General features: G+C 36.3%; 48 protein-coding genes and 1 tRNA gene (2 of these 49 cut by a window edge). 21 read left to right on the forward strand and 28 right to left on the reverse strand.

What is annotated here, in order from left to right:
- The 3 genes from JKP34_RS13505 to JKP34_RS13515 all read left to right on the forward strand — a co-directional run.
- Positions 1 to 500, forward strand: partial view of a flavodoxin family protein gene (locus JKP34_RS13505; protein WP_236665002.1) — the 3' portion only. Its footprint begins 226 nt before the window's first position; only the last 500 of its 726 coding nucleotides appear in the window; the start codon falls outside the window, past its left edge; it ends in the stop codon at positions 498 to 500.
- A gap of 89 nt (positions 501 to 589) precedes the next feature.
- Positions 590 to 2,938, forward strand: a complete 2,349-nt coding sequence (locus JKP34_RS13510) for a PAS domain-containing sensor histidine kinase (RefSeq protein ID WP_201922467.1) — start codon at positions 590 to 592, stop codon at positions 2,936 to 2,938.
- Positions 2,939 to 2,942: 4 nt separating this feature from the next.
- Positions 2,943 to 3,371, forward strand: coding sequence for an SRPBCC family protein (locus JKP34_RS13515; RefSeq protein WP_201922469.1), 429 nt, complete (start codon positions 2,943 to 2,945; stop codon positions 3,369 to 3,371).
- 52 nt (positions 3,372 to 3,423) lie between these two features.
- Here JKP34_RS13515 and JKP34_RS13520 read toward each other — a convergent pair whose 3' ends face one another.
- From JKP34_RS13520 to JKP34_RS13530, 3 genes are all read right to left on the reverse strand, one after another.
- The gene (locus JKP34_RS13520) at positions 3,424 to 3,822 is read right to left on the reverse strand and encodes a DUF1573 domain-containing protein (RefSeq protein WP_201922471.1); all 399 of its coding nucleotides are present in this window, start codon (positions 3,820 to 3,822) and stop codon (positions 3,424 to 3,426) included.
- A 67-nt stretch (positions 3,823 to 3,889) separates the two neighbouring features.
- Positions 3,890 to 5,293, reverse strand: coding sequence for an ATP-dependent DNA helicase (locus tag JKP34_RS13525; protein WP_201922475.1), 1,404 nt, complete (start codon positions 5,291 to 5,293; stop codon positions 3,890 to 3,892).
- Positions 5,286 to 5,750, reverse strand: a complete 465-nt coding sequence (locus tag JKP34_RS13530; protein ID WP_201922478.1) for a PaaI family thioesterase — start codon at positions 5,748 to 5,750, stop codon at positions 5,286 to 5,288. Before JKP34_RS13530 ends, JKP34_RS13525 begins: the two co-directional genes overlap by 8 nt.
- A 48-nt stretch (positions 5,751 to 5,798) precedes the next feature.
- Between JKP34_RS13530 and JKP34_RS13535 the strand changes: the two genes are divergently transcribed.
- The 4 genes from JKP34_RS13535 to coaD are packed head-to-tail and all read left to right on the forward strand — an operon-like array spanning position 5,799 to position 8,269.
- Entirely contained in the window at positions 5,799 to 6,305 is a 507-nt protein-coding gene (locus tag JKP34_RS13535; RefSeq protein ID WP_201922481.1) for an NUDIX domain-containing protein, read from the forward strand.
- 38 nt (positions 6,306 to 6,343) lie between these two features.
- Positions 6,344 to 6,916 carry a hypothetical protein gene (locus JKP34_RS13540; RefSeq protein ID WP_201922482.1) on the forward strand — a complete coding sequence of 191 codons (573 nt, stop codon included), beginning with the start codon at positions 6,344 to 6,346 and terminating at the stop codon, positions 6,914 to 6,916.
- 4 nt (positions 6,917 to 6,920) lie between these two features.
- The gene (locus tag JKP34_RS13545; protein WP_201922484.1) at positions 6,921 to 7,808 is read left to right on the forward strand and encodes a DUF3822 family protein; all 888 of its coding nucleotides are present in this window, start codon (positions 6,921 to 6,923) and stop codon (positions 7,806 to 7,808) included.
- A 2-nt stretch (positions 7,809 to 7,810) separates the two neighbouring features.
- Positions 7,811 to 8,269 (forward strand): pantetheine-phosphate adenylyltransferase, encoded by a 459-nt coding sequence (coaD, locus tag JKP34_RS13550; RefSeq protein ID WP_201922486.1) that lies wholly within the window; start codon positions 7,811 to 7,813, stop codon positions 8,267 to 8,269.
- Between the two features lie 45 nt (positions 8,270 to 8,314).
- On the opposite strand, the gene JKP34_RS13555 is transcribed toward coaD, so the two are convergent.
- Entirely contained in the window at positions 8,315 to 9,706 is a 1,392-nt protein-coding gene (locus tag JKP34_RS13555) for a hypothetical protein (RefSeq protein ID WP_201922488.1), read from the reverse strand.
- 49 nt (positions 9,707 to 9,755) lie between these two features.
- Complete coding sequence (xerD, locus tag JKP34_RS13560; protein ID WP_201922490.1) at positions 9,756 to 10,655, reverse strand: site-specific tyrosine recombinase XerD; 900 nt, start codon at positions 10,653 to 10,655, stop codon at positions 9,756 to 9,758.
- A gap of 20 nt (positions 10,656 to 10,675) precedes the next feature.
- Between xerD and aroQ the strand changes: the two genes are divergently transcribed.
- A complete protein-coding gene (gene aroQ / locus JKP34_RS13565; RefSeq protein WP_201922492.1) occupies positions 10,676 to 11,101 on the forward strand; it encodes a type II 3-dehydroquinate dehydratase in 426 nt (141 codons plus the stop codon).
- Here aroQ and JKP34_RS13570 read toward each other — a convergent pair.
- Genes JKP34_RS13570 through JKP34_RS13580 form a run of 3 tightly spaced genes read right to left on the reverse strand, consistent with a single transcriptional unit; the run spans position 11,098 to position 13,886 of the window.
- Complete coding sequence (locus tag JKP34_RS13570) at positions 11,098 to 12,135, reverse strand: vWA domain-containing protein (RefSeq protein ID WP_201922493.1); 1,038 nt, start codon at positions 12,133 to 12,135, stop codon at positions 11,098 to 11,100. The genes aroQ and JKP34_RS13570 overlap by 4 nt on opposite strands.
- Positions 12,122 to 13,006: a hypothetical protein gene (locus JKP34_RS13575; RefSeq protein ID WP_201922495.1), complete on the reverse strand. Its 885-nt coding sequence runs from the start codon at positions 13,004 to 13,006 to the stop codon at positions 12,122 to 12,124. Before JKP34_RS13575 ends, JKP34_RS13570 begins: the two co-directional genes overlap by 14 nt.
- A gap of 1 nt (position 13,007) precedes the next feature.
- The gene (locus tag JKP34_RS13580; RefSeq protein ID WP_201922497.1) at positions 13,008 to 13,886 is read right to left on the reverse strand and encodes a DUF58 domain-containing protein; all 879 of its coding nucleotides are present in this window, start codon (positions 13,884 to 13,886) and stop codon (positions 13,008 to 13,010) included.
- Positions 13,887 to 14,087: 201 nt separating this feature from the next.
- Between JKP34_RS13580 and JKP34_RS13585 the strand changes: the two genes are divergently transcribed.
- The 3 genes from JKP34_RS13585 to JKP34_RS13595 all read left to right on the forward strand — a co-directional run bounded on the left by JKP34_RS13585 (position 14,088) and on the right by JKP34_RS13595 (position 17,039).
- Positions 14,088 to 14,456, forward strand: coding sequence for a DUF4296 domain-containing protein (locus JKP34_RS13585; protein ID WP_201922500.1), 369 nt, complete (start codon positions 14,088 to 14,090; stop codon positions 14,454 to 14,456).
- A gap of 1 nt (position 14,457) precedes the next feature.
- Positions 14,458 to 16,857, forward strand: a complete 2,400-nt coding sequence (locus JKP34_RS13590; protein ID WP_201922503.1) for an endonuclease MutS2 — start codon at positions 14,458 to 14,460, stop codon at positions 16,855 to 16,857.
- Positions 16,858 to 16,965: 108 nt separating this feature from the next.
- Positions 16,966 to 17,039 (forward strand) — tRNA-Arg (locus tag JKP34_RS13595).
- A gap of 156 nt (positions 17,040 to 17,195) precedes the next feature.
- On the opposite strand, the gene JKP34_RS13600 is transcribed toward JKP34_RS13595, so the two are convergent.
- From JKP34_RS13600 to JKP34_RS13615, 4 genes are all read right to left on the reverse strand, one after another.
- Positions 17,196 to 18,779 (reverse strand): aryl-sulfate sulfotransferase, encoded by a 1,584-nt coding sequence (locus JKP34_RS13600; RefSeq protein WP_201922507.1) that lies wholly within the window; start codon positions 18,777 to 18,779, stop codon positions 17,196 to 17,198.
- Positions 18,780 to 18,813: 34 nt separating this feature from the next.
- Positions 18,814 to 19,134, reverse strand: a complete 321-nt coding sequence (locus JKP34_RS13605; RefSeq protein WP_201922509.1) for a DUF962 domain-containing protein — start codon at positions 19,132 to 19,134, stop codon at positions 18,814 to 18,816.
- 47 nt (positions 19,135 to 19,181) lie between these two features.
- Entirely contained in the window at positions 19,182 to 19,610 is a 429-nt protein-coding gene (gene mscL / locus JKP34_RS13610) for a large-conductance mechanosensitive channel protein MscL (RefSeq protein WP_201922512.1), read from the reverse strand.
- Positions 19,611 to 19,672: 62 nt separating this feature from the next.
- Positions 19,673 to 20,221: a DUF2911 domain-containing protein gene (locus tag JKP34_RS13615; protein WP_201922515.1), complete on the reverse strand. Its 549-nt coding sequence runs from the start codon at positions 20,219 to 20,221 to the stop codon at positions 19,673 to 19,675.
- 73 nt (positions 20,222 to 20,294) lie between these two features.
- Between JKP34_RS13615 and JKP34_RS13620 the strand changes: the two genes are divergently transcribed.
- Together JKP34_RS13620 and JKP34_RS13625 are read left to right on the forward strand one after the other, a co-directional pair.
- Positions 20,295 to 20,777: a deoxycytidylate deaminase gene (locus JKP34_RS13620; RefSeq protein WP_201922517.1), complete on the forward strand. Its 483-nt coding sequence runs from the start codon at positions 20,295 to 20,297 to the stop codon at positions 20,775 to 20,777.
- A 590-nt stretch (positions 20,778 to 21,367) separates the two neighbouring features.
- Positions 21,368 to 21,862, forward strand: a complete 495-nt coding sequence (locus JKP34_RS13625) for a lipocalin family protein (protein WP_201922520.1) — start codon at positions 21,368 to 21,370, stop codon at positions 21,860 to 21,862.
- Here JKP34_RS13625 and murB read toward each other — a convergent pair.
- From murB to dnaG, 6 genes are all read right to left on the reverse strand, one after another.
- The gene (gene murB, locus JKP34_RS13630; RefSeq protein WP_201922523.1) at positions 21,855 to 22,886 is read right to left on the reverse strand and encodes a UDP-N-acetylmuramate dehydrogenase; all 1,032 of its coding nucleotides are present in this window, start codon (positions 22,884 to 22,886) and stop codon (positions 21,855 to 21,857) included. The two genes, JKP34_RS13625 and murB, sit on opposite strands and share 8 nt — an antisense overlap.
- 8 nt (positions 22,887 to 22,894) lie before the next feature.
- A complete protein-coding gene (gene xseB / locus JKP34_RS13635; RefSeq protein WP_201922526.1) occupies positions 22,895 to 23,098 on the reverse strand; it encodes an exodeoxyribonuclease VII small subunit in 204 nt (67 codons plus the stop codon).
- Positions 23,098 to 23,883 (reverse strand): 5'/3'-nucleotidase SurE, encoded by a 786-nt coding sequence (gene surE / locus JKP34_RS13640; protein ID WP_201922528.1) that lies wholly within the window; start codon positions 23,881 to 23,883, stop codon positions 23,098 to 23,100. The genes xseB and surE overlap by 1 nt, the downstream gene beginning before the upstream one ends.
- A 1-nt stretch (position 23,884) precedes the next feature.
- Complete coding sequence (locus JKP34_RS13645) at positions 23,885 to 24,574, reverse strand: hypothetical protein (protein WP_201922531.1); 690 nt, start codon at positions 24,572 to 24,574, stop codon at positions 23,885 to 23,887.
- Positions 24,513 to 25,736 carry a bifunctional 3,4-dihydroxy-2-butanone-4-phosphate synthase/GTP cyclohydrolase II gene (locus JKP34_RS13650; RefSeq protein WP_201922535.1) on the reverse strand — a complete coding sequence of 408 codons (1,224 nt, stop codon included), beginning with the start codon at positions 25,734 to 25,736 and terminating at the stop codon, positions 24,513 to 24,515. Before JKP34_RS13650 ends, JKP34_RS13645 begins: the two co-directional genes overlap by 62 nt.
- Positions 25,737 to 25,904: 168 nt before the next feature.
- Entirely contained in the window at positions 25,905 to 27,833 is a 1,929-nt protein-coding gene (gene dnaG / locus JKP34_RS13655; RefSeq protein ID WP_201922538.1) for a DNA primase, read from the reverse strand.
- A gap of 121 nt (positions 27,834 to 27,954) precedes the next feature.
- On the opposite strand from dnaG, the gene JKP34_RS13660 reads away from it, so the two are divergent.
- The 6 genes from JKP34_RS13660 (at position 27,955) to JKP34_RS13685 (ending at position 37,922) form a co-directional block, all read left to right on the forward strand.
- Entirely contained in the window at positions 27,955 to 29,049 is a 1,095-nt protein-coding gene (locus JKP34_RS13660) for an Mrp/NBP35 family ATP-binding protein (protein WP_201922541.1), read from the forward strand.
- 6 nt (positions 29,050 to 29,055) lie between these two features.
- On the forward strand, positions 29,056 to 29,331 hold the full coding sequence (locus tag JKP34_RS13665; protein WP_201922545.1) for a NifU family protein: 276 nt from the start codon (positions 29,056 to 29,058) through the stop codon (positions 29,329 to 29,331).
- 76 nt (positions 29,332 to 29,407) lie between these two features.
- Entirely contained in the window at positions 29,408 to 32,371 is a 2,964-nt protein-coding gene (locus JKP34_RS13670) for a M43 family zinc metalloprotease (protein WP_201922547.1), read from the forward strand.
- 154 nt (positions 32,372 to 32,525) lie between these two features.
- The gene (locus tag JKP34_RS13675) at positions 32,526 to 35,210 is read left to right on the forward strand and encodes a D-alanine--D-alanine ligase family protein (RefSeq protein WP_201922550.1); all 2,685 of its coding nucleotides are present in this window, start codon (positions 32,526 to 32,528) and stop codon (positions 35,208 to 35,210) included.
- Positions 35,200 to 35,988 carry a PASTA domain-containing protein gene (locus JKP34_RS13680; RefSeq protein WP_201922553.1) on the forward strand — a complete coding sequence of 263 codons (789 nt, stop codon included), beginning with the start codon at positions 35,200 to 35,202 and terminating at the stop codon, positions 35,986 to 35,988. Before JKP34_RS13675 ends, JKP34_RS13680 begins: the two co-directional genes overlap by 11 nt.
- The gene (locus tag JKP34_RS13685) at positions 35,985 to 37,922 is read left to right on the forward strand and encodes a T9SS type A sorting domain-containing protein (protein WP_201922556.1); all 1,938 of its coding nucleotides are present in this window, start codon (positions 35,985 to 35,987) and stop codon (positions 37,920 to 37,922) included. Before JKP34_RS13680 ends, JKP34_RS13685 begins: the two co-directional genes overlap by 4 nt.
- Before the next feature lie 4 nt (positions 37,923 to 37,926).
- Here JKP34_RS13685 and JKP34_RS13690 read toward each other — a convergent pair whose 3' ends face one another.
- The 10 genes from JKP34_RS13690 to JKP34_RS13735 all read right to left on the reverse strand — a co-directional run bounded on the left by JKP34_RS13690 (position 37,927) and on the right by JKP34_RS13735 (position 54,094).
- Entirely contained in the window at positions 37,927 to 38,910 is a 984-nt protein-coding gene (locus tag JKP34_RS13690; RefSeq protein ID WP_201922559.1) for an endo alpha-1,4 polygalactosaminidase, read from the reverse strand.
- Positions 38,911 to 38,951: 41 nt separating this feature from the next.
- Positions 38,952 to 40,050, reverse strand: a protein-coding gene (gene prfB / locus JKP34_RS13695; protein ID WP_201922562.1) for a peptide chain release factor 2 whose coding sequence is annotated in 2 segments (ribosomal slippage) — positions 38,952 to 39,989 and positions 39,991 to 40,050 — 1,098 coding nt in all. Because the reading frame shifts where the segments join, the coding sequence is not laid out codon by codon here.
- An 88-nt stretch (positions 40,051 to 40,138) separates the two neighbouring features.
- On the reverse strand, positions 40,139 to 41,203 hold the full coding sequence (locus JKP34_RS13700; protein WP_201922564.1) for a branched-chain amino acid aminotransferase: 1,065 nt from the start codon (positions 41,201 to 41,203) through the stop codon (positions 40,139 to 40,141).
- A 67-nt stretch (positions 41,204 to 41,270) separates the two neighbouring features.
- The gene (locus JKP34_RS13705; protein ID WP_201922567.1) at positions 41,271 to 41,825 is read right to left on the reverse strand and encodes a cob(I)yrinic acid a,c-diamide adenosyltransferase; all 555 of its coding nucleotides are present in this window, start codon (positions 41,823 to 41,825) and stop codon (positions 41,271 to 41,273) included.
- Between the two features lie 132 nt (positions 41,826 to 41,957).
- Positions 41,958 to 48,449 (reverse strand): T9SS-dependent choice-of-anchor J family protein, encoded by a 6,492-nt coding sequence (locus JKP34_RS13710; protein WP_201922570.1) that lies wholly within the window; start codon positions 48,447 to 48,449, stop codon positions 41,958 to 41,960.
- Between the two features lie 250 nt (positions 48,450 to 48,699).
- Positions 48,700 to 49,275 (reverse strand): hypothetical protein, encoded by a 576-nt coding sequence (locus tag JKP34_RS13715; RefSeq protein WP_201922573.1) that lies wholly within the window; start codon positions 49,273 to 49,275, stop codon positions 48,700 to 48,702.
- Positions 49,276 to 49,442: 167 nt separating this feature from the next.
- Complete coding sequence (locus JKP34_RS13720; protein WP_201922576.1) at positions 49,443 to 50,279, reverse strand: alpha/beta hydrolase; 837 nt, start codon at positions 50,277 to 50,279, stop codon at positions 49,443 to 49,445.
- A gap of 3 nt (positions 50,280 to 50,282) precedes the next feature.
- Positions 50,283 to 51,026: an MIP/aquaporin family protein gene (locus tag JKP34_RS13725; RefSeq protein WP_201922887.1), complete on the reverse strand. Its 744-nt coding sequence runs from the start codon at positions 51,024 to 51,026 to the stop codon at positions 50,283 to 50,285.
- The gene (glpK, locus tag JKP34_RS13730; RefSeq protein ID WP_201922579.1) at positions 51,026 to 52,528 is read right to left on the reverse strand and encodes a glycerol kinase GlpK; all 1,503 of its coding nucleotides are present in this window, start codon (positions 52,526 to 52,528) and stop codon (positions 51,026 to 51,028) included. The genes JKP34_RS13725 and glpK overlap by 1 nt, the downstream gene beginning before the upstream one ends.
- Positions 52,529 to 54,094, reverse strand: coding sequence for a glycerol-3-phosphate dehydrogenase/oxidase (locus tag JKP34_RS13735; RefSeq protein WP_201922581.1), 1,566 nt, complete (start codon positions 54,092 to 54,094; stop codon positions 52,529 to 52,531).
- 124 nt (positions 54,095 to 54,218) lie between these two features.
- Between JKP34_RS13735 and JKP34_RS13740 the strand changes: the two genes are divergently transcribed.
- Positions 54,219 to 56,957, forward strand: coding sequence for a DUF3352 domain-containing protein (locus JKP34_RS13740; protein ID WP_201922584.1), 2,739 nt, complete (start codon positions 54,219 to 54,221; stop codon positions 56,955 to 56,957).
- Between the two features lies 1 nt (position 56,958).
- On the forward strand, positions 56,959 to 57,671 hold the 5' end (the start) of the coding sequence (locus tag JKP34_RS13745) for a mechanosensitive ion channel family protein (RefSeq protein ID WP_201922586.1). 916 nt of this gene lie beyond the right edge of the window; only the first 713 of its 1,629 coding nucleotides appear in the window; its start codon is at positions 56,959 to 56,961; its stop codon lies off the right edge, out of view.

Below are 57,671 nucleotides of genomic sequence, written 5' to 3' on the forward strand. Positions count from 1 at the left end.
AAATTATAGCTGCCGATATACTGATCATCGGAACGCCCATCTGGCTGGGAGAAAAATCTTCCGAAGCGCAGAAGTTGATTGAAAGGTTATATTCCATGAGTGGTAAAACCAATGATAAAGGGCAATACATTTATTATGGAAAAGTAGGCGGATGTATCATTACAGGTAATGAAGACGGTGTTAAACACTGCGCTATGGGAATTTTGTATTCGTTACAGCATGTGGGCTACTCTATTCCTCCGCAAGCTGATAGCGGCTGGATTGGAGAGGTTGGCCCCGGACCAAGCTATGGAGATGAAGAATGGGCAGGAGAAAAATTAAATGCTCCGGCAGGTTTTCAGTCCGACTTCACCAATAAAAATACCACTTTTATGACTTACAACCTTTTACACCTGGCTTACACGCTTAAAAATCAGGGAGGTTACCCAGCTTATGGAAACTCTAATAAAGATTGGCAAAATGGCAATAAATGGGGATTCGAAAATCCTGAATACAGATAGCCAGCTGCCGTATCCTTTTTCATCAAATACTACCTTATTTAATTGAAAGTGATTAAATTGATTAACAGTAGTATGTTTGATAATATTTAATGACCAGACGGGGAACAGTCAAATCAGAACAAGCACTTGAACAGCCAAGTGACGATATGCAGGAGCAACATAGGTTTTTCCAAACTATAATCAACAATGTTCCCGGTGCTGTAGTGCGTTTTAAACTTTCAAATGATGGTAACCACAAATTCATCTATGTTTCAGAACAAGCTGAAAACTTTTGGGGCGTAAAAACTGATGCAGTTCTACGTGATTGGAAGATTTTATGGAACCAGGTACACGATGCTGATAAGAAAGGCTTTGAAGCCTCCCTAAGAGCTTCGGCTGCTGAGGAGTCTACCTGGGCATATGAATGGCGTATTACTACATCCAAAAATAAGTTTAAATGGCTTAAAGGAAAAGGTACACCTACCAAATATAAAGACTCAACGGTTTGGGACACCATCATTCTAGATATTACTGACAGAAAGCTAAAAGAAGTTGACCTCATACACCGCACTGAAATACTTGAACGTACAGAAGAGATTGCCAACATAGGCAGTTGGGAATATATAGCTGAATCAGGGCAACTATACTGGTCTAATGAAATATATAAAATATTCAAACAGCAATTTACGGGCGAACCAATTCCTTATGAAAAGCTAGCTAGTAACATCACGAAAGAAACCTATGCTATTCTCAAAGAGAATAGAGACCAGGCATTAAAAAATGGTGGTCCGTACTCAGCAGAAGTAAAACACATTGAAAATGGTACTACCACATACTGCCAAATATCCGGTTATGTGGTATTAGATAGCAATGGTCACCTTCAAAAACATTACGGTTCCATCCAGGACATTTCTGAGCGTAAGAAAATAGAAAATGATCTGAAGGCGAGTCGTGCGATGTTTCAGAATATTACGGATAACATTCCTGGCTTAGTCATTAGGTATATACAAGATCAATTTGGTGAGGAAGAAATTTTATTCGTAAGTGAAGGCATGACTCGCCTTTTTGAGATTCCAAAAAACACTACCAAAACCGATCTGAAAGAATGCAGAGATAGAATTCATCCTGATGATTATGAATTTTACAAAAGCTCCATGCTTGAAGCCAGCAATAAACTCAAATACTGGGATGAAGAATTCAGGCTATTAATGCCAGACGGTAGAATTAAATGGATACAGGGAAGAGGTCAACCACAACAGCTACCCAATAACAAAATACTGTGGGATGTAATTATTCTGGATATCACTGAACAGAAGAAAGCTTCCGAAAATATTAGGTCATTAAAAGATCAATTAGACCTTGCCATAAAAACGGCCAATTTAGGTGTTTGGCGAGTTGACCTACTTAACGATGACATGCTCTGGAATGATGAGGTACTTAAGATTTATGGAATCAGTAGAGAGACCTTTAATAAAGATAAACGCAACTGGAAAACTCAAGTTCATCCGGAAGATTATCCGGCAGTAAGAAATGCGACTCATAGAGCCGCCCAGGGAGAAAACACAATACGTGTAACATTCCGCGTGCTTCAACCTAATGGTAATACAAGGCATGTGATTGCATCTGCTTCTCCTTATTACGAAAATGGTAAAGTTGCAGGTATTATAGGCATTAACCTCGATGTTACGGACTTTAAAGAAATTGAAGAAGACTTAAGAAAGGCAAAAGAGTTAGCAGAACATAATGAACAGCAAGTAATAGCCAAGAATAGAGAACTTGAAAAGGCCAATCAAGAGCTCGACAATTTTGTCTATCGCGTATCGCATGATTTAAGGTCACCAATCACATCGGCAATCGGACTTTCACAGATCAGTCTTAAATCAAATAATATAGATGAGATTCATCAGTATGATGAACTGCGTATTGCCACTCTTCAAAAGCTGGATAGCTTTATAAGAGAAATACTCAACTACTCTAGAAATAGCCGACTTCCAATTGAAGTTGAGCCTATTGATTTTCAAGAGTTAACCGATAAAATTCTGCTGGAACATCAGGGAACCATTCAACAAAAGCAGATAGAGTTAATCATAGAAATCAATGAACATGAAGGCTTCAAAGGAGATAAAATGAGAGTTAGTACGATTATGGATAATCTACTATCGAACGCCTTTAAATTTATTAACCCTTTTGCAAAAAACCATAAAGTACGCGTGCACATTGATACCTCACAAAAAGGAGCGCATATTATTGTGAGAGATAATGGAATTGGTATTAAAAAAGAAAGACAGGCAAGAATTTACGAAATGTTCTATAGGGGTACAGACACCCATAATGGTACAGGTATAGGCCTATACATTTTAAAGGAGTGTCTCGAAAAAGTAAATGGACAAATTCAGCTTGAAAGTGCTGAAGGTAAGGGTACTAAGTTTGATTTAACCATCCCGTCATTTAACAATTAACATTATGTGTTATACTATTTACTTTGACTTACTAATTAACACCACTAAATCAGCACTTTATGATGCTGTCTCTCTACCTGAAGAGCTTGTTAAATGGTGGCCAAAGAACTGCAAGGGGAAAAGAGCTGAAGGTGAAGTTTATAACTACTTCTTTGGAGAACCTTATGATTGGTATGCTAAAGTAGAAAGTTTAACTCCCAACAAGTATATTGCTTTCAAAATTACTGAAGCTGATGATGATTGGAACCTAACGACATTCAGCTACGAAATAATAGAACAGCCAAATCAATTAAAGCTTAGGTTCCAACATGCAAACTGGCCAGAAAATAATGACCATTTCAGATTTAGTGCTTTTTGCTGGGCGCAATTATTAAATGGTCTAAAAAAATATTTGGAGAAAGGTGAAGAAATACCTTTTAGAGAAAGGAGTTAATAAAAAAGCCTTCTCATTGAGAAGGCTTTGTAATATCAATTCGTCAAAACTCTTAAGAGTCTGAAGGAAGTACGTTAGTTTTGATAGATATTTTTCTATCCTCACCAATGTTTGATTTAATAGTTACCACTTTGTTGATGGCACCCATTTTTCCCCGGCTATTAAATTTTACTTTAATCTGGCTTGATTCACCTGGAGCGATAGGCTCACCTCTCTTATACTCAGAAGCTGTACAACCACAAGTTGTTGTTGCATTTGAGATAATTAACGGCTGATTTCCCGTGTTTTCAAAAGTGAAAATATGCTCAACAACATCTCCTTGCTTAATGTCTCCGAAATCAAAAGTTGTTTCATTGAAAGTGATTTCCGGACCATCATTCTTTTCAGCAGTTTGTGCATATGAAGCGGTAACGCCAATAAATAGTAAAAATAAGAATGCTAACTTTTTCATAATTATTTATTTGTTTGTTTTTTGTCTGGACTCGTGAATTTACGAAAATCGAGCCAAAATAGTTCCTCTAAAAGAATCTATTATTAAAATTTACTAAAAAGAGTTCATCAGTAGCTCTTGTTACAGCCGTGTACAACCAGCGCACGTATTCTTTATCAATCATTTCTTCAGTTAAATAACCCTGATCAACAAAAACTGCGTTCCACTGCCCGCCTTGTGACTTATGGCAGGTAAGTGCGTATGCGAACTTAACCTGCAAAGCATTTAAGTAAGGATCTTTCCTGATAGCCTCCTTTTGCTCCTTCATAGTTGCTAAATCCATATAATCTTCTGCAACTTGCTCGTATAACTTCCTGTAATCTTCAGATGATAGAGAAGGTGTTTCTCCATGTAAGGTGTCTAAAATTACCTTTACTTGTAGATTGGGATGATCGTCATAATCACTCAGCCTCACCTCTAAATCAGCAAAACGGAAGCCATATAAATCCTCAAAGTTGACTACCTTCAGTACCTCCATAAAATCGCCATTTGCCAAAAAACCACCCGGAGTATCTTCCGTTTGAAAAACGTAGTTGTTTCGCACGATCATAAGCATATCTCCAGCCTCAAGCTCACTATCCATGAAATGAATCTGCCTTCTGATATATTCGTTATACTGAACGGCCATTCTATTCGAACGGCAAATGATGATACTATTTTCTATTCCGTATTTATCATAAGCATAACGAAGACCATCTTCCAATCGCTCACCCGTCATCCTGAATATATCTTTAAACGACTTAGTGTTGAACTTAATTTGGAATTCTTTATGTCCCAAAGTATCTCTTAAGCTAGTAGCATTGGTTAAAATACCTGACCCTTCTACTTGCCGCATAACCTCAGTTAGCTCTGTTTCTATAACTTCACAGCGATACAAACTTTTCAGAAATGAAGCATCAAGTGCAGGACTTTGAAGTTGACCTATTGGAGGAAGCTGAGCATTATCACCTACAAAGAGAATTTTATTTCCTTCATTCTGAAATACATAATTATAAACATCAGTAAGTAAACCTGACCTATTACTGCCAGCCTCATTAGTCAACATACTGGCTTCATCTATAATGAAAACCGTTTTGTGGTGATAGTTTTTTTGAAGTTTGAAGGCGAAATTTCCACTTCCTTCATCCGCAGTTTGCTTGTATATTTTCTTATGAATGGTGAAGGCTAATCTTTTAGCATAATTACTCATCACCTTTGCAGACCGTCCTGTAGGTGCTATTAAAACATACTTATAGTTAAAGAGAGGTAATAACTTTACCAGCGCACTAATTATAGTAGTTTTACCGGTACCGGCATACCCCTTAAGTAACATGGTAGGCTTCTCCTCATCCTTTAGTTCAAAAAACACATCAAGTGCGTTGAAGAAACCTAACTGGCTTTGTGTAGGCTCAAATGGAAATTTCGATCTTATGATAGCGGATGCCTTAGGCATTCACATTCATTTTATGATTCACATCAGAAGGATTGATAACTGCCATAGTGGTTGTGGCTTTTGCGATTAAATGGCGTTCATCACCTTTTACAGACCATACCTCTGCTTCACAGAAGTTGACCTTTCTCCCAGGTTTTATCACATAACCAATTGCATGCAGCTTATCTCCCATACCTGCCTTAAAATAGGAAATCTTTATTTCTGCAGTTACTACATGGCAGTCCATCGGTACAAGCGTATAAGCAGCGAAACCTGCAACAATATCAGCCACCGTAGCTGTAACTCCTCCGTGTACCAGGCCCTTCTGTTGCTTATGTATTTCTTTAATATCCAGCCAACCTTCAGTTCTACCTTCTTCAATTATATTTAAGTTAAAGCCAATATGCTTCATAAATTCCTGTCTTTCCAGAAATTTCTCTATTCTTTCTTTATAATCAGTTGTACCAGTATTGTTCATTATATTGCTTATCTTTCTATCTAATTCAATGCAAATATAAACATATCCATGTCGCTCAAAGCAAAGAGTTCAGTTAATGATAAATTTGGAGGCAATGTTAGAGTACGAGTTGTTGGTATATTAATAGAGAACAATAAAATTCTGTTACTAAAACATATGGGAGTAGGGTCTGATGATTACTTATGGTCACCACCCGGAGGAGGTCTAGAGTTTGGTACAGATGCAAAAATGAATTTAGTAAGAGAGTTTAAAGAAGAAACTCATCTAAAAGTAAAAGTAAAAGAACTGCTATTTATTAATGAGTTTATGGATAACCACATACATGCTATTGAACTTTTTTATGAAGTAGAGAAAATTGGTGGTATATTAAAATTAGGAAATGACCCAGAAATGGGTAACGAACAAATTTTAACTGATTTAGCATTTTTCGGTGAAAAAGAATTACAAAATGAACATAAAAGTAGGTTGCACAATATGTTTCATGCAATAAATAAACCTCTAGAGGTTTTAAATCTTAAAGGATATTTTAAATTTGTGATTAATTCAATAAAATAGCAGCTTAATAAAATCAGAATAGACTTAATAAAGATACAATGAGCAAAACAAAGATTTTTTCGATCGTATTTTTCCTTGCCGCGGTAGTTATCGCTTACTTTTTTGTTAGAAGTATTTCAGATGACATCCAAAGAGAAAAGAAAATTAAAAGGGAAGAAGCAAGAGTGATTGAAAAATTAAAGCTAATCCGCTCTGGGTTAATTGCTTACCAAAGAGCAAACGGTCAATACACTAGCGACTGGGATAAATTAATTAACTTTATTGATTCAGGAAGTTTCTACATAACTGAGCGTTCAGAAACTATTATACCTAGAGATTATGGTGGTGATAGCGTTATTATCAACGTTGATACTTTGGGTACTGTAGGTGTTTATGATTCGTTATATGCTGACTTACCTAACTTCCAGTTAAAGAACTTACCATATAAACCTGGAACACAAACCAAATTCAACATTTTTGCTGACAAAATTGTTAAAGGATCAGTTAAGGTAGATGTATTTGAAGTGAGCGATCCTAATCCTATTAACCCTAAGCGTAGAGAAGATGATAATGAGGATGCACTTAGAGTAGGATCTAAAACTGAAGTAACAACAGCCGGAAACTGGGAGTAATATTTTGACAGCAGTAAAAGAAAAGACTTTCAAGCAAGTAAAATCCGTTAAGGACGATAAGTTTACGATTGACAAGATTGAGCGCTATTGCTTAATCATACAAATTGGAGATCGGGATTTACAGGTATGTATAATTGATACCAAACAAAACAGAACTCTTTTACTGGAAGATTACATCTTAAATGCTACGGATTCTGAAGAAGAAAAGTCAGAGCAACTACAATCTTTGTTTGAAACTCACCACCTATTAATGGTAGGTTTCTGGAAAGAGGTACTAATATGCTTTAAAAGTGAAAAGTTTGCCTTAGTACCTCTTTCTTATTTCTCTAAAGAAAATGCACGAGCACTTCTTAAAATGAATTGCTCAGTAGAAAAAACAGATTCAGTAGGTTACTATAAGGTTAACAGTAATGATTCTGTTAACATTTTCACTTATAATCGATCAGTGCTTAAATGGCTCAGATCAGTTTATGTGAATAGCAAAATTAAAGTGACACACCAAAGTGGTATGCTTGTAAATAGCTTACTTAAAAATGAGCCTTATCTTGAGGGTGCAACAGTAAGCATTTATATTGATAGGTTCTATATGCATATTGGTGTTACTGAAGCCGATAAGCTTTTATTCTTTAACAGTTTCGTCATTCATAAATTTGAGGAGTACAGTAAGTACATAGCCCTTGTTCTCAATGAATTTAAATTAGATAAGAATAATTGCAATTTGAAGGTTTGGGGACATATCAAACATAACTCCAGCCATTTCAAGGCACTCAAAAACAAATTCCCTAGTCTTTCAATAGGCAATAGAACTACCCGACTAAACTTCGGATACAAATTTGATGAAATTCCTGAGCATCAGTATTTTGATGTTTATGGAAATTATTTTAATCTCTAATCATGTCAGAGCGCACAGCTATTTTTCCAGGTTCATTTGATCCATTTACAAGAGGTCATCATGATATTGTTATGCGTGGGCTTAAGCTTTTTGATAAAATAGTGATCGCTATTGGTTATAATTCTAAAAAGCATAACCGTTATTTTGATATTGACCTAATGGTTGAAAAACTTGAAGAAACTTTCAAAGACGAACCAAGGGTATCTGTTTTAGTTTACAACAAGCTTACTTCTGAATTAGCAAGAGAGCTTGACGCAGGCTTCTTACTAAGAGGTTTACGTAATACCACAGACTTTGAATATGAAAATAGCATAGCACAAGTAAATCATTACCTGAATGATGGCTTAGAATCAGTATTCTTAATTACTGCGCCACAGCATGCAGCCATCAGTTCTACCATTATAAGAGAAGTTCATCGATTCAATGGCGATGTAGATGAATTTTTACCTTATAAGTTGTAGTATTAAGGCAGCTTTATAGAAATAGAACTGCCTTAACAATAATTATCATTCCTTTTCGAAAACCAATAATACATCATCCGTTGTGTCAGACTCAGGATCAACATGAGCTTGTGTACTTAGAACTAATTTGAGGTTACTAACAAAATAAAGCTCCATCTTATTATCAACATCACAATTTCCATTGTAAAAGTCTCCCAGCCCTAAGTATTGACCTATACGGCTTTTACTGTTATAATACTTCCAGCAAAACTGTTCATCAGACGGTAGACAATCTCTTTTAGACATTCCGTGATAAGTTAGATTTTGCCCACTGAAAGTCATGGATTCCTTCTGTATGCAATCGTTAAGTTCTGTACCGATAAGGTGTTTATTTAAAGTACCATCATTATTAATATCCATTGCATACCTTGCTTGTAAATCAACCAGCTTCCAATTTCCCGCAAAAAAACTTTTATAATCAAAAGTATCAAGCTGCCTAATCGTATAATTCTGATAGTTATTAGCAAACTCTTTGTATATGTCTTTCATGGCTACATTTTCTTGAGTAATAGCCTTTATATGCTCTAAGTAGCCATTAAAATCATTGATTGTTAATTTTGCCAAGGCCAAATTGGAATGAATAGCCGAAATGAATTCTGCCTCATCTTTAAATTGCTGCTTCTTAATATAGTCCTGCAAAGCTTCTGACTTGGCAATAAAATCTTTGACTTGAATTTTCTTCTTTTCAGTTAATTGACCATCAATAGTTCCATCCCAAACATCTTTAGACATGGTTTTAACCATATCCTGATATTCATCATAAATATCTTCCTTCTCCTTTATATAGAACAGATAACCTGTGTAATACTTATCAAAGTGTCTTCTGAATTTATTCAGATAATTTCGATATACTCCGAACAAAAAAGCATCGAAAGAAGGCTCAACATTCCGTTCACCATAATAGCCCTTTAGCGCATCGGGAGAAGTTACCTGCTTACTTTTAAAAATAACAGTATCACTTTCATACTCCATTTTATAAAGAAACTTTTTTTCAGGAGACAACTGCATAACATAAACAGTCACTTTCGGAATCACTAAATCCCGTTTCACATAATACCTTTTATCTGCACCCTCACCAGATATTTTTATTTCATCAAATATTTTTTTGTACCTGTCACTCTTTAATTGAAACTCTAAATCGGCAACTCCACCTTCTACCACAGCACTCAAACCAGGAATATCCAATTTCTCATTATTAAGTCTTTTTTCAACATCCCTGTTTGCTGCAACATCACCTGTTAAGGTTACTTTATAAGACTTATAAATATCAGGAATTGCTAATTCTGCCGGGGCTTTATAATCGAAGCCTATTATTTTATCTTTAAGCTTTTGTGCTGTTAAAGAATGACACACCAGGCCAATGATTAATATCAGGAAAGTTGATCTCTTAAAATTCATGCTAATGGTTTTAAACGAACTTTAAAAGTATATTTTTATTGGATAAAAACTATCCTCTTGGATGAAAATCTTTTAAAGTTTGGCTTAAGAAATCCCTATCCAGATGTGTATAAATTTCTGTGGTAGTAATTGACTCATGGCCAAGCATTTCCTGAACGGCTCTTAAATCTGCCCCACCTTCAATCAAATGGGTTGCGAAAGAATGTCTAAATGTATGAGGGCTTACTTTCTTCTTAATACCGGCAAGCGCCACCTGCTTTTTTACCATGGTAAAAACTGATATTCTGCTGAGGCCAGCACCAAACCTGTTAAGAAATACGATATCTCTACTTTCAGGCTTCACATCCACATGTACCCGAACCTCATTTAAATAAATTTTCAAGAATTTTTGAGCACTTCGTCCTATAGGCACAAGTCTTTCCTTGCTTCCCTTACCTATCACTCTTAAGAAGCCTATATCAAAATAGGTGTTAGATATTCTTAAATTGATCAGCTCTGACACTCTTAATCCAGAGCTATAGAGTACTTCCAGCATACACCTGTCTCTAGTTCCGTTAGATTCACTTAAATCAACCGCATTAAGTACTTGTTCTATTTCTGGGAAGCTGAGTGTATCCGGTAGCTTACGACCTAATTTAGGGGCTTCTAGTTGTTCTGCCGGATTTTCACTTATCAAATCTTCAAACGTTAAATATTTAAAGAATGCTTTTAAGCCTGAAATAATACGAGCTTGTGTATAATCAGCCATTCCCAACTCATTAATGTATTCAATAAAGTTGTGTAAATCGGAGATATTTACCTTAAGCGGATCATCTTTAGGATTGGAGATATCCAAAAACTGTTTTAGCTTTAAAACATCGTGGCAATAGGCAGCAACTGTATTCTCAGAAAGAGATCTTTCAAGATGCATATAATTTTCAAACTCTTGTAGAAATGTTTGCCAGGCCATAAACGAAATTAATTTATCTTATGAGAATAATCATTATTAATGGACCTAATTTAAACAGGCTTGGTAAGCGTGAGCCGAGTATTTATGGTCATCAATCTTTTGATGATTATTTCGCTGATCTTAAGGATAAATACCAACAACTAGAACTGCATTATTTTCAATCGAACATTGAAGGAGAATTAGTAGATCAGTTACACAGCGCTGATGAAAAATTTGATGGCATCATTCTAAATGCAGCAGCCTATACGCATACTTCAGTAGCCATACATGATGCTATTGCTTCAATAAGTAAGCCTGTATTGGAAGTACATATTTCTAACATTTATAAGCGTGAAGAATTTAGACACAAAAGCTTAATTACCTCGCAGTGTGTTGGCATGATAAGCGGCTTAGGCTTAACAGGCTATCAACTCGGGCTTGAATATTTCCTGAATTCAAAATACTAATCAACCAATATATTACTTATAAAAGTTGACTTTGAGAATAGCCAAAGCAATAGGAATACAAGTGCCCATTTTAAATAAACATCATAGTAATCTTTAGTATCCTTATACCTCGTTTCTTTTATTTCAGCTTTCTCATATTGATCAATAATGTCAAAAACATTTTGTAGGGCTTCATTATCCGTAGCTCGATAAAATTCCCCCTCTCCTATTTCAGCAATCTGCTTTAAACCACTTACATCCATGCTATTTTCAATGTAGCGTGTTCTGCCGAAAAAATCTTTACCATAAGGCACTTTACCTTCCTTACCAACTGCAATGGTATAAATCTTAATATCATATGCATTAGCTAATTTGGCAGCCGTTTCCGGATCTATATTTCCGGCATTGTTATCACCATCACTCAGCAAAATCAATACTTTCGACTTAGTTTCAGACTCCCTCATCCTATTTGTGCCTACAGCCAAAGCACTACCGATGGCTGTTCCTGAACTTTCAATCATTTTAAAATCGATGTCGTTGATATAGCTTTTAAGCAAATCGTAGTCTGTTGTTAATGGGGAGAGTGAATAGGCTTCTCCACTAAAAATTACCAGTCCTATCCTATCCTGGAAACGTCCTTCAATAAAGTTCTTAGCTACATTCTTTGCTGCCTCCAATCTATTAGGGGTAAAATCCTGGATCTTCATCGATTCTGAAATATCCATTACCAGCATAATGTCAATCCCTTCAGTCCACTGCTCTACACGCTCATTTGTTTGTTGAGGACGCGCAAATGCCAATAGCATAAGCGTTAAACTAATAAGTAAAACAATGAAAGGAATAAACCTGATAACGCTTACATAGGCATCACCCAGTTTAACTTTGCTGGTTGCCACAGGTATTTTAGGGCTAAAACGGCTTTTGATCCATTCGAATAGTAAATAAACGATTGGAAGAGCTGCCATGATATAAAACACCCATTGATGTTCATACTCAAAACCTTGTAAAACTTCCGGCTTAAACCAATGAAAACTGAACCAATTATCGCTTTGCATGATCCTCCAATTCTTTTACTATGTTATCGAAAATGGTTGTTGCATAATTTCTAAGATATTCAAAACTGCTAACCAATTCTTCCTTTCCTCTTGATGAATAAATTGACCTATCAATTTTTTGAAGATTTACATACAGATCATCTTCATTCATCATGAAGTTAATTTCTTTTGTGGTAAGCTTAGAGAAGGGTTTCCTACTTAAAAATTCAGCATGTTTTTTCCACTGCACTAACTTTTTCTCAATTGATGATTTTTCGCTTAAATCATTAAAATCTTTGAAGCTCTCCAGAAAAAGCGAATGCTTTTTCTTTAATCGATAGATTTTCCATCTCAGCATTATTCTCTTTCCAAAGAAAATAATAACTGCTAAAACGACTACCGCTAATACAATCAATCCTATTATTAAATAAGGGTAATTAAACTCTTTTTCCACAGCCACATAGTTGGCATTAGCTTTGGCATTCAGGGAATCGCTCACAACCGGAATCATCTCAGCAAAAACTATGGAATCAGCATTACTCAATACAGAAATGCTATCCTCTCCTTTAATTACAAAAATTGGCAGCTTTAAACTCTGGTATTGATCCAATTCAAAACTAGCTAAGGTATAAATTACACTATCCTTGCTAGTGGTGCTATCAGTTTCTGTAGTAAAGAATTTTTTACTCCTAAATTCAAAAGGATAATAATTGAAGCTTGAATCAGGAAATAGTAAGGTTAAGCTGCTAGGGTATCTTACCGATAATGAAAATTGAACCGGTTCAGCTAAAGCCATGGTATCCTGAACAAAAAAGGCCTTGGGCTGAATTTGTTGAGCATACGCGAAAATGCTTGAATAAATAAAAATTAAGCAGAATAAAACTCTTTTCATATTAGGCTTTCTTTGTGCTTAAGTTTCTGATAGTAAATAATTTGATCAGCTTAGGGATAAAATCTTCTTGTGTATCTACCAATACATAATCGGCCTGATTACGTTTACAGATATCACGAAGTTCTTCGGAGTTATTCCTGTTTTTCTGTTGAAATTTTTTCTTAAATGCTGAGCTAGAGGTGTTCACCCATTTAATCTTTCCTGTTTCTTTATCTTCAATAGGAACAATCCCTAAAGTGGGTAGATTAGTTTCCATTTTATCCTTTACATGAATCACTATTAAATCATGTCTTCTTGCCAATGCCTTTAAATGGTGTTCATAGCCCTCATCAACGAAGTCACTAATTAAGAATATTACACTTCGCCTTTTAATGATTCCAAGAATATAGCTAAAAGCTTTTTCAAGATTGGTTTTAGTTGAATTGGTCTTTAAATCAAACAGTCGGCTAATGGCATAATAACCATGGTTCTGACCTTTCCCTTGCTTAATATAAAGCTCACGCTCATCACTGAAAGCGATAAGTCCAACCTGACTTCCTTCCTTTAAAGCAGATAATGTTAATACTCCGGCAATCTCTTTAGTGATATCCATCTTTTGTTTGCCAGTAGCCCCAATATTCTGTGAAGCACTTACATCAACCAAAAAATAAACACTTTGCTCTTTGTCCTCTTTGAAGGTTTTCACAAAAGTTCCATGCCCTTTTGCGGATACATTCCAATCAATGGTTCTCACATCATCACCATATTGATAAGGCCTTACATCATCAAACTCTAAGCCTGAACCTTTAAATACAGAATGGAAATCACCCTGCATCTGGTTGTTCACTGCTTTTCTAATCTTTATCTCGTATTTCCTAAGCTTTTTAAAGAGCTCTCTCATAAATTTCTACCATTTACCAAACTTCTTAAGACAAGTGAACGAAAGCACCTGCCAAAATTGTTTTTAACAATTGTCTGAAATAGCTTTGGCAACAAATTTGAAGATAATAATGTGCAATTTTAGAAATAAATGCCCAAAATAGTAAATAATGTATTTAACTCATTGGCGTATTTATAGTTGCCTTATTCAAACAACAACATAATGCATAAAACCCTACTTTTTGTCTTTACAATATTAATAATTGTTTCCTGCTCTAAAAAGGAATCTGTGCCGAACGGTATTATACCGCCTGAAAAAATGGCACAAATAATAGCTGAAATATATAATGCTGAATATAAGGTGAGTCATGTGGGTTTAAAGCATGATTCCACCAAGGTTGTATTTCGACATTACGAGCTAAAAATATTTGAGGATTTTAATGTAAGCGACTCCATCTATAAAAAGAGCTTTGCCTATTATCTGGAGAATCCTAATGAGCTTGAATCAGTTTACGATATAGTAATTGACAGTTTGAGTTTACAAGAGCAAGTAAGAGAAGCTGAGAACAGAAAAAAGAAAGATCGTAACTAACATGATATTACCTGCAGATTTTGAGCAACGTATTGGATTCGACAAAATCAGGGAACATCTGAAAGAAGAATGCACAAGTACCTTAGGTCAATCTATTGTAGACAAAATGAGTTTCTTATCTCATTTTGAGAAACTTCAAAAGCTCTTATTACAAACTGACGAGTTCAAAAAAATAATCCAATCAGGAGAGTATTTTCCTAATAGCAACTACATAGATGTTAGTGGCTTTATTAAAAGAGCTAAAATAACAGGTTCTTTCTTCTCTGAAGAAGAGTTTTATCAGCTTAAGCTTAGCCTGAATACTATACTGGAGTGTATTTCTTTTTTTGATACCTATGAAGAAGAATATCAGGAACTTTATACACTGCGAAAGAACGTTGCGCTCGATAAAAAGCTATTTGAAGCAATTGATGACAAAATAGATGATAAAGGAAAACTAAGAAATAATGCCAGCCAGGAGCTTTCAAATATAAGATCATCAATTTTTAAAGTACAGGCGCAACTAAGAAGTGTAGTTGAAAAAATTTATAGACAAGCTTCTCAAAATGGTCACACACCTGAAGATGCTTCTATAACCATACGTGATGGCCGCCTAGTAATACCTGTACTTACAGAATATAAAAAGCGCATTAAAGGCTTTATTCATGATCAATCTGCCACTGGTCAAACTTTGTTTATTGAGCCGGCAGAAGCTCTTGAAATGAATAATGAGGTACGTGAACTCGAGTATAAAGAGCGAAGAGAGATTGTAAAAATCTTAACTGCTCTGACTGCCCAAGTGAAGCCTGAGTTAGATGCATTAGATAGAGCCTATAAATTTCTAGCAGTAGTAGACTTTATAAGGGCAAAGGCGAGATTTTCGTTAAAAATAGATGCCTATTTACCAGAGTTGGTTGATAAGCGCATGCTGGTACTCAATAAAGCGAAACATCCCCTGCTCAAATTAAGCTTGGAAAAGCAAGGTAAAGAGGTTGTTGATCTTAGTGTTCAGCTTAATCCCGATAACAGAATTCTTATTATTTCAGGACCTAATGCTGGCGGTAAATCAGTAAGCTTAAAAACTATTGGACTTCTACAGTATATGCTTCAGAATGGCTTGTTAATACCGGCCATGCCTGATAGTCAATGTGGTATTTTTAAAAACTTATTCATTGATATCGGTGACCAACAAAGCATTGAAAATGACTTAAGTACCTATAGCTCTCACTTGCAGAATATGAAGCACTTTCTAGATGGGGCAAACAAGCAAACACTGTTTCTTATTGATGAATTTGGTACGGGGACAGAACCACGTTTTGGAGGTGCCATAGCCGAATCTATTTTGGAGGAGCTTTACAAGGCAAAGGCTTTTGGGGTTATTACTACACATTATGACAACATCAAAAATTTTGCAGAAAAGTACCCTAATGTTCTAAATGGTGCCATGAAGTTTGATGTTAAAAACCTTTCACCACTATATGAATTAGAAATCGGGAAACCAGGTAGTTCATTTGCGCTGGAAGTGGCAGAGAAAATGGGGATTGCTCATGCTGTAATTAAATCCGCCAAGTCAAAAATTGGTACCGAGCGTGTGAATTATGATAAAATGTTAAATGCGCTAGGTAAAGAAAAAAGAAGTCTGGAACTGCAGCTTAAAGATATTAAAGGAAGAGAAAATCAACTGGAAGAAACAGTTAAAGAATACGAGGAGCTCAACAATTTCCTTAACGAGCAAAAGAAAAATATCATTTTTGAAGCTAAGCGTGAGGCTAAAGCAATCATTCAGGAAGCCAATAAAAGAATTGAACAAGCTGTAAGAGAAATAAAGGAATCAAAAGCTAAAAAAGAAGTAACACAGCAGGCTCGTGAACAACTCAAAGCATTTGATAAGAAAGTAACACCTACTAAGGAGGAACAAGAAAGCAGCACGAGCAGAAACGATGAATTTAAGGAAGCAAAAGGTGCTATTCAGAGTGGTGACTTTGTTCGCATAAAAGGACAGTCAGCTATTGGAGAAGTGCTTGCCGTAGGTAATAAAGAAGCTGAAATACTATTAGGAGAACTTAAATCTAAAGTAAAGCTGAACCGACTTCAGAGGATGTCTAAAAGTGAAGCTAAAAAAGAAAAGAAAAAATCTTATTCGGCCTCTTCAACAGGTATGATTGAACGTTCAACCAATTTTTCTCAACAAGTGGACGTGAGAGGCATGCGGGTAGAAGAAGCCATAACGGCAGCAGACAGGTTTATAGATGACGCCTTAGTACTTGGTTATAATGAAGTTAGCATTTTACATGGACGCGGAGATGGAATTTTGAGGAAGGTACTTAGAGACTACCTAAGACAGTACAACTATGTTAAGTCATTAAAGAATGAACATGAAGAACGAGGTGGTGATGGTATAACACTTGTCACTTTAGGTTAATTTTTTTTCAGATTACTGGCGAAACACTTGTATAGAAAAACTAAATTATATTTCTTTGCACTCGCATTCGGGAGAAGCGGTTAATTTTCCCACATAGATTATAGATTTGGTCCGTTAGCTCAGCTGGATAGAGCAACTGCCTTCTAAGCAGTAGGTCCCAGGTTCGAATCCTGGACGGATCACAAAAACCCTGGCCTTTTTTCGTCAGGGTTTTTTGTTTTAAAAATTCATATCTTATAAAAGTACTTTTTGATTTTGACTTTCTAGCTTAAGAATTACCAATTTAAACTTAACCTTATGTAACACTCAGAGTGTGAAAGATAATAAATCACAATTTTTTATTTTATTAATATTTTTTGATTATAATTCTCTCCATTAACTGTTTGAATATTTAACAAATACATCCCTTGAATAAAAGGTAAGTTAAATGTATTCAAATCCTCACCTTTTATTAAATCCCTTGTAAAAATAGCTCTACCATGCATATCATATATTACAAGTCTTTCTGCAGCCATTTCTTTATCAACAAATTGAAGAGTTTGATTGTGAACTGGATTATTAACCACCAATGACTGCGTTTGAAAATTCTTTGAGGATAAAACTCGTTTTTGACAACCATTTGAAAGCGTATTTTCATCTTCGATAATTGTGCCTAAATCTAATTCGAAATTTTCAAAGGCTCTAAATTCTTTTTGATATCTAATCGCCCTGAAAATACCTGTACCATTCACTGTATCTGAATATTGATCAAAAATACCTTCCCCTGTTGGATTGATATAGGACCACAAAAGCGAGCCATCTTTCTTTATTTCTGATATTCTACCTTTGCTAGTTTCACAAACTAATAAGTTTCCGTTTTTAAGACTCATAACCCCTGCCTTTCTGTTTTCTTGTAGTGTTTGACCTAAAATATTACCACTCCAAGAGAACTCTTCATTTTGCGGCAAATAACCTTCATCATTAATTACATATTCATCACTATTTATTTCTGTTTGGATAATCATTAAACTAGAATTACCACCTGGATTATTGTTAAAAACAGTAATTTTGCCATCATCCTGAAAGCCATCATTTACCCATTTAGCATCATGCTGTCTATATAATTGATTAGCTGAAGAGTCTAGTAAGTAATTATTCTTATTTCCCCAGCGCCATAAAAAGTCACCTCCTCTATTAAAAATACCTCCTGTGTTGCCAGCGGCCTCATCTATAGTAGTAGAGTGATCGATTATGAAAATTTCAGACAAATTTCTGGCTGAAATCAATATCTGATCTAATTCCTCATTATAATCAATACTATTTACATGAGAAAAATTTAATTCTTGACTATAATTAATATTCATTAATTCAGGATGGTTACTGATTACACCATAGTTATCAAGAGTTGAATCTACGTCCTGAATTAAATGATCAAATAATCGCCATTCCCATACGATCTCAATTTCATTAGTTCCAACAGGCTTGATTTCTATTATTTTGTCCAATCTTATGGAGTCTTCTTCGAATAACTGGGATTTACCTTTTTCTAATATCTCTTCTCTGCTATAGTAGTCATATGTTATTACTAGGATATTACCATTTGGTAAAGGTTCAATGTCATGATGCTGTTGTAAAGAGTTAGTCGAATAACTCCATACTTCTTCATTGTACCAGTCGCGTATTTGTATTTTTTCAATACCCGCCCTTAAAACGCTCCCATTCTGAAGAAGATAAGCTGTTCTGTTAGGTACATCATCAAACTCCCAAGAGTTTATTTTATAACCACATTGATTAATTAAATATACAAAATTATTGTTTTCTGGAGTAAATAGCGTATAACCATCATCCGACTGATCTGAATGATGAATTAATCCAATTGTTGGATTTTGAGATAGCAGCGGAGTGCTTAAAAAAAACAGAAATAATACTAGTCTTAAAATCATTTATTTATTATTTGAATTGAAATCTAACTAAAATTTAACCTTTCGGAGACAGCTTTTCCTTCCCCCTCAAAATATCAAAAAACAACTTGAAATCAGAAGCTAAACTCCATAGTGGATAGGTAAATGTAGCGGGCTTATTTTTCTCGTAAAAGAAATGACCAACCCAGGCAAACCCATAGCCTGTGACAGGAATTAACCATAGCCCCCACCATGTTTGTGTAAGCAGTGCCCACGCCAACACTACAAAAATTAATGCCGTACCTGTGAAATGTAACTTTCTGCATGTAGCATCCTGATGTTCAGTTAAATAATAAGGATAAAACTCTTTGAAGCTTTTATATTCTCTTTCTGCCATAACACAAGCCTTTTTATTAAATTACGTTAATTGATCCGAAAATAAAATTACTTTCTGTCTGACTTCAGTAAATCCCTAATTTCTGTAAGCAATTCGATATCCTTAGGAGTAGAAACCGTCTTGTCTTCTACATTTTCAGATTTTCGCTTTAAGGAGTTGAATAGTTTTATCACGGAGAATATGCAAAATGCGATGATAACAAAGTCTATTGTAGTTTGTAAAAAGCTACCATAATTAATCGCAACAGCTTCTTGTATAATCTTACCTTGCTCATTGAGTTGTTCTGGTTTAATGGTTATGGCCAGACTTGTAAAATCAACTTCTCCTGTAAAGTAACTTATACATGGAGATATAATATCACCAACTAATGATGATACTACTTTGCTAAAAGCGGTACCAACTATAATACCTATTGCCATATCAAACACATTCCCTTTTATGGCAAATTCCTTAAATTCTTTAATAATCTTTTTCATAAGTGCTGAAACAAAAAAACCTCTAATTAAAGAGGTTTTTTCAATTAGAAAATTATTGTGCTTTAATTGATAAAATTGATTGGCACTTCAACAAGCGTATCACTCCAAATAAACTGCATCTTAACCTCCCCGTTGGATTGATCAAACATAATCGTGAAAGGCTCATACGTTTCTTTCGCTTCCATTACAGGAACTTCAAACCTCAAGTAATCTTTTTTCTCATCATACTTATATGCTCCCCACTGACCTAAATCCTTATTCAGAATGATAGTCCACTGCTCCTCTCCCGGAATTGTGAATACCGTATAAGTACCTGCCTCAACTTTGTTACCTGCCATTAATACATCTTTTGTTAAAGTGATTTCAGTAGCTTCATTAGCACCAGTTCTCCATATTTTTCCGGTAGGTGCTAATGGTGCATCAGCAGTAAAAGCTTCTCTACCTCTTAAATGAGGTCTTCCGTAAGTTACCTTCACATAGGCATCATCAAATTTATAAGTTACCATTCCTAAAGGACTAGGCTTTTGTTTGAGTGCTTCCTGAGCTTTAACAGCTGAAACACTTAAAAAAAGTAAAAGAGTAAGAGATAGTATGCTTAGAGTATTTTTCATTTGATCAATTTTTAATTTTAACACGAAGCAATTTACAATTTTTAGTCGCATTATAATAGGCTATATTTGTTTTATGGAAAAACCACAGTTTGATGATATCTTCATGGAGCTGGCCGTTAACCTGGCTAAACGCTCACATTGTATAAAAAGACATGTTGGCGCTGTGCTAACAAAGGATACGCGCATCATTTCTATTGGTTATAATGGACCACCGGCAGGTACCCATAATTGTGATGAAGAGTATCCGGAAACAGGTTGTGGTAGAGATGCTAAAGGAAGTTGTTTACTGGCTATACATGCTGAGCAAAATGCCATTATGTATGCTGTAAAAAACAAAGCCTCCGTTGAAGATTCTACACTTTATGTAACACTCTCCCCCTGTATTTCTTGTGCCAGAATTATTTACAGTATGGGTATCAAAAAAGTGATCTACTTAAATTCTTATGCCGAATATAAAGGTTTGGCTAACGATGAAGGCCTTGACTTTTTAAAAGAATTTGGTGTTTCAGTTGAAAAGTATGAGGGTAATTTGGAGAATGTTACGCATATGATTTAATAGCAAATGAAAACCTTAAAAATCATTTTCTCAACGGTCTTAATGTTAATTTATATTTCATCTTGTGATCAAGAAGAGTCCAATCCGCAAGAAGAATTAAACTTGCTTGGTTATTGGCAACTGTCCGATACTAAATTTCTTAGTTAGGATTTTGATACTTTTTTTGCGAAGAGCAAGCTAAGAATTGTGAACAACCCTTAGACTTTCAACCCTTTACATATGAATTATTAGCCGACAGCACCTATAAAATATATGAATCCGATAGTATTACTTCATCAGGAAGTTGGAAGACATTTAGAAAACTAGATTCGATTACTTTTACGGCTAACAATGGTTATACTTTAGCCTACAACATTATAAGCTTAGACCCATCAAATTTACAATTATCCTATAAAGACACCGTTTATTTGACTTTAAACCAATTTGATGTTTTTGAAATTAAATTCAACATGAATTTATATTTTAAAAGAAGGAATTAGGCCATTGATAGAAAACTCTCTATCTAACTGACAAAATATATAATAAAATCAAACTAAAACTTTGAGTATATATTTCTTTTAGTTTTGTTTGCGGTTAATTAAAAAAAATAAATGAAAAATTTTAGACTATTAGTGATATTAGTTACCGGATTCCTTTTTCTTTCAGCATGCAATGAAGATGAAGATTTAGGAGCAAAGGCAGATTTTGTAGGTGCATGGGATGTAGTAGACGTTGATATTGAAATCAATGTCAACGGTCAGGATATTGAAGATTATTTGGGACAGGATGAAGCTAATCTGTATAAAGCACTAATTTCATCAGAAATTGAATCAATATTCGATGGAGCAACTATTACCCTAAACAGCAACAATACTTATACTTCAGATATACCTGGAGAGTCCTCAGTGACTGGTACTTGGACCTTGAGAAATAATAAACTGATTTTAGATGAAGGTTCTTCTGATGAATTCGAATTTACTGTTCTTTCATCATCTAGTTCTAAATTAGAACTACAATATACAGACATTGATAATTCTTCAGATATTGATTTTGATGGAACTAATGATGAGTTTGAAGTCATAGTTGATATGACCTATATCAAATAACAAAATTAACTTCAGGATTTAGCTGTATTCTGAATTTGGAGTATACTGAATCCTGAATTTTTCTTGCCAGTTCTGCTATTGCCTCTCCTGAGCCATTTCCTTTATTAACAAGCACCAATGCTTGTTTATCATGAACTCCTACTCCATTTTCATCATAGCCTTTCCAGCCTGCCTGCTCAATAAGCCAACCTGCCGCCACTTTCATCTCTTCATCAGATATGCGGTAAGCTGGTAAAGAAGGATATTCTTTCAACAGCTCCTCAAATTGCTGTTTATTGATTATTGGGTTCTTGAAAAAACTACCTGAATTTCCTATCTGCTTAGGGTCTGGAAGTTTCGACTGTCTGATTTGAATTACGGCCTCACTTATATCTTGAATAGAAGGTTCAGTAATATTTTTTTCTGCCAGTGTTTGTTTGATGATGCCATAATCTAACTTCAACTGATGTGCATTTGGCTTTGATAGTTTGAATTGTACAGCAACTATTAGGTACTGATCTTTTAACTCATGTTTGAAAACACTTTCTCTATAGCCAAATTTGCAGTCGTCCGCAGTAAAAGTCTCTACTTCTCCTGACTTTAGGTTAAAGGCCTCAAGGGAATGAAAAACATCCTTAATTTCCACACCATATGCACCAATATTCTGCATGGGAGCCGCTCCTACTGTTCCAGGTATAAGCGATAAATTCTCTACTCCTCCCCAATTTTTAGCAATACAGTATTGAACAAACTCATGCCAATTCTCACCTCCTCCTGCCCTAACAATTAAACTACTATCATCTTGTTGCAATACATTGATGCCAAGCAGCTTATTAAGCACTATCAATCCATCAAAATTTCTTTGCAATAGAATATTGCTACCACCTCCGAGTATAAGATGCTTGTTCTCTATCCAAAGTTCAGATTTGATTAATGCTTTAAGCTGATCAACTTGGTTAATCTCTATCAGGTATTTTGCCTTTACCTCAAAACCGAAAGTATTATAGGGCTTGAGTGAAATATTCTCAGAAAACTGGAGCTGCATTATATGATTTATTCTTCCATTGCATTAAAAGAATCATCAATATTCTTCTCAATGCCTTTTAACTGATTCTTACAGGTTTTTATAAGTTCAACAGACTGCTGAACCATGCTAGACAATTCATCTATAGAAATTTCATCACTCTCAACTTTCTCAAGCAGTGATTCCAATTCATGAAGTGCTTCTTCATAGCTCTTTTGCTTTTTCTTTGCCATCAGTCTACTTTAATATCCCAATCATCATTAAGCACGCTTATTGTATGGTGTGCTGTTAAATCAAACTGACAAGGAACTACTGAAACGTAGTTATTAGCAATTGCCCATTCGTCATTGTCTTCTCCCTTATCATGGTTTACAAAGTTGCCCGCCATCCAGAAATATCTTCTACCATTAGGATCATAGCGTTGATCAAATTCTTCCTGCCACTTTGCATGCGCCTGCCTTACAATTTTAACGCCTTTAAGTGCTTCATTTCTTTTTGGGGGGAAATTGACATTAAGCGTTGTGTATTTTGGCAAGCCTGTATTTAATACTTGCTCTGCTATCTTTTTAATATAAGGTAATGTATGTTCGAAATCAGCATCGTGTGCATAATCACATAATGAAAAACCTATAGATGGAAATCCTTCCACCGCACCCTCAATGGCTGCAGACATGGTACCTGAATAGAGCACACTTATCGAGGTATTACTGCCATGATTAATACCACTCACTACTAAATCTGGCGTTCTATCTTTCAAAACGTGATTCTTAGCTAATTTTACACAATCAGCCGGTGTGCCAGAGCATTCATAGGCCTTAACTTGATCACCAAAAATTTTGGTTTCCTCTAACCTTAAAGTATTACCAATCGTAATGGCGTGCCCCATGCCTGACTGAGGGCTATCAGGTGCCACTACAACTACTTCTCCTATTTGCTGCATTACTTCAACCAGGTTTCGTATGCCTTTACTGGTAATGCCATCATCGTTAGAAACTAAAATAAGGGGTTTGTTTGCCATGTTAATCTGCCGCTAATTCGTTGTAATAATTGGTTATTTTAATAAGATCAAGTTGTCTATCTGATCTGAGTTTATTCTTACGCATATACTTTTCCACATCATTCTGATACTTCCCGAAGAAAGCTAATAAATCCTTCTTCTTTTCAGTGTACTGGACTATTCTTCCGTCAGTGGTTAAGAAATAGTAGTCATAAGATAGAATTGATCTTGAACTCAAAGTACGTGAGGTACCTCTGTAAAATGGTGAATTGTAATTGTTATTATTTTGAACCACCACATATTCCCTTGACATCAAGGTAATTGGACCTTCTTCTAAGATCTCAAAAAAAATAGGTACATCAACTGAACCATTGAGGTTGTATGGCAATGCATAGAAATATCTAAAACGCTTAAAATACTGACCATGGAAGCTAACAGATAGCAGTTGCTGTGAAGAAAAAGCTTTCACCTGCCCATCAATAGCCAGTTGGACTAAATTAGTTTTAAAGTCGTACTGAATATTTCCTCTGATTGAATCGCCATCATTAAGCACTACCACACCAGGATGCCACATTTCATTAGGTAGCTCTTGCGCTATACCCTTTGAAAAAAAAACTGCAAGTAATATGATGATAATGCTAATTCTCAAATTAATTCTTCTTAAGAATTGTATGCCCCATTTTATCTCTTTTAGTACGTAAGTAGTTCTCATTGTGCTTGTTAGGTGGAATTTCCAATGCAACATTATCCACAATTTCCAAGCCATAACCTAATAGCCCTGCTCTTTTAGTAGGATTGTTAGATATCAGGCGAATTTTACTTACTCCTAATTTGCGTAATATTTGAGCTCCCACACCATAATCTCTCTGGTCCATTTTGAAGCCAAGGTGTAAATTAGCCTCCACTGTATCCATACCTTCTTCCTGAAGTTTATAGGCTTTTAGTTTATTCATCAAGCCGATACCCCTACCCTCCTGATTCATGTAAACAATTACACCTTTACCTTCCTTCTCGATCATTTGCATAGCCTCATGGAGTTGAGGTCCACAATCACATCGGCATGAACCGAAGATATCACCAGTTACGCAGGATGAGTGAACACGAACCATAATAGGTTCATCTTTTTCCCACTCTCCTTTAATTAGAGCCAAATGATTTTCTTTGGTAGTAGTTTGCTCGTAAGCCTTGAGTTTGAAATCTCCAAAATCAGTTGGCATTTCAACCATCACCTTTTCTTCAACTAAAGACTCATGCTCAAGACGGTATTCTATCAAATCCTTGATGGTAACCAGTTTTAATTCAAACTCATCAGCTACTTTTCTTAAATCAGGTAGACGAGCCATGGTACCATCTTCATTCATAATTTCAACTAAAGCACCTCCCGGCTGTAATCCCGCCAGGCGAGCAAAATCAACCGTAGCTTCAGTGTGTCCTGTTCTTCTCAGTACTCCACCTTTTCTGGCCTTTAATGGAAAAATATGACCAGGCTTACCTAGCTCTTCTGGTTTGGTATCAGGATTAACAAGTGCCTGAATTGTTTTTGACCTGTCACTAGCAGAAATACCAGTAGTGCAGCCATGTCCAATTAAATCAACAGAAACAGTAAATGGAGTCTCAAACTGAGCCGTGTTTTTACCAACCATCAATTCTAGACCTAACTCTTCACAGCGCTCTTCAGGTATCGAGGCACATATAAGACCTCTACCATGTTTGGACATAAAGTTGATAATTTCAGGGGTCACCTTCTCTGCTGCACAAATGAAGTCTCCCTCATTCTCCCTATCCTCATCATCAACAACTATTATAATTTCCCCGTTTTTGATTGCTTCAATAGCATCCTCTATGCTATCTACAGGTATATTTTTGTTACTCATAAAAATTCAATGTAATGCGGTGAACAAAGGTAATTATATTTTCTTACCCAGTAGTACAAATCAAAACGAAAGCAGACAGGATGTGTTTACTTTTTTACAGAGCTGTTTACCGATTTCTAACTAATTAATATTGAAACACCAATGTTAATGCTAGTCACTAATTGATAATTACTTAACCACTACCATACCAAGTAAATCGCCTATTTCTCGTTTTGCCTCGTTTAGTTGCATTTGGTAGCGGAGTATCTTTTCCTCCTCAATTAAAGAGTCTGTCTCCCTAAGTTTTTGAACATTAAGATCAAGCAGATGTAAAATAGACCTATGTTTTAAGCGCAGCACATGAGTAAAAGCAGAATCATTAAGAATATGTCTTTCATGGATTGTGTAAATCTGGAATTTCTTTTCCCAATTTTCACTCAACTCATATCTATCAGTAAATAATGAAAAAATTGCCTTTCTTATTTCTTCATCCCCATTTTTGATGAAATGCGCTTCATTAAGAATTTCACCTTTATTTAAGTAATTCTTAAAATCCTCGAAAATACGTTTGTAAACAGGATGAATGAATTCAGTACTTTTAAATTCATTTATTAAATACTGTATTAAAGTAGTTTCTTCTGCCAGCGGCAAGTCACCATAACTCAAGAGTAACCTAATACTTTCCTTTTCCTGTAAAGCGGCCACTTCAAAAGGGCTATACTTTTTCTGAATCTGCTCGGAGGCCTGGCTATAATTATGACTGAGATTATTAGCCTGTTGCTTTGTAATATCACCTTTTACCTGTTTTTCACGTAGAATAATCTTATTCTGCTCAGCCACCAAAATCGCTTCATCTATCTCCAGAATTTCACTGGTTTCCTTAACATAAATAGCGCGTTTAACAGGATCAGGTATCTTTGAGATAGATCGTACTATCTCTTGAATAGTCTCTGCTTTTCTGATCGGATCCTTCTTAGTATCCTCCAAAAGTAAATCAGACTTAAATCGGATAAAATCCTTCGCATTATCTTCCAGATATTTTTTAAAGGCTTCATCTCCTAGCCGTTGTGAATAGCTGTCCGGATCCTCTCCATCGGGAAATAGAACCACCTTCACGTTCAAACCACCTTCTAGAATCAAATCTATTCCTCTTAATGATGCTTTGATACCAGCCGTATCACCATCAAATAATACAGTGATATTCTTGGTATATCGGCTGATTAATTGAATTTGATTGGTGGTTAATGAAGTACCAGAAGAAGCCACTACATTTTCTACTCCACTCTGGTGTAATGAGATTACATCCGTATAGCCCTCTACCAAAAAGCAATTATCCTCATTTCTGATTGTTTGCTTGGCTTGGTACATACCATAAAGTACTTCACTTTTATGGTAAACAGGTGTTTCTGGAGAATTTATATACTTAGGCTGCTTCTTATCTTTAATTAATATTCTGGCACCAAAAGCAATTGGCTTACCGCTAATAGAATGAACAGGAAATATTACTCTATTACGAAAGCGGTCATAAACCTTATCAGTTTCTTCTTTTTTGATGATGAGTCCAGACTTTTCGAGCAATTCTTCGCTATGCCCTGCAGACTGCGCTGCTTTTAATAACCCATCCCAGCTGTTTAATGCATAGCCAAGATTAAATTTTTCAATAGTCTGTTTAGAAAAGCCTCTTTCTTTAAAATAGCTTAAACCAATTGATTTGCCCTCTTCATGATTATGAAGTAAATCCTTATAATAATTGGTTGCATAGTTAAGCACAATGTAAAGACTCTCCTTTTCATTGTATGCCTCTTGCTGTTCAGGAAGCCTTTCGTCTTCTTCTATTTCAATACCGTATTTCTCTGCCAGTTGTTTTATAGCTTCAGGAAAACTAAGCCCCTCCAGATCCATGATAAACTGTATGGCATCACCAGCTTTTCCACAACCAAAGCATTTATAAATACCTTTATTGGGTGCAACAGAGAAAGAAGGTGTTTTTTCGTTATGAAAAGGACAACAAGCCCATAGGTTTTGCCCTTTCTTTTTCAGAGAAACATAGTCTCCTACTACCTCTTCAATATCTGCTCTATCCTGAACTTCACTTATGGTATTCTGACTTAAATTCACTGATTTTTCTTAAAAAGAGATTTAAAACAACTATTTAAGGCTGAGTATTGTTAGCTTATTCGAATAAACTTAACTTGCGCCCAAGTATACAAAATTAAGACTTTTTACGAGTAAAAAATATATGGCTATTACAAAAGAAAGCATAATAAAAGCATTATCAACAGTTCAGGATCCAGATCTAAAAAAAGACTTGGTAAGCCTGAATATGATTAAAGATGTTAGTGTAGATGGAAATGCCATTCATTTTACAGTTGTATTGACAACACCTGCATGTCCGCTTAAGGAGATGATTAAAACAGATTGCATTAATGCCATTCATAAACATGTAGGAGAAGATGTACAGGTTTTCCCAAATATGACTTCAGATGTTACTTCTACCAGAAATACAGCTCCACTTCTACCTAATGTAAAAAACATTATCGCAATTGGTTCTGGAAAAGGCGGTGTAGGTAAATCTACTGTAACTGCTAATCTTGCTGTTTCACTAGCACAATCAGGTGCAAAAGTTGGTTTGATTGATGCTGATATTTTTGGACCATCAATCCCAACCATGTTTAACTGTGAACATGAGCAGCCAGAAGTAAAAGAAATCAATGGTAAAAACACCATTATACCAATCGAGCAATATGGAATTAAATTAATATCTATTGGTTTCTTAACACCTCCTGACAATGCTGTTGTTTGGAGAGGGCCAATGGCTAGCTCGGCATTAAAGCAGTTTATTAGCGATACTGACTGGGGTGAACTTGACTATTTGTTAATTGACTTACCTCCTGGCACAAGCGATATTCACTTAACATTGGTACAAACCATACCAGTGACTGGAAGTGTAATAGTTACTACACCGCAGAAAGTAGCTCTTGCAGATGCTAAGAAAGCTATAGGAATGTTTAAGCAACCACAAATTAATGTGCCTATTTTGGGCTTAGTGGAAAATATGGCTTACTTTACTCCTGCTGAACTTCCTGATAATAAATATTTTATCTTTGGTGAAGGTGGCGGAATGAAACTGAGCGAACAATTTGATATACCTTTTATAGGTCAGATGCCATTGGTTCAAAGCATTAGAGAAAGTGGAGATAGTGGTTTACCTGCAGTTATGAAAGATGATGTAACCGCTGATGCTTTTAAAGAATTGAGCCAAAAATTGGCAAGGCAAGTAGCTATCCGAAATGCGAACTTAGCCGAAACCAAAAAGGTTGAAATGATTAACTGATAAATGATGGAAATTAAAGATAGAGTTGAAAAAGCACTTGATTCAATTAGACCATATCTGGAAGCAGATGGAGGAAACGTGCGAGTGCTAGACATCAATGACGGTTTGGTGAGGCTTGAGCTTTTAGGGGCTTGTGGCAACTGCCCCATGTCAACTATGACATTAAAAGCGGGGGTTGAAGAAGCTATCAAAAAAGCTGTTCCAGAAATAACCGCTGTTGAAGCCATTAATATCACCAGCCCTGATGATGCCAATGCGCAGTTACCGGAAACTATGAGATAAGATGTAGTTGATACAGTAGTATTTATTTTATAATTTTATAGATATTGTTTAGCTTAAAGGTTTGAAAACAATGTCAATGAGCAGAAACTCCCTTAACATATTCAAGCTGATTATTTCGGGAGTTTTTTTTATGCTCTTTTTTATGAGTGGCACCTCTATTTTAGCCCAGGAAAAATGTGCTTCTCATTTAATTCTCCAGGAAAGAATCAGCAAATCAAAAGTACTTTCCGACCAAAATTTCGAAGAGTGGCTATCTAAAAAAATAGCTCATCGAAAGTTTAGTCAACAAATAGAAGGTTCTGCATCCAGAACTGCAGCGATTGTTCAAATACCCGTAGTTTTTCACATCATCCATAAGGGCGAGGCGATCGGTCAAGGTGTTAATCTTCCTAAAGAAAGACTGGATAGACAATTAGAAACGCTAAATGAGGATTTTAACCTGCTTAATGGTAATCTGGCTGAAACCATTGACGAATTTAAGGACTTGGCAGCAGATGTAGAAATTGAATTTGTATATGCTAAGCAGGACCCTTCAGGTTTTGAAACCGATGGTATAGTTCGGTTAATTGGTAGTCAGTTTACTTACAGCTATGATCAGCGTGCCACCTTATCAGCTGAAAGCTACTGGCCAGCTGAAGACTATCTCAATATTTGGATTACAGATGTCACTTCGCCTAGTCTGGGCTGGGCTGAGTTTCCAATAGCTAACCTCCCAGGACTTGAAGAAGCTTCAGGAAACAGATTAATAGATGGGGTTACCATTGATTATCAATATATAGGAGACAATCCAAACAGCCCTATTTTTGAAAGTAAAGGTAGAACTTTAACCCATGAAATGGGACACTTCTTTGGGCTTAGGCATATTTGGGGTGATGGCGGTTGTTCTATCGATGATTTTTGTGAAGACACCCCCGAAGCAAGCTCGTCTCACTCGGGTTGCAATTTGGAGGCTACTTCATGCAATACTTTAAATATGGTACAGAACTTTATGGACTATACAAATGATGCATGCATGACATTATTCACTCAAGATCAGAAAAGTAGAATGCGAGCTGTTGTTGAAAATAGTCCTAGAAGGTTGAGTCTCACAACTTCTGTAGCATTAGAAGAACCTATTCCGCTAAACAAAGACCTTGCACTCCAAGCTGTTAACCAAAAGTTCATAAGTAATTGTGATCAACTATACACACCAACCACTTTAGTAAGAAACCAAGGGCTGGACTCTATTACAAATTACAGCGTTGAATTAAAACTACAAGGAAGCATTAAAGAAAGAAAGACCTTCTCTGACACCATTCCTCCTGGACGAGAAGTTAAAATAAACTTTGATCCTATCAGTTTTAACTCCTTTGGTGAATATGAACTATCTTATAAGCTCATACTAAACGGTCAAACCGATGAACGTATATCCAATAATGAACTAAAAGAATTTTATCAGCAAAACGCATCAAAGTCTGTACCCTACCAACAAGATTTTAGTGATGGTTTTAATGACTGGCTGATACAAAATTTAGACGATGAAGAAAGCTGGACAGAATTGAACGGGTATGTCGGTGTTCCTTTATATCAGAAAAGAACCAATCTTGGGCAAAAAGAAAGATTAATTTCTCCCATTTTCGATTTCACTACACTTGATATTCCTGCTCTTGAATTGGTTTATGCACAGGCAGCTGATACCAATGCACACCAACTGACTATTTATGCATCCTATGATTGTGGCGCTAGTTTCACAGATTTACTCTATAGCTCTACAGGTAATGAGGTAGTAACTGCTTATGGTAAAAATGAGGCATTTGTTCCAGAGCACAGGCTTGATTGGGACAGTCTCTATTTAGATTTAGGTAGGCTAAGAGGTAAACCTTCTGTTTGTTTTAGAATTGAAGTTGAAAATAGAGGGAATAATAATTTCTACCTTAGTCAATTTAAATTAGAAGAGAGTAAAATACCTGAAAAGCGACTTAGCCCAGTAAGTTGGAGGAATGCCAATGCATTATATTGCGAAGAGGCAATTCAATCAATGCTTAGACTTAAAAACACAGGCAGAAGTGTAGTTACTAACTTCAGTATAGCAGTTAAAAATGGTGATGAAACATTAAATGAATTTAATGAATCTGTAGCGATTACAAGTAATCAGGTAGTTACCTATCAACTTCCAGAAATAAATCCTCCTGCAACTTCAGGAGTTTTAGAATTACAAGTGTCCACAACATTTGAAGAAGAAACGATAACAGAAAGTATTTTCCTTCCATATCAACAAAGCTGCTCAGAAGAAATACCTCCAATTCGCCTGGATTTATCGAAGGCCAGTAAGGAAAATTGGTACATTTTTAATCCAGATAAACAAAATAGCTGGATTTTTGACAATCAATATAATGCCATGAGCAGTCAATCAGCACTGGTTTCTAAGGAACTTGAAGAGGATTGGCTAATAAGTCCAATAGTTGATGTTACTCGAACCGAATTTCTTAGCTTAATATTTAAAGTTGCTTATCATAAACCATACAAACAGCAGGAGTCGCTAGAGGTTTATCTACTGAACGAATCTGAAAGAAACATTATTGAAACACTGATTTATGAAAAATCAGCTGATTCATTAGCTACCTCTTTTGGAAATGAAGCAGATGCCGAGCCTATTTTCAGAACTGAACTTATTGATCTGAGTCCTTATACCTATAAAGAAAAAATAAGAGTAGCAATAAAGGCCATGCACGACAATGGAGCCAATGTTTATTTAAAAGATGTTACTTTCTTTATTGGTCAGGAAACACCACCACCTTACCCTGACACAAGAGCTCAATTTGCCGTTTACCCCAACCCCGTTACTGACGGCACCTTAAATCTTCATTTCAACCTAAATCAAGCAGATTCTGGCTCTTTTCAAATACTAGACCTGAGAGGGAATGTTATCATGAGGTTTTACGAACCGAAAATATTAAATCAATTTGTTTCCTTTGATGTATCAGCCTTGGCTTCAGGCTTATACCTGCTAAACTTTCAGACTGAAGGCCTTAATCAATCAGTGAGGTTTATTGTAGAATGAATCATCCCAACTTTAGGCTAACAGAAAATAAAGCCATTTGCTTAAGAAGTTTAATATCTAAGCCTTATTTTTACTCATTCTTATAATATAAGAGTATCAATTATTATACGCTGAATTAAAAGTTCAGCAACTTAAATACAGAAGTAGAAACCTTATGAGGGTAGGAATATTTTTTGGTGGACAATCCAGAGAGAGAGAAATTTCATTTGCGGGAGGTAGAACGGTATATGACAACTTAAATAAATCCATTTTTGATGCTGTACCTATATTCGTAGACAGTCGCGGACACTTTATTTTACTGGATTGGCAGTTTATATATAAAGGAACTATTAGAGATTTCTACCCACCAGTTTCATATTTACCAAAGTCGAAATATCCAGTTCAGATTTATGCTGAGTCATTAAAAAACTTAGAAGACGAAGACTGGAATAACCTCATCAGCAAAGTAGGTAAAAGAATTAGCCCAGAAAATTTTCATAAATATATCGATTTCGCTTTCCTAAGTTTACACGGACCTTATGGTGAGGACGGTAACATACAAGGGATTTTGGATTGGTATAACATACCCTATAGCGGAGCAGGTATTTTAGCTTCGGCTATTGGTATCAATAAAATTTCACAGAAGAAGCTCCTTAAGCAGGCTGGCTTTAAAGTACCTAAAAGTGAGATTTTAAGCAAAGCTGACTGGCAAAACCAGCCAAAAGAGCAAATATTTGAATATCTGAAGAAAAGCATTGGCCTACCTATTGTTATAAAATCACCTCATCAGGGTTCTTCAATTGGTGTTAGTATTGTTAAGGAAGATAACTTTGATGCTTTTGCTACTGGTATTCAGAAGAGCTTCTTCATTCAAGAAGTAAACATTGATGCATGGCACAAATTAAGTGAAGAACAGAAAGTTAGAGAAATTGCCCAATTGGTTGATATCAGAGAAGGTATCGGATTGCCAGCATTACACAAAGGAAAGTTAATTTATGAAGTGGATGAGCTTTTCAACATTCTTGATAATACTGCATCGGGAGAAACGGTAAAGCTAGAGGCTACTAATGGTGAAAGCGAATTATTAATTGAGTCTTTCATAAAAGGTAGAGAATTCTCCTGCATTGTCATTCAGGATGAAAATGGTAACCCAATCGCGCTCCCCCCTACTGAGATTAGAAAGGGCTCGGAAGTATTTGATTATAGGTCAAAATACTTACCAGGAATGAGTAGAAAAGTTACGCCTATAGATGCTCCTATCGATGTTATTGAATCTATTAGGAAACAGTGCAGCCATTTATTTAAAGCCCTTCAGATTAATGTTTATGCAAGAATTGATGGCTTTATTGATGATACTAATAACATTTACCTGAATGACCCAAACACAACTTCAGGTATGTTGCCATCATCATTCTTTTTCCATCAGGCAGCAGAAATAGGTCTAAACCCTTCACAGTTTCTAAGTTACATCATCAGGACCTCCTTAGCAGAAAGGTTAAAATCTGGAAAGCAACATCAAAACATATCCAATTTACTTGAGGGATTAGACAATAAATTAAATGCACTTCAAAAGGAAGATCAACAGAAAATTAATGTTGGTGTAATTATGGGTGGCTTTTCTACCGAAAGGCATATTTCAGTAGAAAGTGGAAGAAACATTTTTGAAAAACTTTCCTCTTCGGAAAAGTACTTCCCTATTCCTATTTTCTTAAGTGGAACGGAAGAAAAGCATGAGTTGCATGTGCTCCCTGTCAATATCATGCTCAAAGACAATGCTGATGATATAAAAGAGAAAGTACACAAAAATGAGAGGCATCCTGTATTAGATCAAATCATTTTCGAATGCAGCAATATCACCGCAAAATATGCTGCCAATACTATTCAAAAGCTTCAGGCTATCGACTATTCTGATTTAAATAAAATGGTAGATGCAGTTTTTATAGCACTTCATGGTCGCCCTGGAGAAGATGGAGCTGTTCAAAAGGAGCTTGAGAAATTTAATATTCCATATAATGGGTCTGGTATAAGTAGCTCTCAAACAACTATTAACAAGTTTGATACCAATGAAATACTGAAAGAAAATGGTATTTCAGTAGCAGATCACAGACTTGTATATCAGGATAAATGGGAGTCTGATGCAGATGCTGAAATAGAATCAATTGAAGCCCAACTGCAATATCCGCTTATTGCCAAGCCTGCAGATGATGGTTGTAGTTCGGCTGTAAAGAAGATTAAAAATAGAGAAGAACTTAAGGCTTTTGCTGGTTTAATGTTCAGACCTCAGCCTGCGTTTATTACAGATCTTGCTAACACCCTTAAGTTAAAGCCAACAGAAGAATTTCCTCAAAAGAATTTCTTTTTGCTTGAAGAATTGGTTGAAAAGCATAATGCCAAGTACTTTCTTGAAATTACAGGTGGCTTACTGACCAAATTTGATGAAGAGGGTAAAGTAACTTATGAAATATTTGAGCCATCTGAAGCGTTAGCAAGCGGTGAAGTACTAAGTTTGGAGGAGAAATTTTTAGCGGGTGAAGGTCAGAATATTACACCAGCACGCTATACCACTGATGAACGAAACTATACAAAGATTGCCGAACAAGTGAAAGAAACACTTAAGCGTACAGCAGAGATCTTAGATATTCAAGGCTATGCCAGAATTGATGCTTTCGTAAGAATTTTTGATGACTTAACAGCAGAAACTATTATTATTGAAGTTAATTCATTACCTGGTATGACTCCGGCAACTTGTATATTTCACCAAACAGCTATTAATGGCTACAAACCTTACGACTTTATTGACCAAATCTTAACATTTGGAATAGAGCGTAACAATAAAAAATTATCTACGCATGAAGCTTAAAGCAAATAGTCTTAAAGATTTATTGATTCATTTAGGGATTATTATCGGTATAGGAGCTGTACTCGTTTTAGGCTTCTTTTATATTTATTTACCCGTAAAAACCAATCATGGAGAAAGCATTACAGTTCCTGATTTATACGGTGTTCAATTTGAAGAATTGGATGAATATTTAACAGATCGCGATTTAAGATATGAAATTACACCTGATTCGGGTTATTCTGCGGACTTCCCTCCTTTCACTGTACTGAATCAAACGCCTGCAGCAGGCCAGAAAGTAAAAGAAAATAGAAAGATCTACCTTTCCATAAATGCACAGAATCCGCCTAATGTTAAAATGCCTAAACTAGTTGATGGCTCTTTGAAGAACGCTCAAATGGTACTTGAAAGCTATGGTTTAATTCTGGGAGAAATCATTTATGAGCCTCATGAATTCCAAAATGCTGTATTAAAACAATTGCATAAAGGTGAGGAAATTGAACAAGGTCAGGATATTGCTAAAGGCAGTTCAATTGACCTTGTAATCGGAAACGGTAATGGCAGAGCTTTCCCAATGCCAGAATTGACAGATATGTCTCAAGATGATGCAGAATTTATTATTAGAGGAAGTGGATTGAAGCTTGGCACGGTACATAAGAGAGATGTTGAAGATAAGCCTGCAGGCATAGTGGTGCAACAATATCCGAAAGTTGGAGAGTCGGTACGCACAGGCAATAAAATTGACATCTGGGTGGTTTCTCAAAAAGATGAGGATGATTTGAAAGCTCCTAGTGAAATATGAGGTTGATCAACTCTTTAAATATAAAAATTCTTAGTTTACTGATTTTTAGTCTTTCAATCGGTTACAATGAGGTTAGCGCTCAGGCATTACGATTGGGAGGAATTAATCATCAATCCAATAAGCATTATTCATCAAGAATAATTCAACAGACAGACACTATTAGCCTACCACTCTGGGATGACTTTTCTCGCCATGCAAACGAGGCAGATACCAGTATATGGGCTCATAGTTCACAAATACACATCAACAACGGGCTAGCTTATTTAGCGCCATCATATAATGTGGCAACTTTGGATGGATTTGATGCTTCAGGCACCTCTTATGCAACAGATAGTAGAAATGTAGGAATCGGTGATAGTTTAGTATCTCAGGCCATTGATCTGTCAGATTACACCAATCAGGATAATATTTCTCTTAGTTTCTTTTGGCAAGAAGGCTATGGCCCAACAGCACCAGATTCAGAAGATTCACTTAGACTCTATTTCAAAAATGACAGCAATAGATGGATTGAGGTATATGCTATCGGAGGAAGTGGTAGCTCCGAACCAATTCAATTTCAGCAACATTTTGAGCAAGTGAATGAATCACAGTATTTACACGCTGGCTTTCAGTTTAAGTTTGAATATTATGGAAATCTGGCGGGAGATTTTGATAGCTGGAATTTGGATTACATCTACTTGAATGAAGGTAACACGAGCGTAAGTACAGCTAACTTCAATTATGATTCTTATGAGGATAGAACCTTTTCATCAATTCCTCAAAACCTTTTTGATAGTTACTATGGAGTACCTTTAAAGCATATAACTCAAGACTGGTTAGATAGACATATTAGTGAAGGATCCCTTATTTATAATAACTTGTGGGCTGGCAATGGCAACTCCACAATTTTCGGTACTGAAATATTTGGAACAGTGAGAGACACCTTAAATCCGACATCGTTAATAGATAGCATACAAGTACAAGGAAATTTCCTTACTTCTGCTCAAGATACTGCTCTATTTAACATAAACTTTAGAAATACCCAGAATGTATCAGACTATCTTTTAACTAACAAGGAAGCTCAAGACTCAATTTATATAGAATCTCGATTTAACCTGGGAAATACGGATAGCCTGTTTTTTGAAACAGTTAACGGCACCACGATTTATTATAATCAATATTCATTTAGAGCTAATGACACTATTAAACAGGTGACTAGTTTTCATGATTATTATGCCTTGGATGACGGCAGCGCAGAAGCCAGTATTCAACTCAATTCCAAAAATTACCAAATGGCTCAACTATTTAGGATTAATGGAGGCCATTATATGACAGGAATAGATATGTATATACCTAATTTGGCACAAAATAGCGGAAGTAAAAACATAACACTTTTAGTGCTAGACTCTATTAATGGACTTAACATTACCTATGATATTCTTTTAGCACAGAACGTATTGGTCAACCCATCAACTGATCTCAATCAATTTCAGCGCTTTACTTTTGAGCAGCCTGTATTTGTTGAAGGAGTAATTTATGTAGGATATAGGGAAGAAAATGATGAAGTAGTATCAGTAGGTTTTGATAAAAACACCAATAGTGCTACTCAACTATTTTATAACCAAAGTGGAAGTTGGGAACTAAATACGACATTAGAAGGAAGCGTAATGATAAGACCTGTTTTTGGAGATACCGATGGTGTTTTAGCAAATAGACCTAAAGCTAAGAATACATCAATCAGAATTTGGCCAAACCCTAATAAAGGTATTTTGTACGTCTCAGAAGACTTCGATGCATTAAATATATACGGGTTAAATGGCCAATTAAAATACCAAATGAAAGCTGGTTTCAATGGTCAGGCAGTACAACTACCAACCATGCCGGATGGGCTTTATATAGTTGAAATAATTCTAGAAAATAAAAAGTACTTAACCAAAATGATGTTTAATCAATAATTGATTACAAATTATCGAAAAATTCAAATGCATCAATTATATCAAGATAAACACCATCAAAATCAGCTTGGAGTATTTTATCTAAATAGGCATTTTCGTGCCCATATATAATATTTTTCCATTCCTGATTCCAAAACTCTACCTTGAAATTACCTGGCCAGTCAGGATTTTCTACAGCAACCCATGAAGGTTTAAAATTATTCCATTCTCTCTTCCAGTAGTAACGATAGTCCTCTGCTTCTCCAATAGACATATAACATATCACCATTCTGCTGCCTCCATTTTGTTTGACGCGCAGACGTTCTACATCTGCTGCCGTGAAGGTTATACCATCATTGAGGAATAAATCCATTATTAGCAGATCATAGTTGGTAGCTGTAATCTCTTTTATAAAGCTTTCTTTATCGGTAAACTTATCAGGATTAATAAGATACAGGAAATTCTGAACCTGACTTAAAGAAGAAACGTGTTGATCATTTTCATTATGTAAATTGACTGGATAGTCTGCAATTATATTCAATTCCCTATCAGGTGCTGCATAAGAAACAAAGTCATGGGATTGATTAATGGTGTAGCTTTCATCCATTTTAACAGGCGTATTACAGTAATCAGTTACTAAAATGGTGTTGCCTAAACTTTGAGAAAGCTTAAGAAAGCTCATCAGATATTGACTATCTGATGAGGAAGTTTTCTGGTCGTCTTTATCATATCCAAAGAATAAATCTTCTTGCCCATGACCATCAATGGCTTCTAAGTATTCATTGTGTGCCTGACCAGACTCCTCCGCGTTTGTAGTTACCAGCTCAATCCCATTTTGTGGTATAACGGAAAAACCTGACTTTTGAGCTTTTGCGTATTCACTAATCTCAATGACAAAATCCCTCATCTCATCCTGAAAATCGACACCTGAGGGCTTTTGATAGTCGATGGATTCATCCTGACAAGCGCATAAAGTTGAGCAAATTAAAAGAAAGCTAAATAGTCTCATCAGATGTGGAATTTAAGTAAACTAACCACAGTTATTTAAATCTATTCCTTATCATCCCCTGGTTCTTTTCCCATTAAGAAGGCTTTGATAAAGTCATTTAGATCACCATCAAGCACATTTTGTACGTCAGTGCGTTCCACTCCCGTTCTTGCATCCTTAATAAGCTTGTATGGATGTAAAACGTAGTTTCTTATTTGAGAACCAAAGTCAATTTTCATTTTGCCAGCTTCAATCTCATTACGTTCAGCATTACGTTTTTCAATCTCACGCTGGTACAATTGCGACTTTAGCATTTGCATGGCCTGTTCACGGTTACCCAACTGGGTTCTGTTGGCTTGACAAACTACCACTATACCCGTTGGCTTATGCGTAAGCTGTACTTTAGTTTCTACCTTGTTTACATTCTGACCACCAGCACCTCCTGAGCGAGAAGTATGCATTTCTATTTCGTTTGGATGAATGTCGATTGTGATAGAATCATCTGCTACCGGATAAACATAAACAGATGCAAATGAAGTGTGCCTTCTACCACCACTATCAAAGGGAGAAATCCTAACTAATCTATGTACTCCATTTTCAGACTTTAAGAAACCATATGCCTGAGAGCCTTCAAATTCTAGCGTAACAGACTTCACTCCTGCTACATCACCTTCCTGGAAATCAACTTCTTTTACTTTATAACCATTACTTTCACCCCACATGATATACATCCGCATGAGTATGCCTGCCCAGTCATTACTTTCAGTACCACCGGCACCAGGAGTAATCTGAAGCATAGCCGAAAGCTGATCTTCTTCGGAAGAAAGCATTTTCTTCAACTCAAGGTCTTCAACTTTTGCGATAGCCTTATCATAAGCCTTATTTACTTCTTCCTCGGAGCTCTCTCCCATCTCCTGAAACTCACTTAGCGTTTCAGCATCACCATAGAGCTCTTCAAGGTCTTCGAACTGCTTGGTCCATTCCTTTTTAGCTCTTATATCTTTCATGGTAGCTTCTGCCGCATCTGAGTTATTCCAGAAGTCAGGCTGAGCTGATAATAATTCCAGTTCTTTTATTTCTTCTACTTTTTTATCGTAGTCAAAGATACCCCCGAAGTGCTTCCACCCGGGCCTTTAAATCTTTCAGTTGATCTGAAGTCATATAATATGATTTGTAAAAGTTATAAGCGTATACTAAAAATGCCGCACTGCGAATATACAGAGCGGCATTTATATTTTTAAATGAGCAATCAAATAGTGAATAGCCAGTTATGCTTGTCTTCGCTATGTCCTGCTTTAATGTCGTCTAACTCCTTCAATACTTTATTAGAGAACTCTCTATTCTCTACTGCCGGAAGTTCGTAATCCGTTCCATTATGATGGATTAATTTGATATGAGCTATAGTAGCTGCAGTTCCTGCACCAAATGCTTCTTTTAGATTTCCATCCTGAGCAGCTTTAACTACCTCATCAACAGAAACTCTTCTTTCTTCCACTTTCATACCCCAATCACGAGCAATTGTCAATACAGAATTTCTGGTAATACCATTTAATATAGTCGAACCTGTTTCAGGGGTGATGAGGGTATCTCCTATTACAAACATCACGTTCATTGTTCCTGACTCTTCTATGTATTTATGCTCTTTGGCATCAGTCCAGATTAACTGATGATAACCCTTCTGCTGTGCCAGTCTAGCAGGATATAAAGAACCTGCATAGTTTCCTGCGGCTTTTGCATAGCCTGTGCCACCTTCAGCAGCTCTGGTATACTCTGTTTCAATTTTCACTTTTACAGGCTCGCTGTAATAACCGCCAACCGGGCATGTAATAATCATAAAACGATAAGTATCTGACGCCTTAATACCAATGTAATCATCCATGGCGAATACGAAAGGTCTTATGTAAAGTGCCGTACCTGCCTTTGAAGGAATCCATGCTTCATCAAGTTTCAGCAATTCTGTAAGGCCACTCATAAATAAATCCTCCGGTACTTCCGGAATGCACATACGCTCAGCTGACTTATTTAATCTTTTTGCATTTTGGTCAGGTCTGAAAACAGTAGTTTTGCCATCTTTATTTTTGTAAGCCTTTAAACCTTCAAAAACCGACTGGCCATAATGTATAACACTAGAAGCAGGAGCCATTGATAAATCTGCATAGGGCTCTATTCTGAAATCAGACCATTCACCGTCTTTATAATCAGCGATAAACATATGGTCTGAATAAATTCTACCAAATGGAATATTATCAAAATCCACCTGATTGATTTTCGATTCTGAAACTTTTTGAATGGAAATATCTAGGGTATCTATCATGTTATTATAAGGCTAAGTAGTCTAAAAAAGGACACGAAATTAGTCAAAAAACGGATGAAAATCAAGTTTACTTTTTAGGAACCCATGGCACCTCGGTGGCATTCAGCTCTTTTGTAAGCATACGAGAGAGCACAAATAAATAGTCTGACAATCTATTTAAGTAGGTCACAATCAATGGTTCAACCTCATCACTAACCTCTTGTAATGCTACTACTCCTCTTTCTGCCCTACGGCATACAGTACGCGTTATATGGCAATATGATACAACTTGATGGCCTCCAGGTAAAATAAAACTCTTCATTTCAGGAAGCTTTTCATTCATTTGATCAATAGCTTCCTCAAGCCGCGTAACATCCTCCTCATGAATTTCAGGAATCTGAAACCTGTCTGAATCAGCCTTTTCATTGGCCAAATGTGAGCCAATTGTAAATAAGCGATCCTGAATTTCTACCAAAAGTAAATGGCGATTAGCATTAACCTGCTGATCTCGCAGCAAACCTACCCAACTATTCAGTTCATCTACATTTCCATAAGCATCAATTCGCCTATCAGCTTTAGAAATGCGTGAACCACCCAATAATGAGGTTTTTCCTTTATCTCCTCCTCTGGTATATATCTTCATACTTGCTTTCTTTATTATTTTATAAAATTATGCATTAAGATATTCTAAACCCTAAGCAATCAACAAAATTTACTGCATAAAAAAACCCTGACAAGGCTGCCAGGGTTTTTAATTAATCTAAGAATATGTGAATTATCTCTTAATTACTCTTGATCTAAAAGATTTTCCTTCTTGTATTACTTCTAAAATATAAACACCCGCCTTTAAAGCTGAAACATTTATAGTTTGCTGAGTATTTCCAGCTCCTTTTATTAGAGTAGCACCTTGAAGACCTATTACTTGATAAGTAAATTGCCCACCTTGCTCTATGTTAACATTCAATTGATTTTGAACTGGATTAGGGAATACCATAACACCAGTTAATTGATTTTTAGTATTAGCAGTAACGACTAACTGTTCGCTAGCTGTTAAGTTAATTACTACTTCCTCTATATCTCCTGAATTCACAGTAACTGTTCCGTTGATTGTTCCTCCTACCTCAGCAGTTGGAGCAAATCTAACATAAACAGTGATTTCTTCTAATGAACCATCAGGGTTGATTGGTAAAGTTGTACTAGTATCAAAAGCGTCATTCTCAATTAAACTCACCTGATAATTAGAAGATGCAGTAATTGAAATATCTTCTGTTAAGTACAATCCAGATACTGTGAAAGATTGCGCTGCAGATACTGAACCAGTTTCAACAGAACCAAAATCAAAACTATCTCCTTCAACATCTACTACCAAAGAAGATGAAATTGCTGTATTAGTCAATTGCACCAATAAGTTATCAATTGTCCATTGAGCAGCACCATCAGTTGTTGAATTATACTTAAAAGCAAAATAGACTGACTTACCTGCATAAGCTGTTAAATCCACTAATCCAGATGAAGTCCAGCTATCAGAGTCTCCGTTTTCATCTAAAGTAACTGATAATGCTGTCCAGTTTGCCGTAGTAGGATCACCTGAACCAGCATAATCTTCTGAAATTAACACCTCTAATCCAACAGATTCAACAGGGAATGATACATCAGAGAAAAAACTAAAGTTAGCACTAAAAGCCGAAGATAGAGCCACTGCATTTGTAATTAACCAGTCTTCATTTTCTTGCGCTCCACTTGAAAAACCATTCATTCTCACTGCTGATCCTGTTTGACCAAAATTAGTACATGACCATTCTTGATCCCCCGTTACGCTGAAAGTATTGTAATTAGTAACATCACAATTTTCAAAGTTTTCCGCAAAAAGTACTTCGGGGTTACCCGTTTCAGATCCAGTAAGTGTAATTTCTTCTGTCACCGCACCAGTTGTATTAATAGAAACAAGGCCATCAATGACACCATCAACTCCCGAGTTTGGTGCAAACCTAACGAATACAGTAGTCTCTGCAACTGTATTATTAGTAGCACTTAAAGTTAGCTCTGATGAGAAATTAGTATCATCTATTGATAGCTCATAATTAGAAGTTACAGTTAACACAATATCTGATAACAAGGTACTTCCAGCAACAGTAAAACTTTGGGAAGATGAAACTTGACCGTTTTCAACTGATCCAAAGTCTGTTATAGACTCAACCACAGTTAGCTCAGGAATATCGTCTCCAGCTACCTGATGGAAACCTAAATTTGAAAAATCATTTTGAGGATTCACTATCCACTCAGAATCACTTGCATCTGTTCCAAAAGAACCTAGTGCAGTAGTATTACCTGATGTGACAGTTGATTTTCTCACAAGTGTATGGTCTTGGGTTCCACCCGTGACACCAGCAACATCCCAAGCAGAACCTGGATCTACTGCAGGATCACCAATCAAATCTACTAACTCTCCGTTAACGAATAATCCCATGGCATCATCTCCATTGAAAGAAGCCACTCTATCTCCTGGATTATCTCCGTAAGACAAGAATAAATCACCTTCTTGGGCAATCTCTTCTATATTTGTTGAAGAATTAACAATGACATACACATCACCAGCTGCAAGCGTACCTTGTAGGGTAATGCTATACGCTGCTGGGAAATCTGGGTGTCCATCAAAACCAGATCCATTATTAGACTGTTTCACTTCAACAGTACTCAAATCAAAATCAGCACTAGTTGCGTTGTAGATTTCGATGTATTTGTTATTACTTGAACCCTCTCCATACTCAGAGAAAAACAAATTATTGTTCGCTGAAGGCGTACTGAAAGTAATATCAGTAGTCGCACTTAATGTCCCGTCAGTTACTGTGAAAGTCACTGTTTCTTCGGTATCATAAGACAATCCTGTGAATGTTCCTACACCATCAGTCAACGTTAAATCTGTGGTACCTGTTAATGTACCAGAACCTCCACCTGAAACTACAACTGTTCTAGCTCCAGTATCCAGATTTCCATTTGCATCCTCTGCCGATACTCCAATAGTAAATGGTGTATCTGTATTTGAAGTGGTATTAGCTGTCAATACTAAAGTAGTAGCTTCCACATTGATAATATGATCATTTGAAGTAGCACCAGTTACCGTTTCAGCAAAAAGTGAACCTACTCCATCTGCTACAAACTCATGAGCCGCAGGGATAGCAAATGACACTACATCTCCATCCACCTGAGCCGCATTTAAATAAACTGATAATGTTAGAGTGCTATCTGCACCATCATTTACAGTAAAGGCGTTAGTACTCAAATCAAAAGTGATTCCTGCATCAGTAATAGTTGCATTTTCAGCACTGAAAGTATTAGTAGAAAGTGTAGCTCCTGCAAGTACCGTTGACCATGCAGCCGTATTACTAGCTCCTGGTACAATAGTTACCGAATTTACAATGGTTGGCTCAGCATCTGCAGTTCCTAAATCAGAAATTTTGAATGAGAACACATCAACAGCAGAACCAGCAGTTGTTGTGGTAGCCGGAATAGTAGCAGCTGCAATTGGAGCGTCAGCAGCTGAAATATCAGAATCTGAATCGTTATTAGATGTTGTAGTTACATTAGCCAATGCTGGATCTACTAAATAATAGCAATTATTAGCAGTATTAAAAGCATAGGCTGCAAAATGGTATGAAGTACCTTGCGTTAATCCTGTTACCTGAACAGCAGCATCAGCACCATTGTAAACAACGAAGTTTCCTGAACCTAACTCTGTACCTGCACCGAATGCAGCATCAGCAGTATAAGCATTCAATATCTCAGGATCGGCATCTACAGCGGTACCTTGTTTAGCTAAAACTAAAGTAGCATCACCATTACCAACAGTCCATGCTAAATCAATAGTATTGTTATCCACTACTGTAGCACCTAAAGCGGTAGCTTGTGTAGTTGGTTCTGTACATAAATCAACATAAGACGTCCAAGTAATATCATCAATAATAATTTGACCAGTGGCCTTATTTCTTATTTCAAGTACAAAATCACCATCAATATTAACATCAGTAACTTCAAAAATTTGCTCATCAAAGTTATCGAAAGGAGTCGAGGAAGTAATTGAATCACCATTAATGTAAAGAGAGACCTGACGTTCACCAGCTCCAGTAAACCCTTTATACAATTTCACAGAAAAATCACCAATACCCCCAGAAATAGTAGAAGATGTGATTTTAGAATTATCGGAAATTCTTCTCAACATTAAAGCAGGTAAATCAATACCCGAACCATTGGTATCATTATTAGCATCTCTAGATTCAACGTATGACCATTCAATACCATTATTTCCAATAAATGAAGAAGCTGCATAAGAAGAAGTAGCATTACTGTTAGCGAAATCTTCAACACTAGCATCGCTTACTATAATGAGATCAGTACTTGCTAAAATAGATCCGTCTGCAATATCTAAAACGATATCTTCCTCAGCGTCATACTGTAAATCTGCGAAAGTAAACTCACCTGCTGTCATCGCTTGTCCTGTTAATCCAGTAACTGAGGTTAGTGTACCTAAGGTACCAGCAGCAACTGAAACGTCAATTGATCTTGCCGCAACATCTGTGTTCCCATTTGCATCCTGAGCCACAGCACTTACTGCAAAATCAGTTGAAGGCTTCACTCTAGCCGGTGAAGTTGTCGCAAAAGTAGTCGCAACTACATCAATAGTATGTGTTGTTGAAGTTACTGCCGCATCGAGTGTAGCTTTGATTACAGAACCTGCAGCATCTGATTCGAAACCGTGTGCAGTAGGGATTGTAAATGATAACTCCGTACCATCCGTTTGAGCTGTTTGTAACCAAACTGATAAAGTAAAGGTTAATTCTCCTCCACCGGTAACTATATAAGGCGTGGCAGAAGCATCAAAAGTAATTTCTGAATCTGTGATTGATGTTGCAGTCATTGCTGTAACACCATCCGTAATACTTGCACCTTCAATTATGCTTGACCATGTCGCTGAATTATTATTTTCAATCGTAATTGTATTGATTGTAGTCGGCTCAGTATCAGTAGCATTATCATCAGTAACAGTAAAGTTAAATACATTCACTGCATCGGTATCAGCATTAGCCACTGAAGAAAGTGTAGCCGCACCAATTGGTGAAGATGCAGCAACGATATCAGAAGTAGCGTCAAAAACTACAGCCTCAGTAGTTGCACTTACTACTGTAGTTGATGTTTGTTCATTTGGAGTACCTTCATCATCAACAGCAATTATGTGAACAAAATACTCTGTTCCATCTTCCAAACCTGTTAAACTAATGGTACCATCAGCAGTAACATCTGTATAGTCTACAAAATCAAGACTTGTAAGAACAACTTCAGCAGGGATCCCTGTGTTCGGTGCTGGTTCAAGCGTATAATACACTCTGCCTGGCTCATCCATTCTGAAGGTTACATCAAATGCAGACACTGTAGGCGTGCTGGCAGCAGGTGCTTGGGTGAATATTGGCTCATAGTTATCTTGGATATCTGCAGCAGAACGAGAAGAAACTTTACTATCTCTTCCTATTGCAATGACATCTAACCTACCTTGAGGAATTACATTTGTGGCATAATCAATATTTACAAAATCAGAGAATGCATTACTTATATCAGCATCAAAATCTAATGTATTAGCACCATCATTTAATGTAGAAGTAGCACTAGCTTGTGCATCAAAAGTAGCAGTACCGTCTGCTTCATTAAATGTAACTTCATTGAATCGTAATACTCTACTTTCATAGATATCTGGATTAGCATTGTGATCAGCTATAGTTACTACTACAGGAGTGATAGTATTGCCTGTACTATTTGCTGCACCAGGATCTGCTGCTGGAACAAATTGCGTTACCCCACTAAAAGAACTTAAAGTACCTTGAAAGTTTATAATTTCATCACCTGCATTGTAAGAAGTAGTTACTGTCCCTGAGTTATCATCTACTAATAACCCAGCATCAGCATCTTGAATAAAAAACTGGTTACGTGTATTACCTGTTAAATAAGTTACGATTACGCCACCAGTGATTCTTACATCTTCGCCAGAAGAAAGTGCTCTTGCTTCAGTAACGTTAGCTACCAAATTTAAGGTTGTATTATTAACAATAGTTTCATTTGTATTTTGAAGAGCCTGTGAACCGCCATCAACAATTGAAGCTCCTGATACAAAAGCATTGTAAGATAAAATGATTTCTTCGCTATTTTTAGAAATATCTTCAGCTATTGTGAGCGTTATCTCATTAGAAGCAGTCTGTGTTTGACTCTGAATAGTTGCTAATGGCGTACCTATTTCAATAGCAAAACCACCTTCAGTAGTAAAACTAACATCTTCCGAAAAAGTAATAATGATATCATTGGAAGTTTCTGTAGCCGGAGTTACAGCAGAAATAATCTCTGGTAAAGCATCACCTGTAGTTGTAACATCAGTAGTTGCACCAGGAGTTAAATAGCAAGTACCAGTTGTATTATATTCAAAAGCAGCAAAATGGTAAGTAGTGCCTAAAGCTAATGCTGTTAAATCCTCAGTAGTGCCTGTTTCATTATAAACAACAAAATTACCTGTTCCAATTTCGTCACCAGAACCAAATGCAGCATTTGCTGAATAAGCAGTACCACTAGAAGGTGTAGCATCAACTGCAGAGCCTTCTTTTGCTAAGATGATAACACCATCACCATCTCCTCTCGTGAAATTAATCGTTGTAGCATTATCACCAGTCCCAGTAAAGGCACCAAAAGTAGCTTGGGTTGTTGGAGCAGAACATGCAACAAAACCAGTCCAAGAAATATCGTCAATAATTACTTGCTTAGAGGTGATATTAACAATTTCTATTATAACATCTCCATCAATGTTTATGTCTTCTACAGTAAAAACATGTTCTGTAAAATCGTCAAATGCAGTAGAAGTACCTTTTGAGACACCATTTACAAAAAGCTCAACTTGTCTATCACCACCACCAGTAAAACCTTTATATAATTTTATAGAGAAATCACCAATACCTCCACTAATTGTACTAGAAGTGATTTTTGAAGGTTCTGTGTCTCTTCTCAACATTAAAGCAGGTAAATTTATACCTGATGAATTAGCATCATTGTTTCCATCTCTTGAGGCTACATAAGTCCAAGTAATTCCATCATTACCTGTAAAGGAATTATCTGAATAACTTCCAGTAGCATTACTGTTTGTGAAATCTTCAGTGCCCTGCCCCATCACATTGCTTGCTGTAAAGAACAACAAGGCTGTGAGGCCAAGCGTTAAAATTTTTTGGTAAAATTGTTTCATGTGTTTAGTTTTTGAATTTAATTAATCACACAAAATGCTCCCCTCTATTATCTCATTCAAGATGTAAGTGCTACTTGAGCATTTCATAGAAATTCTGGTTTCTAAAATTTCTCAAAAGTAACAACTTATTACATACAATGCTTGGAGGATTCTTAAATCTTAGATTACCAAATTGTTAATAGAATAGAAAAAGCCATGAAAAAAATCAAATAAGTGCAATTTTTCATCGAAAATATTGACTGTAAGCACATTAGCTACTTTTGTTCTTAAAAATATGCTCTTGAAACCACTCTTTTCTTTGCTCTCTCCGCTCCTCTCTTCTTTTACGTCTTTCCTTTCGTTTTTTACGCTTTTTCCGTGCTTTCTTACGTTTCTCTTTTGTTTCTTTAGCCAAAATAATGCTTACTGTTACGGCAGCAGGAAACTCAAACCAGTCTTCATGATTTTCATGATAAGTAGGCATTATATCTGCTGAAACAGTAATAGGTAATGCAGGTAATTTCACTTCGGCACCAAAGAGTGCATTAAAACCATAAAAGGCTCCATAATCCTTTAATTGCCCTAAGTGAGCCCCTGCTCCAAAATATAAATTTGTGGCCTCTCCTATAACTGAAAGATGATATTTTGGCAAGGCAGTAAACTGGAAAGCATCAGCCTGAAAGGTCATCATTGCTTCAGCAGTAAATTTGGAAAGTATCCGCTGACGATAAGACAAACCATAATTTTCATTGCCTATTCTGGCACCTAGTGCTGAACCGTATTTCTGAGCACTTGATGAAAAAACAACTAACAAGAAGATCAAACAAACAACTATTCTTTTATTCATGGCGCCACAACGGCCATGAAATAGTATTTAGTATAGGGAGGTAAGTTTAGACTGCTCTTTTAACAATTGCATCAGGCTATGTGATACTTTTCTCTTTAATTAATATCCAGTGATAATTTAAATCAGTTAAGGTTTTACCGCTAACCGTTATATGATTTGAGCATAGATTAATGTCCTTGTACGAAACTCAAAACATTATTAAAGAGCTTTTCGGCATCCTTATCATGATGAATTTCGTGCTTAGAATTAGAGTAAGTATGCCATTCAGCCAAGTCTGTGAGTTCACTCAATTCTTTTGATGCTTGATGTGAGGTGATTTTATCTAGTTCACCATGAGCTAAGAAAATCGGATGCTTGAACTTATCATATTGATTCAAAATATTCTGCCCACCTTGTTGAATTTCTTTAAACAGTTTAGCTGAAATATAGCTATGAATCAATTCATCATCTTTATAAGCTTTTACCTCCTCAGGAATTGTTGAGATTTCATTATCATCCAAATCAGATTTTTCAGTAAATGAAGGAATTATTTCAGCGACAACATTACCTAAAGTCGTTTTCCATTTAGGAGGTTGAAAAGCCAGTTTTATCCATGGAGAGGTTACTATTCCAGCCTTTAATTCACTTGATTGATCTCTTAGCAAATAGTTTAAAACAATATTACCACCCATGCTATGGCCATATAAGTAGAAGTCAGCTTCCATATACTTTAACCTTACCTGCCTGATGAAATACTCAACATCTAATATAAGTTGAGAGAGAGAAGGAGCATGTCCCTTTTTCCCATCTGATAAGCCATGACCTCGCAGCGTGAGTGCAGAAACCGCTATATTATGTTTTGCAAATCTCTCGGCTTGTTGTTGGTAACGCATAGCATGCTCTCCATGACCATGAACAATTAATACAACTTTTTCGGGCTCACCATCGATCTGAAAGTGATGAATATTTAGCTTTTTATTGTCCGAAGATTTAAAGGCTTCATGTTTTATATGCTGCGCAGTCATAGTCTATATTAAAATATCTTTTAAGAGAATAAATAAAACAGCCGCTAGTGCAGCTCCTACAAGTGGTCCTAAGATAGGTACCCAACTATAGTCCCAACCACTGGAACCTTTACCTTTCATTGGAATGAGTGCGTGTGCAATCCTCGGCCCTAAGTCTCTGGCAGGATTAATCGCATAACCGGTAGTTCCACCCAGAGCTAAACCAATCACCCAAACCAGAATAGCTACAGGAAGTGCCCCTAAATCTCCTAAACCAATAGGAGTTTGTTGCACATCTTGTAAACTGGCAGGTGTTGAATAGAGAATCACAAAAATGAGCACAAAAGTGCCGACCACTTCACTGATGAAGTTACTGAAATAGTTCTTTATGGCAGGAGCAGTTCCGAAAGGGGCAAAGAGCAAATCAGGATCAGTAGTTTCCTTATAATGATCCCTGTAAACTATCCAGGCTACAAAAGCACCTAGACCTGCACCTATTACCTGTGCTAGTACATAAATAGGCACTAAATCCCAACTGAACTCACCCGCAATTGCCAAACCTACGCTAACGGCAGGATTTATATGAGCTCCGCTGTAAGGTCCGGCAACCACAACGGCCACAAAAACGGCAAAAGCCCAAGCAGTAGTAATAACCATCCAACCTGATTGTGTTCCTTTGGTTTTAGGAAGTACCACATTAGCTACCACACCTGAACCGAGCAATAAAAGAATGAAGGTTCCGATTAACTCCGCTACAAAATATTTTATCATGATTCTTCCCAGTTTTTTGACCTCTCAACAGCCTTATGCCAATAATGTAGATAGTTGTCAACTTTTGATTGTTCCATTTCAGGCGTATAGGTTTCGTCTATCTGCCATAATTTTTCGATCTCTTCAATTGATGACCAATAACCAACCGCCAAGCCAGCCAGAAAAGCTGCTCCTAATGCCGTAGTTTCAGTAACTTTAGGTCTTGTAATGTCACATCTTAAGAGATCGGCCTGGAATTGCATTAAAAAGTTATTTTCAGATGCTCCACCATCTACTCGCATTTCCTTTGTTTTATTACCAGCATCTTTTTCCATCGCCTTTAACACATCATTTACCTGATAAGCAATGGCTTCAAGTGCAGCCCTAGTCATATGGGCTTTGTTAGTACCTCTTGTTAATCCATGGAAAGTCCCTCTTGCATCCTGATCCCAATAAGGAGCACCCAAACCGGTTAATGCCGGCACAAAATAGACCCCATCATTATCTACTATGGAAGTAGCTAGTTTCTCCGTTTCGCTGGCATGTTTAAATAATTCCAAACCGTCACGCAACCATTGAATTGCTGCTCCACCAATAAAAACACTTCCCTCGAGCGCATAATTAACCTGATCGCCAATTTGCCAGCCAATAGTTGTTAAAAGCTTATTTTCCGAAGTAACGGCTTTATCACCTGTATTCATTACCATGAAGCAGCCAGTGCCGTATGTGGTTTTAGCCATACCTGGTTTCACACAAAGCTGACCAAAGAGCGCTGCCTGTTGATCACCGGCAATACCTGCAATAGGAATTTTGTGAGAAAATATATCTCCTGCTGTAGTACAATACTGCTCAGAACAACTTTTTACTTCAGGTAGCATTTGCTTTGGAATATCGAAAAGTGCCAGCAGTTCATCATCCCATTGTTGTTCATGTATATTGTAGAGCATTGTTCTACTGGCATTAGTAACATCTGTGATATGTTCCTTACCACTTGTCAGCTTCCAAATCAACCAACTATCAACAGTACCAAAGCACAGCTCACCTTGTTCAGCTTTCTTTCTGGCACCTTCCACATTTTCCAGAATCCACCTTATTTTAGTGGCAGAAAAATAGGCATCAATGATTAATCCTGTTTTCTTATTAACCTTTTCCGAATGACCTTCTTTTTTAAGCTCATTGCAATATTGTGCTGTACGCCTATCTTGCCAAACGATTGCATGATGGATCGGTTTTCCAGTTTTTCTTTCCCAAACAATGGTTGTTTCTCGCTGATTGGTAATACCAATTCCTGCAATTTGACTAGGTATAATATTCGCTTTGGTAATCACTTCCGTGGCCACTGAAGCCTGTGAAGTCCAGATTTCATTAGCATCATGCTCTACCCAACCTGACTTAGGAAAATGTTGCTGAAATTCTTTCTGCGCAACCGCTACAATTTCAGCTTTTTGGTTAAATAAAATGGCTCTTGAGCTTGTGGTTCCCTGATCAAGAGCTAAAATATATTGTTGTGTATCTGCCATCTATTTAATTTTAATCCTGTATTTATTGGCTAATTTATAGAATTTATCAAGTTGCTGATCTATCCATTGCTGGTCATGATTTAACAGTTCGGCCATTTTATCTGCAACTTTTGGCGCAGCCTTTACTGCAGCTTCTACATCAAGAAATAATAACCTGAATCTCCGTGAAAGTACATCTTCAACAGTTACAGCCATTTCATTTTCTACGGCCCATTGAACCTGGGCCATTGTATAAGGATAGTCATCATGAATCTTCAGGCTAAGATCCGCTTTCTTTTCCAGCGCTAATATATGATCAGCGTCTGAGCCATATTCGGCAAGCCTACCTGTTCTTTCAGTATTTTCAAATCCATGAATTTTAGTATCTGAAGATTTACTCTTATTAATTTTAAGACCTGTAACCTTCGGGAAATAATCCACCGTATCTTCTCCCATTTTTCTGAAAGTAGTCCATTTACCACCGGTCAGAGTCACTAATTTACTTTCCGACACAATTACTTTATGGCTTCTGGATATCTCCTTGGTTTTCTCTCCTTTATTCTCTGGTGCCGCTAGTGGCCGTAAACCTGCAAATACAGATAACACATCTGATCTTTTCGGTGGCTTAATCAAATAGGAAGCAGCCGTATCTAAAATGAATTTAATTTCACTCTCGAGTGCTTCAGGTTCTAATTTCGGTTTTTTCCTGAGCGTATCAGTAGTACCTACAACCAGCTTACCTTGCCATGGCACAGCAAAAAGCACCCTGCCATCACTGGTTTTAGGTATCATTAAGGCTTTGCTTTCCGATAGGAAACTCTGATCTAACACTAAATGAATTCCCTGACTAGGCTTAATCATTTTTCGGGCTTCAGGCTTATCCATTCTAAGGATTTTATCACCAAAAACACCGGTAGCATTTACTACCATTTTTGCTTTTATGGCATATGATTTTTTGGTCAGGCGATCTTTAAATTCAAAACCATCAACTTGATTATTGCTATTTTTAGTCAAAGAGCTAACCTCTGCATAATTGATTATTACCCCGCCCATATCCTGGCAGCTCTGGGCTAGATTTATTGCAAGACGAGCATCATCAAACTGACCATCATAATAAATAATACCTCCTTTTAATTTATCCTTTTTGATGTTAGGAAAGTGCTCAAGTACAGTCTCTTTTTTCAAAAGAGTAGAACTTCCAACACTTAAATTGGCTGACATCCAATCGTAAAGCTTCAATCCTATGTAATACTTTAAAACATCGAACTTGGAATATAACGGAATGATAAAAGGTTGCACCTCTGTAACATGAGGAGCATTTCTAAGTAGCTTGCCTCTTTCCCTTAATGCCTCAAACACTAAACCGACATGACCTTGCGCCAAGTACCTGACACCTCCATGCAATAACTTTGTACTTCTGCTGCTGGTACCTTTTGCAAAATCAGCCTTTTCTACCAGCACCACACTCAAACCTCTAGAAAGTGCATCAAGGGCAACTCCTAAACCTGATGAGCCTCCTCCTATTACGGCTATATCATAGTTTTTTGTTTCTCCTCTTAATTGCGATAAGCTTTCTTCCCTTGTCATAGCCTACTAACTTCGAGATATTTTCAATTCAATCAAAAAGAATAGAATATAATCTTTCATAGCTCTAAATCGCTGTTCATTTATTATATATTTGTGAATAGATTCAAACAAACATAGAGTACGCTTGAGAAGATTTTTCACTATTTTTTTCCTCTTTATTATCATTTTGGCTTGTGGTTACGGAATCTATTATTTCTGGGATAAACAGAAGTCTTTAGATGCCTGGTCATTAGTACCAGACAATACTTTGGTAGTTTATGAGAATAGCAATCTGGTAAGCACCTGGAATGACCTCCAGAAAAACCCTATATGGAAAGACTTGCTAGAAATTCCTGAACTGGCTCAACTCAAAGCAAACTTTGAAAAACTCGACAGTTTATCAGGTGGTAGTGGAGCCTTAGATGAGTTTTCGCGAAATAACAGGGTACTTATATCTATGCACCTAACTGCAAAAGATGATTTTGACTTCGTTTTTTATCAAACCTTGAAGAATACTGAGCAGGTAACTACGATTAAAGAAATTCAGGAAGAGTTTAAAACACTGAGAGTTAATGAAAGAAAGTTTGAAAATTACACTATCAATGAGTTAAAAAATAATAGTAATGAAGTAGTATTTAGCTATTTAATTCTAAAGGGTAATTTTGTTGGAAGCTTCTCTCCTATTTTGGTCGAAGATGTAATCAGAAATTTAAGCAAAGAAGCGGAAGGATTTAAACAGCTTAATCAGGAAATCTTTAAGATCGCTAAATTTCAAAATGATGCTGGCAATTTCTTCATCAACTTTAATAGACTAAATAGATTCCTGAGAATATTTACTGAAAGTCAACAACACATTCTCTTTGATGTATTATCAAAATTTTCAGGTTCTACTTTCCTTGATTTGGTGATTAATGATGAAGACTTCTACTTTAATGGGTATACTTTCTTAACTGATTCAAGTGCATTTCTCAAAATTTATAAGAATCAAAAAGGAGGAAAAATAACAGTACAGGATTTAATCCCCAACAGAACCGCTATTTTGATCCAAGAAAAATTCGACAAGCCAGAAGCTTTAATGAATGCTAAGGAAGTATTCTGGTCTCAAACTGTTGATAACTATTCAATTGAAAGAACCCAGATGAGCCGAAAGTTCAAAACAGACTTTACGGGCTTTCACAAATTTATGGCAGGAGAAAATGCCATGGCAATGCTTAAAACTAATACAGTTCAAAAGGAAACTGATAAACTCGTATTTATCAAATTAGCAGATATATCTGAGGGCTTGAATGAGTTCAACAAACTTTCAGAAGAAGCAGCTTTAGCCAATAATGATACGCTCTATTACGAAACTTATGCCAATCAGGAAATAAGGGAATTAAAAATTGAGGAGTTTCCGAAATGGTTACTCGGAGCTAATTACGGAGGATTTGAAACTAGCTACTTCAGCTTATTTGGCAACTTCATGGTACTAAGCAATAACATTCAGTCAATCAAATCTCTCATTCTGGATATTGAAACAGAAAACACCTGGGGAAAATCAATTAAACAATATCAGTTTATAAAAAGCACCCTGGAAGAGGCTAACCTCAATATATTTATTAATACTAATCAGGTATGGCAGCTGATGCTACCTGCCCTCAACGAGAAATGGGAATCATTTACAAGAAAAAACGAATACCCTTTAAAAAACCTCGAGAATCTGGCTATTCAGTTTAGTGCTGAAAATGATAGATTCTATACAAACATAGAGTTTAGTCACAGACCAAAAGAGAAGCTTGATCAGCTAAGTCAATTTGAAAGCATATTTGCTACTGAGTTTGCATTTCCTATTACAAGCAAACCTTTTGTAGTTAAAAACCATAATAGCGGACTATTTGAAACATTGGTTCAAGACAGTGCTTATAACCTACACTTGATTGGCAACGATGGGGCACAACTGTGGTCAGAAAAATTGGATGGACCAATAGTAAGTGATGTTTTTCAAATTGACTACCTGAGAAACAATAAATTGCAATACGCATTTGCAACAGATAAACAGATTTATGTAATGGATAGAAATGGAAATGAGCTATCAGGATTTCCTAAAAACATTACTAAAGACACGCCTATTGCCTATTTCAATGTGGTTGATTATGACAAGAGCAAAAATTATAGATTCTTAACTTCTACTAAAACCGGTGACATCTACTTATCTGATAAAACGGGTGACTTATTAGGAGATTGGGATCCGTTAAGAATTGGAGATAAGTTAGCTACCACTCCTGAACACATAAGAATAAGAAGTAAGGATTTCATGGTCGCGCTTCAGGAAAGTGGTAATGTGAATGTGATGAGCAGAAACTCAAGGATGAAACCAAACTTTCCTGTTCGTTTAGATGATCGCCTCACAGACAATTTATTCTTTGAATTAGGTAATACTTTTGAGCAAAGTAATATTGTAACACTTACTGCTGGAGGTCAATTAACCAAAGTGAGCTTTGAAGGTAAAATCAAAGACAAAGTTCAGATGTATAAGCCTAATAAAGAGACCATATTTAAAATTATCCCAAATGCTACAGAGCGAAATTACATCATCGCCAGACAAGATTTAAACCGAGTAAGCATTTTGGATTATCATGGTGAACTACTATTTGACAAAGATTATTTGAGCCAGCAGGAAATGGCCATTCAGTATTATCAGTTCTCAACAGAGAAAGAAATTATAGTGATTACTGACCTTGCACAGCAGTTCACCTATTTCTACACTATGGATGGTACACTTATTAATCAGCAACCTATTGAAAGCGATCATGAAGTGGCTGTTATCTACTATTCTAAAGAAAATACCATTCATATTTATAAGTGCATTGACAACAACTTTGAAATACTAAAACTTAAATTTTAATATGCGAAAACTTGTATTAACAGCTGTAATATGCCTTTTCGCTCAGCTATTAATAGGTCAGGATACAGTTAACTCATCGGAGGTATCAGTAAATCTTAACAACCCTAAAAGCACCTTAAAAACCTTCCTCGGTAATCTACAGGAAGACAACTTTCATCCTGCAGCTGCAGCTAAAACGCTGGCTCCATCAATAAAAAATATTGATAGAGAGGAAAGGATTATTCAGCTCAAGCAAATATTAGATGGCTCTGGAGTACTAATTGATCTTGATGAAGTTCCTGAAAACAGTAATTATGTTGACTCTACAAAAAGTAAACAGCGTTACTACCTTTCAGAAATTGAATTTCCAGAAATCTATCTTGAAAAGTATGATAACAAATGGTATTTCAGTGAGAAAACGATTAAACAAATACCACTGCTTCATGAGATTGTTTATCCTTTTGGAACTGATAAACTAATGAACATTCTGCCTAAACTTGGTAACCAAAAAATAATTGGTCTACACGCATGGCAGCATATTAGCATCCTTATTCTGATTGTACTTTGCGTAATTATACACAAGCTACTTACCTGGTTCTTCGATGTTTTAATATTCAAACTAATCAACAGAAAGAAAGGCTACGAAAATGTGGCTCATGATTACGTACTTCCTGTGGCAAGACCTTTTAGTTTAATAGTCATCGTAGGTCTACTAATAATTTTTGTACCAGTATT

The organism is Marivirga atlantica, from assembly GCF_016734805.1.
Lineage (GTDB): Bacteria > Bacteroidota > Bacteroidia > Cytophagales > Cyclobacteriaceae > Marivirga > Marivirga atlantica.

Bases quoted from the DNA above. Each gene is read 5' to 3' on its own strand.
- JKP34_RS13615 (WP_201922515.1), bottom strand. From the start codon at position 20,221: ATGAAAAATACTCTAAGCATACTATCTCTTACTCTTTTACTTTTTTTA.
- JKP34_RS13575 (WP_201922495.1), bottom strand. From the start codon at position 13,006: ATGAAAAGAGTTTTATTCTGCTTAATTTTTATTTATTCAAGCATTTTC.
- JKP34_RS13710 (WP_201922570.1), bottom strand. From the start codon at position 48,449: ATGAAACAATTTTACCAAAAAATTTTAACGCTTGGCCTCACAGCCTTG.
- JKP34_RS13650 (WP_201922535.1), bottom strand. From the start codon at position 25,736: ATGAGTAACAAAAATATACCTGTAGATAGCATAGAGGATGCTATTGAA.
- xerD (WP_201922490.1), bottom strand. From the start codon at position 10,655: ATGGCCTGGCAAACATTTCTACAAGAGTTTGAAAATTATATGCATCTT.
- JKP34_RS13605 (WP_201922509.1), bottom strand. From the start codon at position 19,134: ATGGCAGAAAGAGAATATAAAAGCTTCAAAGAGTTTTATCCTTATTAT.
- JKP34_RS13580 (WP_201922497.1), bottom strand. From the start codon at position 13,886: ATGAGAGAGCTCTTTAAAAAGCTTAGGAAATACGAGATAAAGATTAGA.
- JKP34_RS13590 (WP_201922503.1), top strand. From the start codon at position 14,458: ATGATATTACCTGCAGATTTTGAGCAACGTATTGGATTCGACAAAATC.
- JKP34_RS13660 (WP_201922541.1), top strand. From the start codon at position 27,955: ATGGCTATTACAAAAGAAAGCATAATAAAAGCATTATCAACAGTTCAG.
- JKP34_RS13570 (WP_201922493.1), bottom strand. From the start codon at position 12,135: ATGCAAAGCGATAATTGGTTCAGTTTTCATTGGTTTAAGCCGGAAGTT.
- JKP34_RS13555 (WP_201922488.1), bottom strand. From the start codon at position 9,706: ATGAATTTTAAGAGATCAACTTTCCTGATATTAATCATTGGCCTGGTG.
- glpK (WP_201922579.1), bottom strand. From the start codon at position 52,528: ATGGCAGATACACAACAATATATTTTAGCTCTTGATCAGGGAACCACA.
- xseB (WP_201922526.1), bottom strand. From the start codon at position 23,098: ATGGCAAAGAAAAAGCAAAAGAGCTATGAAGAAGCACTTCATGAATTG.
- JKP34_RS13645 (WP_201922531.1), bottom strand. From the start codon at position 24,574: ATGAGAACTACTTACGTACTAAAAGAGATAAAATGGGGCATACAATTC.
- JKP34_RS13515 (WP_201922469.1), top strand. From the start codon at position 2,943: ATGTGTTATACTATTTACTTTGACTTACTAATTAACACCACTAAATCA.
- JKP34_RS13665 (WP_201922545.1), top strand. From the start codon at position 29,056: ATGGAAATTAAAGATAGAGTTGAAAAAGCACTTGATTCAATTAGACCA.
- JKP34_RS13530 (WP_201922478.1), bottom strand. From the start codon at position 5,750: ATGAACAATACTGGTACAACTGATTATAAAGAAAGAATAGAGAAATTT.
- JKP34_RS13670 (WP_201922547.1), top strand. From the start codon at position 29,408: ATGAGCAGAAACTCCCTTAACATATTCAAGCTGATTATTTCGGGAGTT.
- JKP34_RS13675 (WP_201922550.1), top strand. From the start codon at position 32,526: ATGAGGGTAGGAATATTTTTTGGTGGACAATCCAGAGAGAGAGAAATT.
- murB (WP_201922523.1), bottom strand. From the start codon at position 22,886: ATGCAGCTCCAGTTTTCTGAGAATATTTCACTCAAGCCCTATAATACT.
- JKP34_RS13525 (WP_201922475.1), bottom strand. From the start codon at position 5,293: ATGCCTAAGGCATCCGCTATCATAAGATCGAAATTTCCATTTGAGCCT.
- JKP34_RS13585 (WP_201922500.1), top strand. From the start codon at position 14,088: ATGCATAAAACCCTACTTTTTGTCTTTACAATATTAATAATTGTTTCC.
- JKP34_RS13735 (WP_201922581.1), bottom strand. From the start codon at position 54,094: ATGACAAGGGAAGAAAGCTTATCGCAATTAAGAGGAGAAACAAAAAAC.
- JKP34_RS13680 (WP_201922553.1), top strand. From the start codon at position 35,200: ATGAAGCTTAAAGCAAATAGTCTTAAAGATTTATTGATTCATTTAGGG.
- JKP34_RS13600 (WP_201922507.1), bottom strand. From the start codon at position 18,779: ATGATTTTAAGACTAGTATTATTTCTGTTTTTTTTAAGCACTCCGCTG.
- JKP34_RS13540 (WP_201922482.1), top strand. From the start codon at position 6,344: ATGAGCAAAACAAAGATTTTTTCGATCGTATTTTTCCTTGCCGCGGTA.
- surE (WP_201922528.1), bottom strand. From the start codon at position 23,883: ATGGCAAACAAACCCCTTATTTTAGTTTCTAACGATGATGGCATTACC.
- JKP34_RS13510 (WP_201922467.1), top strand. From the start codon at position 590: ATGACCAGACGGGGAACAGTCAAATCAGAACAAGCACTTGAACAGCCA.
- JKP34_RS13720 (WP_201922576.1), bottom strand. From the start codon at position 50,279: ATGACTGCGCAGCATATAAAACATGAAGCCTTTAAATCTTCGGACAAT.
- JKP34_RS13705 (WP_201922567.1), bottom strand. From the start codon at position 41,825: ATGAAGATATATACCAGAGGAGGAGATAAAGGAAAAACCTCATTATTG.
- JKP34_RS13535 (WP_201922481.1), top strand. From the start codon at position 5,799: ATGTCGCTCAAAGCAAAGAGTTCAGTTAATGATAAATTTGGAGGCAAT.
- JKP34_RS13520 (WP_201922471.1), bottom strand. From the start codon at position 3,822: ATGAAAAAGTTAGCATTCTTATTTTTACTATTTATTGGCGTTACCGCT.
- JKP34_RS13700 (WP_201922564.1), bottom strand. From the start codon at position 41,203: ATGATAGATACCCTAGATATTTCCATTCAAAAAGTTTCAGAATCGAAA.
- JKP34_RS13620 (WP_201922517.1), top strand. From the start codon at position 20,295: ATGGAAAAACCACAGTTTGATGATATCTTCATGGAGCTGGCCGTTAAC.
- coaD (WP_201922486.1), top strand. From the start codon at position 7,811: ATGTCAGAGCGCACAGCTATTTTTCCAGGTTCATTTGATCCATTTACA.
- mscL (WP_201922512.1), bottom strand. From the start codon at position 19,610: ATGAAAAAGATTATTAAAGAATTTAAGGAATTTGCCATAAAAGGGAAT.
- JKP34_RS13715 (WP_201922573.1), bottom strand. From the start codon at position 49,275: ATGAATAAAAGAATAGTTGTTTGTTTGATCTTCTTGTTAGTTGTTTTT.
- aroQ (WP_201922492.1), top strand. From the start codon at position 10,676: ATGAGAATAATCATTATTAATGGACCTAATTTAAACAGGCTTGGTAAG.
- JKP34_RS13625 (WP_201922520.1), top strand. From the start codon at position 21,368: ATGAAAAATTTTAGACTATTAGTGATATTAGTTACCGGATTCCTTTTT.
- JKP34_RS13690 (WP_201922559.1), bottom strand. From the start codon at position 38,910: ATGAGACTATTTAGCTTTCTTTTAATTTGCTCAACTTTATGCGCTTGT.
- JKP34_RS13685 (WP_201922556.1), top strand. From the start codon at position 35,985: ATGAGGTTGATCAACTCTTTAAATATAAAAATTCTTAGTTTACTGATT.